Origin of the sequence: Peptoniphilus sp. BV3C26, assembly GCF_000478985.1 — a bacterium.
Classification (GTDB): domain Bacteria; phylum Bacillota; class Clostridia; order Tissierellales; family Peptoniphilaceae; genus Peptoniphilus_B; species Peptoniphilus_B koenoeneniae.
The window spans coordinates 57,672-115,342 of sequence record NZ_AWXB01000041.1; the positions used below are offsets into that span (position 1 = coordinate 57,672).

The 57,671-nt window shown below is 29.6% G+C and carries 55 protein-coding genes, 3 tRNA genes, 1 CRISPR repeat array, 1 riboswitch and 1 other annotated feature (2 of these 61 cut by a window edge); of the genes, 15 read left to right on the forward strand and 43 right to left on the reverse strand.

The features are described 5' to 3' along the window. Both uvrA and uvrB read right to left on the reverse strand, forming a co-directional pair. Positions 1–1,315, reverse strand: partial view of an excinuclease ABC subunit UvrA gene (gene uvrA / locus HMPREF1253_RS04240; protein ID WP_023055598.1) — the 5' end (the start) only. It extends 1,514 nt beyond the left edge of the window; only the first 1,315 of its 2,829 coding nucleotides appear in the window; it begins with the start codon at positions 1,313–1,315; its stop codon lies off the left edge, out of view. Next, positions 1,312–3,282, reverse strand: coding sequence for an excinuclease ABC subunit UvrB (uvrB, locus tag HMPREF1253_RS04245; RefSeq protein WP_023055547.1), 1,971 nt, complete (start codon positions 3,280–3,282; stop codon positions 1,312–1,314). Before uvrB ends, uvrA begins: the two co-directional genes overlap by 4 nt. A gap of 164 nt (positions 3,283–3,446) precedes the next feature. On the opposite strand from uvrB, the gene HMPREF1253_RS04250 reads away from it, so the two are divergent. Further along, positions 3,447–3,522: transfer RNA gene (locus HMPREF1253_RS04250), tRNA-Lys, on the forward strand. A gap of 55 nt (positions 3,523–3,577) precedes the next feature. On the opposite strand, the gene HMPREF1253_RS10615 is transcribed toward HMPREF1253_RS04250, so the two are convergent. The 5 genes from HMPREF1253_RS10615 to HMPREF1253_RS04270 all read right to left on the reverse strand — a co-directional run bounded on the left by HMPREF1253_RS10615 (position 3,578) and on the right by HMPREF1253_RS04270 (position 8,791). Then, positions 3,578–3,703 (reverse strand): hypothetical protein, encoded by a 126-nt coding sequence (locus HMPREF1253_RS10615; protein WP_023055611.1) that lies wholly within the window; start codon positions 3,701–3,703, stop codon positions 3,578–3,580. Beyond that, positions 3,687–4,166 (reverse strand): hypothetical protein, encoded by a 480-nt coding sequence (locus tag HMPREF1253_RS04255; RefSeq protein ID WP_023055577.1) that lies wholly within the window; start codon positions 4,164–4,166, stop codon positions 3,687–3,689. The genes HMPREF1253_RS10615 and HMPREF1253_RS04255 overlap by 17 nt, the downstream gene beginning before the upstream one ends. A 134-nt stretch (positions 4,167–4,300) precedes the next feature. Further along, positions 4,301–5,227, reverse strand: coding sequence for an HPr(Ser) kinase/phosphatase (hprK, locus tag HMPREF1253_RS04260; protein ID WP_023055484.1), 927 nt, complete (start codon positions 5,225–5,227; stop codon positions 4,301–4,303). Then, a complete protein-coding gene (gene uvrC / locus HMPREF1253_RS04265) occupies positions 5,227–7,056 on the reverse strand; it encodes an excinuclease ABC subunit UvrC (protein ID WP_023055585.1) in 1,830 nt (609 codons plus the stop codon). Before uvrC ends, hprK begins: the two co-directional genes overlap by 1 nt. 1 nt (position 7,057) lies before the next feature. Beyond that, complete coding sequence (locus tag HMPREF1253_RS04270; RefSeq protein WP_023055503.1) at positions 7,058–8,791, reverse strand: aminopeptidase P family protein; 1,734 nt, start codon at positions 8,789–8,791, stop codon at positions 7,058–7,060. 194 nt (positions 8,792–8,985) lie between these two features. Here HMPREF1253_RS04270 and HMPREF1253_RS04275 point away from each other — a divergent pair, with 194 nt between their 5' ends. Then, positions 8,986–9,411 carry a flavodoxin gene (locus tag HMPREF1253_RS04275; protein ID WP_023055609.1) on the forward strand — a complete coding sequence of 142 codons (426 nt, stop codon included), beginning with the start codon at positions 8,986–8,988 and terminating at the stop codon, positions 9,409–9,411. 495 nt (positions 9,412–9,906) lie between these two features. Here the strand turns inward: HMPREF1253_RS04275 and HMPREF1253_RS04280 are convergent, their stop codons facing one another. The 6 genes from HMPREF1253_RS04280 to hflX all read right to left on the reverse strand — a co-directional run bounded on the left by HMPREF1253_RS04280 (position 9,907) and on the right by hflX (position 15,524). Further along, positions 9,907–10,680, reverse strand: a complete 774-nt coding sequence (locus tag HMPREF1253_RS04280; protein WP_023055554.1) for an ABC transporter ATP-binding protein — start codon at positions 10,678–10,680, stop codon at positions 9,907–9,909. After that, entirely contained in the window at positions 10,673–11,557 is an 885-nt protein-coding gene (locus HMPREF1253_RS04285; protein ID WP_036739409.1) for an ABC transporter permease, read from the reverse strand. Before HMPREF1253_RS04285 ends, HMPREF1253_RS04280 begins: the two co-directional genes overlap by 8 nt. Continuing rightward, positions 11,554–12,537: an ABC transporter substrate-binding protein gene (locus HMPREF1253_RS04290; RefSeq protein WP_023055480.1), complete on the reverse strand. Its 984-nt coding sequence runs from the start codon at positions 12,535–12,537 to the stop codon at positions 11,554–11,556. The genes HMPREF1253_RS04285 and HMPREF1253_RS04290 overlap by 4 nt, the downstream gene beginning before the upstream one ends. A gap of 49 nt (positions 12,538–12,586) precedes the next feature. Beyond that, positions 12,587–12,825: a binding site (T-box leader), on the reverse strand. Between the two features lie 64 nt (positions 12,826–12,889). Then, positions 12,890–13,615, reverse strand: a complete 726-nt coding sequence (gene nadE / locus HMPREF1253_RS04295) for an NAD(+) synthase (RefSeq protein WP_023055575.1) — start codon at positions 13,613–13,615, stop codon at positions 12,890–12,892. A gap of 15 nt (positions 13,616–13,630) precedes the next feature. Further along, positions 13,631–14,275: a YigZ family protein gene (locus HMPREF1253_RS04300; protein WP_023055602.1), complete on the reverse strand. Its 645-nt coding sequence runs from the start codon at positions 14,273–14,275 to the stop codon at positions 13,631–13,633. Continuing rightward, positions 14,268–15,524, reverse strand: a complete 1,257-nt coding sequence (gene hflX / locus HMPREF1253_RS04305) for a GTPase HflX (RefSeq protein ID WP_023055500.1) — start codon at positions 15,522–15,524, stop codon at positions 14,268–14,270. The genes HMPREF1253_RS04300 and hflX overlap by 8 nt, the downstream gene beginning before the upstream one ends. A gap of 307 nt (positions 15,525–15,831) precedes the next feature. Between hflX and HMPREF1253_RS04310 the strand changes: the two genes are divergently transcribed. From HMPREF1253_RS04310 to HMPREF1253_RS04320, 4 genes are all read left to right on the forward strand, one after another. Continuing rightward, entirely contained in the window at positions 15,832–18,507 is a 2,676-nt protein-coding gene (locus tag HMPREF1253_RS04310) for a transglycosylase domain-containing protein (RefSeq protein WP_238318883.1), read from the forward strand. After that, positions 18,507–18,668 (forward strand): hypothetical protein, encoded by a 162-nt coding sequence (locus HMPREF1253_RS10095; RefSeq protein ID WP_023055488.1) that lies wholly within the window; start codon positions 18,507–18,509, stop codon positions 18,666–18,668. The genes HMPREF1253_RS04310 and HMPREF1253_RS10095 overlap by 1 nt, the downstream gene beginning before the upstream one ends. A 35-nt stretch (positions 18,669–18,703) precedes the next feature. Next, positions 18,704–18,789 (forward strand) — tRNA-Leu (locus HMPREF1253_RS04315). A gap of 4 nt (positions 18,790–18,793) precedes the next feature. Further along, positions 18,794–18,877 (forward strand) — tRNA-Leu (locus HMPREF1253_RS04320). A gap of 86 nt (positions 18,878–18,963) precedes the next feature. Here the strand turns inward: HMPREF1253_RS04320 and HMPREF1253_RS04325 are convergent. The 3 genes from HMPREF1253_RS04325 to nth all read right to left on the reverse strand — a co-directional run bounded on the left by HMPREF1253_RS04325 (position 18,964) and on the right by nth (position 22,245). Beyond that, on the reverse strand, positions 18,964–20,040 hold the full coding sequence (locus HMPREF1253_RS04325; protein ID WP_023055524.1) for a dihydrodipicolinate reductase: 1,077 nt from the start codon (positions 20,038–20,040) through the stop codon (positions 18,964–18,966). Positions 20,041–20,212: 172 nt separating this feature from the next. Then, the gene (locus HMPREF1253_RS04330; RefSeq protein ID WP_023055605.1) at positions 20,213–21,613 is read right to left on the reverse strand and encodes a VanW family protein; all 1,401 of its coding nucleotides are present in this window, start codon (positions 21,611–21,613) and stop codon (positions 20,213–20,215) included. Further along, positions 21,610–22,245 (reverse strand): endonuclease III, encoded by a 636-nt coding sequence (gene nth / locus HMPREF1253_RS04335; RefSeq protein WP_023055525.1) that lies wholly within the window; start codon positions 22,243–22,245, stop codon positions 21,610–21,612. Before nth ends, HMPREF1253_RS04330 begins: the two co-directional genes overlap by 4 nt. Before the next feature lie 128 nt (positions 22,246–22,373). On the opposite strand from nth, the gene HMPREF1253_RS04340 reads away from it, so the two are divergent. The 3 genes from HMPREF1253_RS04340 to HMPREF1253_RS04350 are packed head-to-tail and all read left to right on the forward strand — an operon-like array spanning position 22,374 to position 24,679. Continuing rightward, the gene (locus HMPREF1253_RS04340) at positions 22,374–22,733 is read left to right on the forward strand and encodes a GntR family transcriptional regulator (protein ID WP_023055591.1); all 360 of its coding nucleotides are present in this window, start codon (positions 22,374–22,376) and stop codon (positions 22,731–22,733) included. 7 nt (positions 22,734–22,740) lie between these two features. Continuing rightward, positions 22,741–23,589, forward strand: coding sequence for an ABC transporter ATP-binding protein (locus HMPREF1253_RS04345; protein WP_023055496.1), 849 nt, complete (start codon positions 22,741–22,743; stop codon positions 23,587–23,589). Beyond that, positions 23,579–24,679 carry a hypothetical protein gene (locus HMPREF1253_RS04350; protein ID WP_023055603.1) on the forward strand — a complete coding sequence of 367 codons (1,101 nt, stop codon included), beginning with the start codon at positions 23,579–23,581 and terminating at the stop codon, positions 24,677–24,679. Before HMPREF1253_RS04345 ends, HMPREF1253_RS04350 begins: the two co-directional genes overlap by 11 nt. Positions 24,680–24,733: 54 nt before the next feature. Here the strand turns inward: HMPREF1253_RS04350 and HMPREF1253_RS04355 are convergent, their stop codons facing one another. Continuing rightward, positions 24,734–25,303 carry a thymidine kinase gene (locus tag HMPREF1253_RS04355; protein ID WP_023055495.1) on the reverse strand — a complete coding sequence of 190 codons (570 nt, stop codon included), beginning with the start codon at positions 25,301–25,303 and terminating at the stop codon, positions 24,734–24,736. A 101-nt stretch (positions 25,304–25,404) separates the two neighbouring features. On the opposite strand from HMPREF1253_RS04355, the gene HMPREF1253_RS04360 reads away from it, so the two are divergent. After that, positions 25,405–26,259: an aldo/keto reductase gene (locus HMPREF1253_RS04360; RefSeq protein ID WP_023055600.1), complete on the forward strand. Its 855-nt coding sequence runs from the start codon at positions 25,405–25,407 to the stop codon at positions 26,257–26,259. 47 nt (positions 26,260–26,306) lie between these two features. Here HMPREF1253_RS04360 and HMPREF1253_RS04365 read toward each other — a convergent pair whose 3' ends face one another. The 5 genes from HMPREF1253_RS04365 to HMPREF1253_RS04385 form a co-directional block, all read right to left on the reverse strand. Continuing rightward, complete coding sequence (locus tag HMPREF1253_RS04365; RefSeq protein WP_023055530.1) at positions 26,307–26,648, reverse strand: type II toxin-antitoxin system PemK/MazF family toxin; 342 nt, start codon at positions 26,646–26,648, stop codon at positions 26,307–26,309. A gap of 8 nt (positions 26,649–26,656) precedes the next feature. Then, the gene (locus HMPREF1253_RS04370; protein ID WP_023055519.1) at positions 26,657–27,787 is read right to left on the reverse strand and encodes an NAD(P)H-hydrate dehydratase; all 1,131 of its coding nucleotides are present in this window, start codon (positions 27,785–27,787) and stop codon (positions 26,657–26,659) included. Continuing rightward, entirely contained in the window at positions 27,784–28,779 is a 996-nt protein-coding gene (locus tag HMPREF1253_RS04375; RefSeq protein WP_023055579.1) for a glycosyltransferase family 4 protein, read from the reverse strand. Before HMPREF1253_RS04375 ends, HMPREF1253_RS04370 begins: the two co-directional genes overlap by 4 nt. Before the next feature lie 117 nt (positions 28,780–28,896). Next, positions 28,897–29,691, reverse strand: a complete 795-nt coding sequence (locus HMPREF1253_RS04380) for a nitroreductase family protein (protein WP_023055498.1) — start codon at positions 29,689–29,691, stop codon at positions 28,897–28,899. Continuing rightward, positions 29,682–30,209 (reverse strand): phosphatase PAP2 family protein, encoded by a 528-nt coding sequence (locus tag HMPREF1253_RS04385; RefSeq protein WP_023055583.1) that lies wholly within the window; start codon positions 30,207–30,209, stop codon positions 29,682–29,684. Before HMPREF1253_RS04385 ends, HMPREF1253_RS04380 begins: the two co-directional genes overlap by 10 nt. Before the next feature lie 75 nt (positions 30,210–30,284). On the opposite strand from HMPREF1253_RS04385, the gene HMPREF1253_RS04390 reads away from it, so the two are divergent. The 5 genes from HMPREF1253_RS04390 to HMPREF1253_RS04410 all read left to right on the forward strand — a co-directional run bounded on the left by HMPREF1253_RS04390 (position 30,285) and on the right by HMPREF1253_RS04410 (position 35,975). Continuing rightward, positions 30,285–32,111, forward strand: a complete 1,827-nt coding sequence (locus HMPREF1253_RS04390; RefSeq protein WP_036739457.1) for an ATP-dependent helicase — start codon at positions 30,285–30,287, stop codon at positions 32,109–32,111. Between the two features lie 56 nt (positions 32,112–32,167). Beyond that, positions 32,168–32,270, forward strand: a riboswitch (TPP riboswitch). Between the two features lie 49 nt (positions 32,271–32,319). Beyond that, positions 32,320–32,841: an energy coupling factor transporter S component ThiW gene (thiW, locus tag HMPREF1253_RS04395; RefSeq protein ID WP_023055514.1), complete on the forward strand. Its 522-nt coding sequence runs from the start codon at positions 32,320–32,322 to the stop codon at positions 32,839–32,841. Further along, positions 32,831–33,649, forward strand: coding sequence for a bifunctional hydroxymethylpyrimidine kinase/phosphomethylpyrimidine kinase (gene thiD / locus HMPREF1253_RS04400; protein WP_023055615.1), 819 nt, complete (start codon positions 32,831–32,833; stop codon positions 33,647–33,649). Before thiW ends, thiD begins: the two co-directional genes overlap by 11 nt. Then, complete coding sequence (locus tag HMPREF1253_RS04405) at positions 33,639–35,036, forward strand: hydroxyethylthiazole kinase (protein WP_023055540.1); 1,398 nt, start codon at positions 33,639–33,641, stop codon at positions 35,034–35,036. The genes thiD and HMPREF1253_RS04405 overlap by 11 nt, the downstream gene beginning before the upstream one ends. A 156-nt stretch (positions 35,037–35,192) precedes the next feature. Further along, positions 35,193–35,975, forward strand: coding sequence for a DUF4300 family protein (locus HMPREF1253_RS04410; protein WP_023055516.1), 783 nt, complete (start codon positions 35,193–35,195; stop codon positions 35,973–35,975). 40 nt (positions 35,976–36,015) lie between these two features. Here HMPREF1253_RS04410 and HMPREF1253_RS04415 read toward each other — a convergent pair whose 3' ends face one another. From HMPREF1253_RS04415 to smpB, 21 genes are all read right to left on the reverse strand, one after another. Beyond that, positions 36,016–36,843 (reverse strand): exodeoxyribonuclease III, encoded by an 828-nt coding sequence (locus HMPREF1253_RS04415; RefSeq protein ID WP_023055623.1) that lies wholly within the window; start codon positions 36,841–36,843, stop codon positions 36,016–36,018. A gap of 196 nt (positions 36,844–37,039) precedes the next feature. Beyond that, complete coding sequence (locus tag HMPREF1253_RS04420) at positions 37,040–37,375, reverse strand: YjcQ family protein (RefSeq protein WP_023055479.1); 336 nt, start codon at positions 37,373–37,375, stop codon at positions 37,040–37,042. Positions 37,376–37,393: 18 nt separating this feature from the next. Then, a complete protein-coding gene (locus HMPREF1253_RS10100; RefSeq protein WP_155803731.1) occupies positions 37,394–37,558 on the reverse strand; it encodes a hypothetical protein in 165 nt (54 codons plus the stop codon). Positions 37,559–37,886: 328 nt separating this feature from the next. Next, positions 37,887–38,024: a hypothetical protein gene (locus tag HMPREF1253_RS10465; protein WP_155803732.1), complete on the reverse strand. Its 138-nt coding sequence runs from the start codon at positions 38,022–38,024 to the stop codon at positions 37,887–37,889. 161 nt (positions 38,025–38,185) lie between these two features. Further along, positions 38,186–39,996: a CRISPR direct-repeat array (repeat unit 30 nt; unit sequence ATTTCAATACATCTTATGTTGTTGTTCAAG). Between the two features lie 135 nt (positions 39,997–40,131). Beyond that, complete coding sequence (cas2, locus tag HMPREF1253_RS04430; RefSeq protein WP_023055566.1) at positions 40,132–40,416, reverse strand: CRISPR-associated endonuclease Cas2; 285 nt, start codon at positions 40,414–40,416, stop codon at positions 40,132–40,134. After that, entirely contained in the window at positions 40,416–41,414 is a 999-nt protein-coding gene (gene cas1b, locus HMPREF1253_RS04435; protein ID WP_023055492.1) for a type I-B CRISPR-associated endonuclease Cas1b, read from the reverse strand. Before cas1b ends, cas2 begins: the two co-directional genes overlap by 1 nt. Positions 41,415–41,421: 7 nt before the next feature. Beyond that, complete coding sequence (cas4, locus tag HMPREF1253_RS04440; protein ID WP_023055565.1) at positions 41,422–41,907, reverse strand: CRISPR-associated protein Cas4; 486 nt, start codon at positions 41,905–41,907, stop codon at positions 41,422–41,424. Next, entirely contained in the window at positions 41,904–44,456 is a 2,553-nt protein-coding gene (locus tag HMPREF1253_RS04445) for a CRISPR-associated helicase/endonuclease Cas3 (protein ID WP_023055555.1), read from the reverse strand. The genes cas4 and HMPREF1253_RS04445 overlap by 4 nt, the downstream gene beginning before the upstream one ends. Continuing rightward, on the reverse strand, positions 44,446–45,174 hold the full coding sequence (gene cas5b, locus HMPREF1253_RS04450; protein ID WP_023055608.1) for a type I-B CRISPR-associated protein Cas5b: 729 nt from the start codon (positions 45,172–45,174) through the stop codon (positions 44,446–44,448). The genes HMPREF1253_RS04445 and cas5b overlap by 11 nt, the downstream gene beginning before the upstream one ends. Further along, entirely contained in the window at positions 45,174–46,136 is a 963-nt protein-coding gene (locus tag HMPREF1253_RS04455; protein ID WP_023055490.1) for a type I CRISPR-associated protein Cas7, read from the reverse strand. The genes cas5b and HMPREF1253_RS04455 overlap by 1 nt, the downstream gene beginning before the upstream one ends. Continuing rightward, complete coding sequence (locus HMPREF1253_RS09655) at positions 46,129–47,118, reverse strand: hypothetical protein (protein ID WP_023055546.1); 990 nt, start codon at positions 47,116–47,118, stop codon at positions 46,129–46,131. Before HMPREF1253_RS09655 ends, HMPREF1253_RS04455 begins: the two co-directional genes overlap by 8 nt. A 62-nt stretch (positions 47,119–47,180) precedes the next feature. Further along, a complete protein-coding gene (locus tag HMPREF1253_RS09660) occupies positions 47,181–48,053 on the reverse strand; it encodes a hypothetical protein (RefSeq protein WP_023055619.1) in 873 nt (290 codons plus the stop codon). 2 nt (positions 48,054–48,055) lie between these two features. Beyond that, positions 48,056–48,748 (reverse strand): CRISPR-associated endoribonuclease Cas6, encoded by a 693-nt coding sequence (locus HMPREF1253_RS04465; RefSeq protein ID WP_023055580.1) that lies wholly within the window; start codon positions 48,746–48,748, stop codon positions 48,056–48,058. A 234-nt stretch (positions 48,749–48,982) separates the two neighbouring features. Further along, positions 48,983–50,014 carry an MBL fold metallo-hydrolase gene (locus HMPREF1253_RS04470; RefSeq protein WP_023055582.1) on the reverse strand — a complete coding sequence of 344 codons (1,032 nt, stop codon included), beginning with the start codon at positions 50,012–50,014 and terminating at the stop codon, positions 48,983–48,985. Continuing rightward, a complete protein-coding gene (locus HMPREF1253_RS04475) occupies positions 50,011–51,480 on the reverse strand; it encodes an iron ABC transporter permease (RefSeq protein ID WP_162146341.1) in 1,470 nt (489 codons plus the stop codon). Before HMPREF1253_RS04475 ends, HMPREF1253_RS04470 begins: the two co-directional genes overlap by 4 nt. A 17-nt stretch (positions 51,481–51,497) precedes the next feature. Beyond that, on the reverse strand, positions 51,498–51,668 hold the full coding sequence (locus HMPREF1253_RS10105) for a hypothetical protein (RefSeq protein WP_155803733.1): 171 nt from the start codon (positions 51,666–51,668) through the stop codon (positions 51,498–51,500). Continuing rightward, positions 51,668–52,690 (reverse strand): ABC transporter substrate-binding protein, encoded by a 1,023-nt coding sequence (locus HMPREF1253_RS04480; RefSeq protein WP_023055528.1) that lies wholly within the window; start codon positions 52,688–52,690, stop codon positions 51,668–51,670. Before HMPREF1253_RS04480 ends, HMPREF1253_RS10105 begins: the two co-directional genes overlap by 1 nt. 8 nt (positions 52,691–52,698) lie before the next feature. Next, complete coding sequence (locus tag HMPREF1253_RS04485) at positions 52,699–53,652, reverse strand: ABC transporter ATP-binding protein (protein ID WP_023055586.1); 954 nt, start codon at positions 53,650–53,652, stop codon at positions 52,699–52,701. Positions 53,653–53,806: 154 nt separating this feature from the next. Beyond that, complete coding sequence (gene clpB, locus HMPREF1253_RS04490) at positions 53,807–56,383, reverse strand: ATP-dependent chaperone ClpB (protein WP_023055527.1); 2,577 nt, start codon at positions 56,381–56,383, stop codon at positions 53,807–53,809. A 32-nt stretch (positions 56,384–56,415) separates the two neighbouring features. Then, positions 56,416–57,342: a DnaJ C-terminal domain-containing protein gene (locus HMPREF1253_RS04495; protein WP_023055581.1), complete on the reverse strand. Its 927-nt coding sequence runs from the start codon at positions 57,340–57,342 to the stop codon at positions 56,416–56,418. A 269-nt stretch (positions 57,343–57,611) separates the two neighbouring features. Beyond that, positions 57,612–57,671 carry the 3' end of an SsrA-binding protein SmpB gene (smpB, locus tag HMPREF1253_RS04500; protein WP_023055601.1) on the reverse strand. It continues 396 nt past the right edge of the window, so only the last 60 of its 456 coding nucleotides appear in the window; the start codon falls outside the window, past its right edge — the gene reads right to left on this strand; it ends in the stop codon at positions 57,612–57,614.

A 57,671-nucleotide genomic window follows, 5' to 3' on the forward strand; every position in this document is an offset into this window, starting at 1 on the left:
TAAGAGCCTTGGAAATTGAAAGATCTGTGAGTTCAAAAATATTCAAACCATTAACCTTAACTGACAGTGATGCCTCTTTCAGCCTTTTTCCATGACAAGTGGGACAGGGTTCATCGCTCATAAATTCAGCTATTCTTTCAATTATCCTGTCTGAACTTGTTTCAATGTATCGTCTTTTTAAATTTCTTACTACCCCTTCCCAACTGCCTCTGAAATCTTTTAACCCTGAAAACATTGAATCAAATTTAAAAGAAATAATTTTATTAGATCCATATAAAATAGCATCAATAAGTTCTTTGGGAGCATTTTTTATAGGCTCTTTAATGGAAAAATGAAAAGCTTTAGCAAGGGCTTTAAAAGTTTCCATGTAATAAGTTCCATCATTATTTGTATAAGCAGCTATAGCTCCATCAGCGATGGATAAATCTTTGTTGGGAATAATTAAATCCGGATCAGGTTCCTTTGAAAAACCCAATCCCTTACAATCGGGACAAGCTCCTAAAGGAGAATTAAAAGAAAAAGACCTTGGCGTAATTTCTTCAATGACAATTCCGCAATCTGGACAGGCAAGTTTTGTTGAAAAAGTAAATACCTCTCCATCAAGGACTTGAACATTTACAAGACCTCCTGAAAGTCCCACTGCAAGCTCAAGAGAATCTGTAAGTCTGCTTTGGCTTCCCTCTTTTATAATAATTCTATCTACAACAACACTTATATCGTGTTTTATATTTTTATCAAGTTCAATATTTTCAGACAGCTCGTGAGTTTCTCCATCGATTACAACTCTTACATAGCCATCTTTCAAAATCTTTTCTAAAACTTTTTTATGACTGCCCTTTCTCTGTCTAATGATGGGCGCAAGGACCATAAGCCTTGTTCTTTCCGGCAATTGGCTTAAATCATCCACCATTTGATCTATTGTGTAGGAAGTTATTTCCTTGCCACATTTAGGACAATAAGGATGCCCAACCCTTGCATATAAAAGTCTCAAATAATCATAAATTTCCGTTACAGTTCCCACTGTAGAACGGGGATTTTTACTTGTAGTTTTCTGATCAATAGAAATAGACGGACTTAAACCATCAATATATTCCACATCAGGTTTGTCCATCTGTCCTAAAAATTGTCTTGCGTAAGAAGATAAGCTTTCCACATATCTCCTTTGGCCTTCAGCATAAATAGTATCAAAGGCAAGAGAAGACTTGCCACTTCCTGAAAGTCCTGTAAAAACAATAAATTTATTTCTTGGAAGAGTAAGATCAATATTTTTTAAATTATGTTGTCTTGCTCCCTTTATAACAATATTTTCGTTCAATCAATCACCATCTTTTGTAACTGGGAAATCTTATCCCTAATTTCAGCAGCTCGCTCAAAATTAAGCTCTTCTGCACATTTATACATTTCCATTTTTAAAGCTTCAATCATAGAATTCAGTTCATCAATTGAAATATCATCATCAACTTCAAAACTCTTCTTATCTTCAGCCGCTATAGTGTTAGCAATAACATCCCTTATATCTTTAACAATAGACTTTGGAGTAATGCCATGTTCAATATTATATTTATTTTGAATTTCTCTTCTTCTGTTAGTTATATCAATAGTTACTCCCATAGATTTTGTAATAGAGTCTGCATACATTATAACCTTTCCGTCAACATTTCTTGCAGCCCTTCCGGAAGTTTGAATAAGAGAAGTTTCACTTCTTAAAAATCCTTCTTTATCAGCATCTAAAATTGCAATCAAACTTACCTCCGGTAAATCCAGCCCCTCCCTAAGTAAGTTTATGCCAACTAATACATCATATACCCCAAGTCTTAAATCTCTAATAATTTTCATTCTTTCAATAGTATCAACATCCGAGTGCATATAAGTAACCTTTATTCCCAGTTCCTTAAAATATTTTGTCAGATCCTCTGCCATTCTTTTAGTTAAAGTAGTTATTAAAGTCCTCTCTTTTTTCTCAGTCCTAAGATTAATTTCCTTTATAAGGTCGTCAATTTGATTTTTAATAGGTCTCACTTCAATAATAGGGTCTAAAAGTCCCGTAGGTCTTATGATTTGTTCCACAAAATTTTCTTCATGTTCCTTTTCGTAAGGACCAGGAGTAGCAGAAACATAAATACATTGATTCATCATGCCCTCAAACTCATCAAACTTTAAAGGTCTGTTGTCAAGAGCCGAAGGAAGTCTAAAACCATAATCTACAAGAGTTTGTTTTCTTTGCCTATCTCCATTATACATACCTCTAATTTGAGGAATTGTAGCATGGGATTCATCAATAATTGTAATAAAATCCTTGGGAAAATAATCAATTAAAGTATAGGGTCTCGACCCAGGAGCACGACCAGAAAGATGCCTTGAATAATTTTCAATTCCATTACAAAAGCCCATTTCTTTTAACATTTCAAGATCATACCTTGTTCTTTGCTCCAATCTTTGAGCTTCAAGAAGTTTTTCTTGACCCTTAAGCTCCCTTAGTCTTTCTTCCAGCTCCTCTTCAATAGTAACAATGGCCCTTTCAACTTTTTCAAATCCAGTAACAAAGTGAGAAGCAGGATAAATTGCAATATGATTTCTATATCCAATAACCTGTCCAGTTAAAGCATTAATTTCAGTAATCCTGTCAACCTCATCTCCGAAAAACTCAATTCTTATAGAATTTTCAGAAGAATTTGCAGGAAAAACTTCAAGAGAATCTCCTCTGACTCTAAAAGTTCCCCTTTCAAAATTTATATCATTTCTAACATACTGAATATCTACAAGCTTTGACATAACTTCATTTCTATCTTTAATCATGCCTGGCCTTAAAGAAACAACTAAATTTTCATAATCAATAGGATCCCCAAGACCATATATACAAGACACAGAAGCAACAATAATTACATCTCGTCTTTCAAAAAGAGACATTGTAGCAGAGTGCCTAAGCTTATCTATTTCATCATTAATTGAAGCATCCTTTTCAATAAATAAATCAGAACCAGGAACATAAGCTTCCGGTTGATAATAATCATAATAACTTACAAAATATTCAACGGAATTTTCAGGAAAAAATTCCTTAAACTCGCTGCAAAGTTGATAAGCGAGAGTTTTATTGTGGGCAATAACAAGAGTCGGTCTTTGAACTTTTTCAATAATATTTGCCATAGTAAAAGTCTTACCGGAACCTGTAACTCCAAGAAGGGTTTGATGTTTATAATTTTTTTCAAGTCCCCTTACAAGACCCTCAATAGCTTGAGGCTGATCTCCTGTAGGTTTAAATTTAGAATGTATTTTAAAATCCATTTTTCCCTCCCTCTTTTTAACTCTAAGATACAATTACAATTGTATAAGAAAATGAACAAACGTTCAAGAAAATAAAAAATTTTTACAAAGATAAAATGATTTGTAAAAATTTTCTTGACTTAACCCTTCAAGTTCTTGTATAATGTACAAGTTGAATAACTTATGCACTTTTAGCTCAGATGGTAGAGCAACTGACTCTTAATCAGTGGGCCCAGGGTTCGAGTCCCTGAAAGTGCACCATGACCTTGAAATTTTATAATTTCAAGGTTTTTTTATTTTTAAATAAAAATCCCTTTTATTGAAATTTATAAAAAGCAGTTTCAAAATCGTATTTTTCTAAATCTTTTATAATATTTTCCTCTTTATCTCCATCTATTAAAAGGACTTTTCTTCCAACACTATCTTTAAAGAAAAGATTCATATCTTTTTTTTCTTTTATTAAATTCCAAAACTTCTTTTTCTTCTAAGCTACAAAGTGTAAGGTCACTTTGATCGCTGATTTTGTTTTCCATACCTTTTTTTAAATTGTTTTCTTGAGAAAAATCCTTGGCTGCCTTAATAATAAAAAATTTATAATCAAAAATCCCTGAAAAATCATCAAGAGGGAGTAAGAATCTTTCTTTGCTTCCTCCTCCTAAAATTACAAGTCTTTTATATTGGGAAGATTTTAAAAACAACTTACTTGGCAAAATTATTTCTTCAATGCCAAGACCTCTTGGAGCTTCCATTCCAAATGCCGATGTAAGAATTACCGGTTCATAAACTTTAAAATCTTCAATTTTATCTTCAAGCTCTCTTGCAAAAGCAAGAGCCCTATTATCATCTATATGACCTATAAGAGAAATAAATTCTCCACCCTTTAAATTTAAAATATCTTTAAGCATATTTCCTCCTAAGTAAAATTATAACATTTTATTTAAAAAATAAATTTTTAAGCTTTGTATGTAAATTTATATCTTTAATAATAAAAAATCCCAATCTTCAATAAGTATGAAAATTGGAATTTTTTATCTTTACTTTATCTTTGATTTTTTTCTTTTCTTTGTAATATTCTTTCGTTTAAAACTTTTGCAGGATTGTAGCCAAATTGTTTTTGCTTATAAGTTTTTGCTGCAACTTCTATTATAAGAGCCGTATGACGACCAGGTTTTACGGGAATTTCATATTTTACACAATTTATTCCTAAAATATTTTCGTGCAGGTCTTCAAGACCAAGCCTTACATATTCTTTTTTTTCATCCCAGGATTCCAGATTAATAACCATCTCTATTTGAATTTTTTCCATTATGGAACCAACACCAAATAATTTTTGCACATCTATTATGCCTATTCCCCTTATTTCCATAAAGTGTTTTGTTATTTCAGGACTTCTACCTATTAAAACTCCGTCCATAGCTTTTATTATTACTGAATCATCGGAAATAAGTTTTGCCCCTTTGGATATTAAATCAAGAGCTGTTTCGCTTTTTCCAACTCCACTTTTCCCCTCTATCAATACACCTACCCCATAGACGTCTAATAAAACTCCATGAATTCTTGTTGTAGGTGCAAGCTCCATGTCTATAAAGTTGGTTATTTTATTTATTATTTTTGAAGTTTTTTCTTTTGTGCTTAAAATTGTTATGTCATATTTTTTTGCAAGGTCCAAAACCTCTTTAAATATGGAATTTCCACTTGTAAATAAAAGGGCATGAATTCCATGTTTAAAAAGTTCTTCTGTCCTTTGATATCTCAAGGAATCTGAAAATCCTTCTAAATAGTACCATTCTTGGTTACCTATTATTTGTATTCTATCCGCTTGAAATTTTTCATAAAAGCCGCTTAATTGCAGTCCAGGTCTGTTAAGTTCTCTTTCTTCCATTTGAATGTCATAAAAATCTTTTGCTTTATATATTATTTTAAGATCAATTTCTCTAACTAATTTTGACAAAGTAAAATATTCCATTATTTCCTCCAGTGCCTGTATAAATTTTCTGCTGATTTTCTGTCCATTGCCTCTACTTGTAAAAGTTCTTCAAGACTTGCCGCTTTTATTTTATCAATTGATTTAAATTTTTTCATCAATTCTTTTTTTCTTTTTGGTCCTATTCCTTTTATTCCGTCAAGTTCCGATTTAAACATATCTTTACTTCTAAGACTTCTGTGATAATTTATGGCAAATCTGTGGGCTTCTTCCTGAATTTTATAGGCTAACTTATAAATTCTCGAATCCAGTTCCACATTATATTCCCTATTTTCATAAATTATTCCCCTTGTTGTGTGAAAATCATCTTTTACAAGACCTGCAACAGGAATCTCAACTCCCAGGTCTTGTAAAACTCCCAAGGCTATGTTTACCTGACCCTTGCCTCCGTCCATAAGTATAAGGTCTGGTAAAATTGTAAAGGAATCTTTTTTATTTTCCTTTGCCCTTTTAAATCTTCTTGTTAAAACTTCTTTTAAAGATCCGTAGTCATTTATTCCTTCCACATCTCTTATTCTAAATTTTCTGTAGTCGCTTTTTTTCTTTTCTCCATCTTCAAAAACCACCATAGACCCTACTGATTCAGCTCCACTTATGTTGGAAATATCATAGGCTTCTATTCTTCTTGGATTTTCTCTTAGACCCAGCAAATCTCTTAATTCTTCAAGGGCTATTAAATTTACGTTCATTTTATTTTTATAACTTTCAGAATATTTGCTAAGCATATCCAATGCGTTTTTTTGAACCATTTGTAAAAGTTTAAGTTTTTCGCCCTTTTGAGGAACAAAAAGTTTCACCTTTCTTCCGATTTTATCTGAAAGAAATTTTTCAATAGTGGAATCTTCATCAGTTTCAAAAGGCACAACTATTTCTGAGGGAATATAGGTTGCCCCTATATAAAACTGCTTTAAAAAAGTTGAAAGGATTTCATCGTCTGATGAAACATAATAATCACTCATTAAATAATGTTCTCTGCCTATTATTTTTCCCTTTCTTATAAAAAATATTTGAACTATAATTTGGTCTGTACCCCTGGCAAAAGCTATTACATCCCTATTTTCATCAATAGCTGCCCTATCTATAATTTGTTTTTCAAGAAGAGCTTGTAAATTATTAATTTGATCCCTATAAAGGGCCGCTTTTTCAAAATCCAAATTTTTTGAAGCCATGACCATTTTTTCTTCTATTTTTGCTAAGATATTTTTACTGTGCCCCTCTAAGAAGGCACTTATTTCATCAATGGACTCTTTATATTGACCCTCATCTATATGACCCTTACAGGGGCCTTTACATTTGTCTATGAAGAAATTTAAACATGGTCTAAAGTTTAAAGGATCCTTATTTAAATTTAAATTACAATCCCTTATTTTATAAAGGTCTTTAAAAATTTCTATAGCTTCATTGACTGCCATGGCATTGGGATAGGGTCCAAAATATTTTCCCCCGTCTTTTAAAACTTTTCTAACTTTTTCAACTTTAGGAAATCTATCGTAAACTCCGATTTTTATATATGGATATTGTTTGTCATCTCTAAGAAGAATATTATATTTGGGATTGTGAGCCTTTATAAGATTTGATTCTAAAATTAAAGACTCCACTTCATTTTCCACAATTATATATTCAAAATCTTTTATGTGACTTACCATAGATTCTACTTTTCTTGTAGATTTTCCATAGGAGCCGAAATATTGGCGAACCCTTTTTTTTAAATTTTTCGCCTTGCCCACATATATTATATTGTCAAAAGAATCTTTCATAAGATAAACTCCCGGGTCATCCGGGAGCATCTTTAATTTTTCTTTTAAATCCATTTTAAATTTCACGAGTTGCTTTCTTTAAAAATTCCAGTTCTTCTCCCTCTAAGTAAGGAGAAAGTTTTTCATAAGTTTTTTTATGATATTCATTAAGTTGATCTATTTCTTCTTCAGTTAAAAGATTTTTGTCAACTGCATCAAGTTCATAGGGTAAATAACAAAGACTTTCAAACTTTAAAAATTGACCGTCATCATATTTTCCATCATCCACTACAAGAAGAATGTTTTCAATTCTTATTCCATGCTTATTTTCTTTATAAATGCCGGGCTCGTCAGAAACATACATGCCTGCAACCATAGGCTCTGTTTTCCTTGATGGACTTATGCCATGGGGGCCTTCATGAACATTTAAAAAATATCCCACACCATGGCCTGTGCCGCACTTATAGTCCATATGGTGTTGCCAAATATTATATCTGGTTATGCCGTCTAAACTTACACCGTCAGTTCCCTTTAAGAAAATTGTTCTCTGAAGCATTAAATGAGCCTTTAAAACATAGGTATAATCTCTTATTTCTTCTTGACTTAAGGGTCCCATGGCAATAGTTCTTGTAGTATCTGTTGTGCCACCGTAATATTGCCCCCCTGAATCCACAAGGAAAAATCCTTTTTTCTCAAGTTTAGTATTATTTTCTTTGCTGGCACTATAATGCATCATAGCTGCATTTTTACCATAGGCTCCTATAGTAGCAAAACTTGGATATAAAAATCCTTCTTGCTCCTGTCTAAATTTTAAAAGTTTTTCTCCTGCCTCATATTCATTTACTGGATTTTCTTTTATCCATTTTATAAATTTTGTAAGAGCCAGGCAGTCTTTTATATAAATTTCCTTTTCATTTTTAGTTTCAATTTCATTTTTTACTGCCTTTAACATTTCCGTAGGGTTGGCCTTGTTTATAATTTTATTTCCTTGTAAAGAATCATATAATTTTTTATTTATGCTTTCCTTATTTAATAAAATATTTTTATCTTTTAAAGTCTTTGCATAATTAAAAACTTCTTCATAAGGATAAACTTGTGAAAACTTTTGTGTATAATCAAGGACATTTTTTATTTTTTCCCTATCTACAAAAAGTTTTGCCCCTTCTAAATCAACAATGGCATAGGACATAAAAACCGGATTTGCCTCAATATCCTTGCCCCTTAAATTATAAAGCCAAGCAATATCATCAAGTTTAGCAAGAACAAAGGTGTCTGCCCCTTCTTTTTTCATGGCAGATCTAACTTCTTTAAGTTTTTCCTCTGCAGTTTTTCCCGTATATTTAAGTTCATGAATGAAAATTTTATCTTGAGGAAGACTTGGACGATCTTTCCAAAGGGGACCAATTAAATCTGCATCTTTAAATTTTATTTCTCCACTTAAATTTTCCTTTAAATTTTCAAAAAGAGCTTCTGTATAATATAAATAATTAAAACCTATAGTTCCATTTTTTATATTTTGAGATAGCCATTCACTTAAAGTCGGATAATCAGGATGACCCATCTTCATTAATTTAAAGCCAGGATAAAGTTGATTTTCTGCTTGTATAAAATATCTTCCATCAGTCCACAAAAGAGCATTGTCTTTTGTAATTAAAACAGTTCCCGCACTTCCTGTAAAACCTGAAATAAATTTTCTTTCAGCATAATGATCAGGCAAATATTCTGATGCATGAGGATCTAAAGTAGGAATAAGATAAACATCAACATTTTCTTCTTCCATTAATTTTCTGATTTTATCTAAATTACTCATAAAAACTCCTTTACTTTTATAATTTTAACTTTTTAATTTTCAATAACATTTTACTACAAAAATATCAGATTTGTTATTTGGGAATTAAATGATAATTTTTATTGAAATATTTTTTTAAATCTTTTATAATTTTTCTTGCAAGTAATAAAATATATCAAATTGATTTTGATATACATAAATTTTTAGGAGGAAAAATGAAAGTAAAAGTAATTTATTGGAGTGGAACAGGCCACACTGAAAAAATGGCTCAAAAAATCGCTGAAGGTGCAAAAGCAGAGGGTGCTGAAGTTGATTTATTAAATGTTGCAAATGCCAGCATTGATGATGTAAAAGAAACTGATTATCTTGCTTTCGGCTGCCCGGCAATGGGTGCGGAAGAACTTGAAGAAGAAGAAATGCGTCCCTTTATGGATGAAGCAAATCCTCTTTTAAGTGGAAAACACGTTGTTTTATTCGGTTCTTATGAATGGGCTGACGGCGAATGGATGAAAACTTGGCAAGAAGAAGTTGAAGGAACCGGTGCAAAATTAGTTGCCGATGGTTTTGCTGCATATGATGATCCAGATGAAGATGCCCTTGATGAATGTTTCCAACTTGGAAAAGAACTTGCAAGAGCTTAATCAATAAATAAAAAGGCACATTGAAATAAATTCAATGTGTTTTTTTATTTTTTATTTTTTTACGCTTTACGTGAAGCATTTTATTTTTTATTTTTTACGCTTTACGTGGAGCATTTTTATTTTTATATTTTTTTAAATTTATTTAATTCGTCTTCGCCACCGGACCAATAAATTGGTCCCTACATTCGATTGTGGAGGTTTTATTTTGTTAATCCTTTTCTCATAAATAAACCCCACATTCATGCGTGGATTTAAAATTATAATAAATTTATGCGTGGGATTTTGTGGGCTGTAGGGACCGGTTTACCGGTCCGCGTGTATGGTGTGGGAGAACAAAATAAATATTTGAATTAAAATTTTTTATAAATTATTTTTTTACGCTCTACGTGAAGCATTTTTATTTTTATATTTTTTTTAAATTTATTTAATTCGTCTTCGCCGCCGGACCAATAAATTGGTCCCTACATTTAATATCCGCTTTTTATTTTGTATTCTTTAACTTGCTATTTGTATGGGGCTTTCTATTTTTCTTGTATATATTTTTTGGAGTTCTTCTTCTGTAATTTTTTTTGCTTCTACGTCTAAGACTATTTGTCCCTTGTTAAGCATAATGATTCTGTCTGCATATTCTACTGCATGGCTTAAATTGTGGGTGATCATCATTGTTGTTATATGATCTTTTTTTATTAAGTCACGAGTTTTATCCATAATAAGCTTTGAAGTTTTCGGATCAAGAGCTGCTGTGTGTTCATCAAGAAGTAAAAGTTCCGGTTTTTTTATTGTCGCCATAAGTAGGGATAGGGATTGCCTTTGTCCTCCTGAAAGAAATTTAACTTCTGTTGTAAGTTTGTCTTCAAGACCCAATTTTAATTCTTTTAATTTTTCTTTTATTTTTTTTATGTTTTCTTTTTTTACAAGTTTTCTAAGGGAAAATTTTTCGCCTTTTTTTAAAGCTAAGGAAATATTTTCAAGAATGTTTAAGCTTGGTGCAACTCCCATGGATGGATCTTGATAAACTTTTCCTATGGATGCTGCTCTTTTTTCTTCTTTTTCTTTTGTGATGTCTTTTCCATTTAAAAGAATCATACCACCATCACTTGCAAGGGATCCGCTTATTAAGTTTAAGAGGGTGCTTTTTCCGCAGCCATTTGGTCCTAAAATTGCAAGACATTTATTTTCTTCTATTGTTAAGTTAAAGCTTTCAAATATTATATTTTCTTCCGGCTGTCCTTCGTAAAAAACTTTTCTTAAATTTTTAATTTCAAGCATTTTCCATCTCCTTATTTCTTTTTAAACCCTTTAAAAATTTTCCTCCTCTTGCGAGAGAATTGTTATAAATAATAAATACTATTACTATTATTGCTGTTATTCCTTTTAAATCTTGAGGATTTACTCCGTAATCAATGGCAAGTCCATAAATAATCCTATAAATAAGAGTTCCTATTATTGCTCTTGTGGTTCTCTTTAATTTGCCAGAGCTTTTCATTATTGTGTCTCCTATAATTATTGAAGCAAGTCCTTGAACTATCATGGTTTGTCCCATTGTTGAGTCTGCAAAACCTGCGTATTGTCCTTGTAGAGATCCTGCAAGACCTATTAATGCATTTGATAAAACAAGTCCTAACATTGTATATTTGTCTGGATTTTTTCCCAGGGCTTTTACAAGACTTTCATTATCTCCTGTTACAAGTAAAAGATATCCTTTTTCAGTTTTTAAAAATAAGTCCAACAAAATTTTTGTAATAAGAACTATAGAAATCAAAATTACAATTTTAGGTACCGGTAAATCAAAGATACTTTTTTCTTTTAAAAGTGGAACGTTATTTGTGTTCATAATTCTAAGATTTACTGTTATTAGAATTGTCATTGTAAGAATACCTGCAAGGATTGCATCTACTTTTATTTTTTTATAAATTACATAGGTTAAAAATCCTGCAAGACCTCCTGCTAGGCTTGCGCTTATCATTCCAACTATGGGATTTAGTCCTGATGTTAATATTTTTGCCAAGACAAAGGCTCCTAAGGGAAATGTTCCTTCAACTGAAAGGTCGGCTATGTCTAAAATTTTAAAGCTTATCATTATTCCCAAGGCAAGGATGGAAAATATTAAGCCTGATTCAATTGATTCTAAGAGTATATTCATTATTCACCTACTGTAACTGCATTTTTTAAATATTGGTTATTTAAATCTAAACCAAGTTTTTCTGCAGTTTTTTTATTGATTTTAATTTCATGATTTTTATAAGTTTCAACGGGAAGATTTTCAATTTTTTCTCCCTTTAAAACTTTTGCTGCCATGTGGCCTGCTTGTTTTCCTAAGTCTTCATAGACAACTCCATCTGAAATTAAAAGTCCTTTACTTACTTGTCCTTCTTCTGCACTTATGGATGGCAAGTTGTATTTTAATAAATTTTCAGAAACTATTGGAGCTGCATTTGCTACTAAGTTATCTGTAAGAGCGAAAAATGCGTCAATTTTTTTACTAAGAGATGCTATACTTTGTGGAATGTCGTTTATGCTTTGCACTCCCACGACTTCTAATGTAAGTCCCAATTCTTGACAAACTTTTTTAAGTTCTTCAACTTGTACCTGTGAATTTTGTTCTGCAATATTATAAATTGTTCCAATAGTTTTTACGTCCGGAAATATTTTTAAAAATGATTCCAATTGTTCTTTAGGTGAAATATAATCACTTACTCCACTTATATTTTTTTCCGGTGCCTTTTCATTTTCCACAAGTCCTGCTCCCTTTGGATCTGTTACTGCACAAAATATTATGGGAAGATCTTCTGTGCTTGTTTGTGCTGCTTGAGCTGCTGGTGTTCCAATGGCATATATTAATTGTGCTCCGCTTTTTCTTAAACTTACTGCAGTTTGATTGGCAATGGATATATCTCCTTCTACATTTTTATAAATAAGTTCATAGTCTATGCCATCTTCTTTTAAGCCTTCTTCAAAGCCTTGTCTTGCTGCATCTAAGGAAACATGTTCCATAAATTGTAAAACTCCCACTTTTATTTTTTTATCTGAATTTTCTTCAGAAGCTTTTTCGGCCTTTTTTTCTGCACATCCACTTAAAATAGAAAGCGCCAATAAACATACTAATAATTTTTTTAACTTTTTCATTTTTTTCCCTCCAATAATTTAGAAAATATAATAAAAAAAACCTTCACCCACATAGGGCGAAGGTTCGCGGTACCACCTAATTAAATACTCATTGAAATCGTGTATTCAAATAATTTTAGAATCCATCAATTCCTATCTAAAGTTAACGGTAGAATCCGTGGCAATCTACTTAAATTTGAACTGCCAAGCTTAGAAGTGAATATTACATACTTATTTTTGTGTCGGCTTTCACCTTTTCCGACTCTCTAAGACAAACTTAGGTATCTTTCTCTTCTGCACTGCTTTATATTTTTTAATTTTATATCAGTTTAAAGCACTTTGGTTTTTTTGTCAAGTTAATTTAAAAATATTTTTAAAAAATATCCAAATTTCTTTTGTGACTAGTATTTTTATGCATTCTGTCTATTTTTTCTTTTTTATTTTTATCTGCAATTTCTCCATTTAAAATATAATTATCCAATTCTTCATAGGTAAATCCCATTTCATCTTCATCAGTCTGTCCCTTCCAAAGTCCTGCTGAAGGTTTTTTCTCAATAATTTCTTTAGGAAGATTTAAGTGTTTTGCTATTTCAAAAATATCTGTTTTTAAAATATCTATAATGGGAAAAATATCTGCCCCGCTATCCCCATGTTTTGTAAAATATCCCACATAATATTCGCTGGCATTGCTTGAACCGCAAACAAGATAATTTAAAGATTGAGCGTAATAATATAAGTTTGTCATCCTAAGCCTTGGCTTTATATTTGATTTTGCCATTTTATTTTCCGAATCAAAGCTTGCCTTTATAAGTTCATGGTATGTTTTTGAAAGATCCACATACTCAACTTTTATTCCTGTATTTTCTCCTACAAGTCTTGCATGAATTTCATCTTCTTTTATAGAATCAATGGGCATAATAATTCCCAGGCTGTCATCTTTAAAGGCTCTTTTTGCAAGTCCTGCTATTACTGCACTGTCTATACCCCCTGAAAGTCCGAATACAAGTCCTTTTGCTCCTGCTTGTTTTACGGTATCTTTTAAACTTTCTACTATTTCTTCAATTTTTTTGTCATAATCAGTAATTTTTTTTACTTTCATGTTTTTCTCCCAATTCTATTTATAAATAATTTTCCCTTCAAAAGTCGGAAGAATTATTTTTTCTCTTTCTTCAATGGTTACTTTACCAGACGTAAGATTGTTTAAATCTTTTATTATTTTACTATCTTCTTCTGCTACATCAATTATAAGTTCTATTTTTTCCATATAATTTTCTTTTAAAATTATATAGCCCTCTTTCATAAGATAATTTAAAATGGATCCGTGAAAAGTATAATCATATATAAAGGACATTTTTATAAAATCTTTCATTAAAACTTTTTTTGCAGCTTCAATTCCTAAAGATGCCCCTTTTGTATACGCTCTTACAAGGCCTCCTGCTCCTAAGAGAGTCCCACCAAAATATCTCGTCACAAGGCACAGGGCGTTTGTTATGCCCTCTTTTTTCATTACTTCGAGTATTGGTATGCCTGCTGTGCCTGAAGGCTCTCCATCGTCGCTGTAGCGTTGCAGGGACATATCTTCTTTAAGTATATAGGCCCAACAATTATGAGTTGCATCTTTAAATTCTCTTCTCTTGTCTTCTAAAATTTCAAGAGCTTCTTTTTCATCTTTTATGGGACTGCAAAAACCTATAAATCGAGATTTTTTTTCTATAAACTCATTACTTTTCCCCTCAAGAACTGAAAAATATTCAGACAATAAAATCACCGAATTCTTTCTTCTCAATCTCACTTAAAGTTGCCTTAACCAAGGTTCCTTCTTCATTGTATTCTAAAATTTCTCCCTTAAAATTATTTAAAAATTCATTTAATTTACCTGCTTGGCTAAAGGGAAATAAAAGTTTTTCTTCAGTGTAAGATAGGCCTAAATTTTTTTCTATGGCTTTTAGTAAAACTTCCATATTTTCATCTTTTTTTGCTGAAATAAAAATCTTATCTCCTGGAACTTGTGGGACTATCATTTCTTCAAATTCAGCCCTGTCCATTTTGTTAAAGACAGTAAGAATAGGTCTATCCAAAACCTCCAGTTCTTTTAAAATGTCCATGGTGGTCTTATATTGGATTTCCAAATCAGAGTTTGAGGAATCTATAACGTGGACAATTAAATCTGCATTTTTTACTTCTTCCAAGGTTGATTTAAAAGCTTCAACTAATTTTGTGGGAAGCTTTGAAACAAATCCTACTGTATCAGAAATAATAAAATCTCTGCCGTTTAAGAGTTTTGCCTGTCTTATACCAGGATCAAGAGTGGCAAAGAGCATATTTTTTACAAATACATCTCTTCCTGTATTCTCCTTGATTCTATTTAAAATTGTAGATTTTCCTGCATTGGTATAGCCTACTAAGGCAACATTTGGAAGAGGCGATTCTCTTCTTTTTTTTGCAGCATTTTCTCTATTAAGTTCCGCTTTTTTAAGTTTTTTCTTAATGGAGTTTATTTCTCTTAAAAGCCTACGTCTATCTGTTTCAATAATTTGTTCTCCTGGTCCTCTTGTTCCTATTCCTCCTCCTGTTCTTGACCAACCTTTTATTCCTAAAAGTCTTGGCAATTGATATTCTCTTTGAGCAAGTTGGACTTGGAGTTTAGCTTCATAAGTATTTGCTCTCATTGCAAAAATATCTAAAATTAAATTTGTCCTATCAACAACTTTTAATTTTAATTCTTCTTCAAGATTACGCACTTGAATTCCTGAAAGTTCATCGTTAAAAATAACTGTTTCAACTTCCATGTTTTTTGCAATCTCTTTTATTTCTTTTACTTTTCCAGTTCCTATTAAATATTTAGGATTAAATTTTTCTATATTTTGCGTAACAACTCCCACAACTTGACCCTCATCAGCCTTTACCAATTCCCTAAGCTCTTCAAGACTTGAACTTAAGGTATTTGGAAAACTTCCAAGGTCAGTTGCAACAATGATTACTTTTTCTATTTTTTTTGTTGTTTCCATACTTAGATTATACAATAAGGCTTTAAAAAGACAAAATATTGAAGAGGTGATATAATAGGGCGGGAGGCATTATGAATAGAGACCTTAACAATTTTAAAGATTTTAATTTTAAAAATGAATATGCTTCTTATAAAAAATCCTATAAAAATTTAAATAAAAATAAAAAATAGGTTTTTGGATTTTATTTGTCCTTTTAATTTTTATAACTTTAGGAGGAATTTTTTCAGCTGCCCTTTTTGGGGTTATTAAAGATTCTCCTAAGACAAATTTAAAAAATTTAAGTAACAGTTTCAATCAAACTTCGAGTATTTATGATGAAAAGGGCAATCTTCTTGAAAAAATAGAATCCCAAGAATATAGAACTATTGTACCCATAGAAAAAGTTCCCACTTACATAAAAGATGCCTTTGTTTCCATTGAAGACCAAAGGTTTTATTCCCATGGAGGTTTAGATTTTAGAAGTGTCTTAGGTTCCATTTACACAAATCTTAAAGCTGGAGCCTATGTAAGAGGTGCCTCCACCCTTACTCAACAACTTGTAAAAAATGTTTATCTTACAAACGAAAAAACTATAAATAGAAAAATTAAAGAAGCTTATTTATCTATGCGTCTTGCAGACAATTTATCTAAAGAAGAAATTCTTGAAGCTTATTTAAACAGGATTAATTTAGGTCAAGGCTCTTATGGAGTTGAAGCTGCAAGTCAAACTTACTTTTCTAAGGATGTATGGGATTTAAATTTAGCTGAGTCCGCTTTAATTGCTGGCATTGCAAAAAATCCTGGAGAATATTCTCCTACTAAAAGAGTTCTAAAAGAAAATTATAAAAGTGATAAAAATAAAATAGTTGGAACAAGTTTAATAAATGGCGAGGAATATTATGTAATTTTCAATCCTAAAAGCTTTGAAAGACAAAAAATTGTTCTTAAAAAAATGCTGGACCTTGGAAAAATAAAGGAAGCTGAATATAAAGAGGCCTGTGATTTTGATTTGTATTCTTCCCTTAAACCAGGTGAGAAAAAACATCACAACATGAGCTCTTACTCAACGGATTTTATAAAATTAAATGCCTGCCAGGAATTGGAAAATTATTACAAAATTTCAAGAGAAGAGGCTGAATATAAATTATTTACCGGAGGCTATAAAATAATTTCCGCTATTGATGAAAATCTTCAAAAGGAGCTAGAAAATTATTACGGAAGTCTTGAAGAAGCTTTTAACAATTTTTCTGCTTCCGGCGGTTCTTCCATGCTCAATTTTTCTCTTGATGACAAAGAAGATATTGTTGATGAAAATGGAAATATAATTTTTATAAAAAAAGAAACTTATTTTGACAATGATTTGAATTTTATAATACCTAAAAATGAATTTTCCGTATCTGATTCCGGCGATCTTTCTATAAATAAAAAAATTTTTTCTATAAAATCAAAAATAGATATCTTAGATGCTTATGATTTTAATGAAAGTAAAACTTTAAGAACTTATTCCCTTGGCAATTTAAATATTCCCAAGGACTTTTATGAAGAAAAACTCGACTATATAATAATTGACCATGGATTTTTAAAAGATAAAAATTTCTTTACTTACAATAGTGACGGCTCCATAAAGATTTCAAAAGATTTTTACACTTATGATAAAGAACCTGTAATTCAACCGGAGTCAGCCTCTATTATTATAGACAACAAAAATTCTTATGTCAGGGCCATTGTTGGCGGTCTCGATGTAAATAGTAAATATCAAAAGATTTTTAACAGGGCAAGTGATTCTTATAGAAGCCCTGGCTCTTTGTTAAAGCCTTTTTCAGTTTACTTAGCAAGTTTAAATGCCGGAGATACTCTAGCCACAATAACCGATGATGTTCCTTTTTACTTTGACGGAAAACTTTGGCCTGAAAATTTTTACAGAGGTTACAGAGGACTTTTAACTTCGAGATTTGCCATAGAAAATAATTCCAATGTTGCTGCTGCAAAAATTTTAAATAGGATAGGCCTTGATAAAAGTCTTGAAACTTTAAAAACTTTAAATTTAATTAATGATAAGGATGCTTTTATAAGCAAGAATGAAAATCCTAATTTTAATGATGAAACCTTAGACGGTCTTGCCCTTGGAAATCTACACTACGGCTTTAGCCTCCTTGATATGGCAACTTCCTATGAGGTTCTTGCAAGAGATGGAAATTATTTAAAGCCTACAGCCCTTATAAAAATTATTGATTCTAGTGGAGTTACCATAGTAGACAATTCTAAGAGAGAAGGAAAGCAGATAATTGATAAAAATATAAACTTTTTACTTAGAGATGCTTTAAGAACTAATGTTACAAGGGGAGATTTAAAAGGAAACGGTTTAAATTATTTTGATCTTTGTGCTATGCAAGGTTTAAATAAATATAATTCCGACTTATGGCAAAGTGGTTTTACAAGCCAATATACCCTAACTTCTTGGTTAGGCTGCGACAGTCCCAAAATTTCTTTAAATGTAAACAGCCAAATGATTGAATCTATTTTTAAAAAAATTATGAGATTCAGTCATAAGGGTTTAAATCCTGATAAATTTCAAGCTCCTCCAGAGATAATTCAAAAATTTATTTGCCAAAAAAGTGGTCTTTTAGGAAGTAAACTTTGCGAAGAAAGCTCTGACGGATATATGGAATATTTTATTAATGGAAGCCAGCCTAAGGAATATTGCAAAGGCCACAAAAAACTTTTAATTTGTAATTCTTCCGGCCGTCTTGCAGGAGAATTTTGTCCTAAAGAAGATGTAGAATACAAAATTTTATTTGAAAGAGATCCTAAATACATTCCTTCTGAAAACGGAGGTATTTATCCTGATGATTATGAATACATTCCTAGTAAAGAATGCAATATTCACACTGAAGAATGGTATCAAAAGATAAAAGAAGAAAGAATTAAAGAAAGACAAAGAGAAAAAAGATTAAAAAAACAAAGAAGCCAAAAATATAAAAAGAAATCTCCAAGGAGAAGATAATGAAAAAATTAATTTTAAAAGCTTTAAAATTTACAGCCCTTAAAAAAATAAAAAATATAAACAAGAAAAAAAGATTAAATCCAAAATCCTACTTTAATATTTATAGGGCAACAAGACGAATTAAAAAAAGAAATAAAGAATTATCAGAAAAAAATATTTGATATTTAATTTTCTTTTTGTTATTATAAATTGGTTAGCGGAGGTGCTGGAATAGGCAGACAGGCATGTTTGAGGGGCATGTGAGCTTTGCTCGTGAGGGTTCAAGTCCCTTTCTCCGCACCATTTTGCAGAGGTGCTGGAATGGCAGACAGGCATGTCTCAGAAGCATGTGAGGAAACTCGTGAGGGTTCAAGTCCCTTTCTCTGCACCATGTATATTTAAAATTATTTATGACCTTTAAAGGTCATTTTTTTATGAAAAATTTTATTAAAAAAGCTCCCCTAAAGGGAGCTTATTTTATTTAACATATTCATTCATATCTTTTACCATGTAAAGTGGATTTGGCATTTTATCTGTTGTTATATATCCCGGTTCTGCGTTTATTAATGCTGGAATTCTATTTACCAAGTTTGAACAAGTAAGTCTTACTGTGTCTGGATTATCCATGATAATATTTGTGTCTGGTTCTCCTTCAAAGGTCCATCTGTTCATGTCAAAATTTTCAGGTCCGTAAACATAGCCTAAGTTATGAGTTTCTAAAGTGATTCCTTCTTTTGTTTCTGTTGTTACTACAAATTCAGTTCCTGTTGCATCTCCTGCTTTAACTGTCATGTTAAGAGTTGATGATTTTAAATCTTTTTTATTTGTTACAGGAATGCTCTTTTGTGTTTGAGATGTAATTGTAAGTCCCAACTTTTCACAAAGCCATCCGTTTTGATTCCACATATAAGATGGAATAACTTTTCCTTCTTCTATAGCTTTTAAGGTTTCTTCATAGGAAAGATCATTATATTTTCCAAATTTTTCTTCAAAGTCTTTTTTGTTAAGACCTGCTCCGTGACCTTCTGCAAGAGCTATTCCGTAATCTTCTACGTTGTAGCTACTTACTCCTACAATTTTATTTATCTTAAAAAGAGATCCTGCAAGAGTATCTATAAGAACTCCCCAGTACATATCAGGATAACCACTTCCTGTAAGGGTACAATTATTTTCTTTTGCAAGTTTATCTAATTCTTTTGTAAGTTCTTTACTTGAATTCCATGGATATAAAGCTTCTTCGCAAGTACTTATAGCGTTTACTCCATGCTTTGCACATAATTTATAAACTTCTGATATTTCTTCTACTGTTGACCTTGTTGCAACTATACAAACATCAGGCTTTCCTTCTTTTAAGCATTTTTCAAAATTATCTGCACCTTGAACTTTAATGCCCTTATTTTCGCTTTCTATTATTTCTCCTATATCTTTTCCTTCTAATGCAGGATTCATATCAAATGCTCCTATTATTTCTCCACCTTTTTCCAAAGCGTATCTCATAAGATATTTTGACATTTTTCCGCAGCCGAATTGTACTATTTTTACTTTTCTGTTCATAATGTCTCCTTTCATTTTCTTCTCGACATTCTTCCTCCTTCAGTATATCATTAAAACTTATTTTTTAAAGCTAAAAAAGAGAGCCCTTTAAAGCTCTCTTAAAAATTTTAATCATTATTTTTCTTTTTCTTTCTTGATGACTTTTTATTTTTTTTGTTGCTGTCATCAGATTTTATTTTATTTTTCTTTTTTTATTTTCTCTTTTGCTATCTTCATCATTGTTTGTATTTTTCTTTGAAGTCTTTTCTCCTTCGCCTATAATGACAACACGATTTTGAGAAATATAGTTTGAATTGGAAATTTTTTCGCTTTTTAAAACTTTTCCGTCTTTTATATAGTCTTTATAAGTTTCATAGTAATATCCCTTTGAACCTCTTTTTTCAACTTCCACTTCACCTTCAGGAATTTGATCTGAATATTTTGTAATACTTTCCGGTTCACTTACAGAAATCCTAACTGGTCTTAAATTAATTTCATAGGGAAGATCTCCCTTATTTCCAAAAACTAAAAATTCAAGTATCCTTCCATCTGTTGATGCATCAATGTAAATTGGATGGGAGAGATTATTTTTAAATTTTAAATCTTTAAAGCCAGTTGCTACGGCAGCATCTGTTCCCATGTCTACATAATTAACAGGCCTCGAATGATTTGACCTTTCTAAAATTTCAATATCAGCCCTTGCAAGGGCATTGTATAAAGTTGTTGATACTTGGCAAATTCCTCCGCCCAGTCCTCTGTCAAATTCTCCGTTGATAATTACTCCTGCATTTTTATAGCCTTTATCTTCAGATATATCTCCAATGATGCCGTTAAAAGATATTTCCTGGCCTGGTTTTATTAAAAGTCCCTTAAGAGATGAAGATGCTAAAGAAATATTTTCTTTTCTGTTTTTTTCGCTCCTGCTATAATCTGTTGAAAATCTTGACAAAAGTCCATCTATTCCTGAAAAATAATCTTTTTTTACTTTAGGATAGATGGGAAGGCTTTTTAAAACCAATTCCTCTTTTTTGTGAACGTCATTTTTTAATTTTTCCCTTGCATCTTTTGCATCTAAATATCTTCCGTCCTTTTCTCCCTCAAGGGAAAAATTTCCTTCTTTAAATGAAAGACGAGCATCAAGGGCAGGCCTATAAACTTTATCAACTAAATAATTTATTGCATTTTCAACTTTTTTATCTTCAAAAGTTTCATCCATATTTATATTTTTTTGTAAAATTGGAAGGCTTACCACCCTAAAAAAATTTTCTATACTTGATTTGTTTCTTCCCGTTTCAAAAGCTTCTTTTAAAGCTTTTTCAATATCTCTTTTATAACCTAAATCTTCAAGGGTAACAAAATATTTTTCTCCATCAAGATCAAAAGTTATTTTATCGCTTTCAGGTTTTGTGCCCTCAGAAAGTTTTAATTTTGCTTGTTCCAAGTTTAAGTTGGAAAGACTTATTCCAGAAACTTTAACCCCAGGATAAATTTTATCCGAATGGGAAATAAAAGCAAAATAAAATAGAGAGATACCTATGAGAGATAAGATTAAAACAATTAAAATTTTTACATTTTTAGTCATTTTTTTAATCATTTTTCGCTCCACTTACATAAATTTTTTACAGGACAAATTAAACATTGAGGCCTTCTTGCACTGCAACATCTTCTTCCATGAAAAATGAAAAGATGATGAGCTTTTGACCATCTTTCTTTTTTTATTTTTTTCATAAGGGCAAATTCCGTTTTTTCAGGACTGTCCTCAGCTACAATTCCAATTCTATTTGTAACTCTAAAAACATGAGTGTCAACTGCAATGGCCTCTTGACCAAAACAATTACTCAATATAACATTTGCCGTTTTTCTTCCCACGCCAGGAAGTTTTATAAGTTCCTCTAAAGAACTTGGAACTATGCCCCCATAATTATTTAAAATTTCAAAACTTGCCCCATAAATATTTTTCGCCTTATTTCTATAAAAACCACAGGATTTAATTAAAGGTTCAATTTTTTCCGGCCCAAGTTTTACAAAATCTTCAGGCTTATTATAATTTTTAAACATTTCGCCCGTAACCTTATTAACTCTTTCATCAGTACATTGAGCAGAAAGAATGGTTGCTACTAAAAGTTCAAAAGGACTTTTATGCTCCAGCTGACAATGGGCGTCTGGGTAAGTTTTTTCCAAAATATCTAAAATAATATCAACATCTTTTTTGCTTAAAGTTTTCATAAAATGATTATATCATAAAAAAATTTTTACCTTAATTTGCAATAAAAAAGTTTAAAAAAATATTTGCAATAAAGTTTTAACTGTTATATGATTTAATAAAATATATAACAGTTGTGTTGGAGGTGACTATGGAAATATTTTTAAATGATACGAAGGATCCTCTTTATTTAAAAATATTTTTTGCTATTAGGGAAAAAATAATGCTTGGCCAATTAAAAAATAATGAACAGCTTCCCTCCGTAAGAGAACTGTCTACTCAACTTAACGTTTCAGTTCTTACAGTTAAAAAAGCTTATGATGAATTAGAAAAAAACGGACTTGCCTTTACTATAGCTGGTAAGGGTTCTTTTGTAAAAAATATTGGAATTGATTCCATTAAAGAAAATAAACTTTTGGATATTCAAAAAATTTTAGAAAAAATATTAGAAGATGCAGAAAGTTTTGGAATTACAAAAGATGATATTGAAAATATAATTAAATATTTGTGAGGTTATTATGTTAATTATTAAAGATGTAAATAAAAAATTAGGTGACTTTAATTTAAAAAATATAAATTTGGAACTTAAACAAGGTTTTATTCTGGGACTTATAGGAGTAAACGGAGGGGGAAAAACCAGTTTAATTAAGCTTATTATGAATATAATAAGCCCAGACTCAGGAAATATAGAAATTTTCGGAATTGAAAATTTAAGAAAAAATAACAAAGAGATAAAAGATAAAATTGGCTTTGTCTTAGATGAATTTCCCTTTAAAGAGTATCCCCACTTAACTCTTAGTGATATTTGTGATTTGTTTAAAAAAGTCTATTCCAATTTTAGCGAAAAAGAATTTTTAAATTTAGTAAAAGAATTGGATTTTCCCCTCTATACAAAAGTTAAAAATATGAGTAAAGGTCAACTTTCAAAAGCTCAAATAGCCCTTGCCCTTTGCCATAAGGCAGAGCTTATTGTTATGGATGAACCTTCATCAGGTCTTGATCCCTTAGTAAGAAGAAAATTTTTGGCATTAATAAGAAAATATGTAAATGAAAATAATGCTTCCGCCATTTTTTCAACTCATATAACTGAAGACCTTGAAGGTTATGCAGATTATATAAGTATAATTGATGACGGAAGAATTATAAAAAATTTGATGATAGAAGATTTAAACGACTATAAAGTTGTAAATCTGGAAAAAAATTCTCAAAAAAATATTGAAGATTTTTCTTTAATCGGTAAGGAAGATAAGGATTTTTATATTGAAGGCCTTGCTTACAAAATAGAAGCTGATCAAAATGTAAATGTTAGAAATGCAAACTTAGTAGATTTACTTTATTACTATCACAGGAGTAATCATGAAAAATAAATTTAAATTATTTGGAAAAAATATTATATTAATTATTCTTTACTGCAACCTTATGAGCACTGTTTTTATTATTAATAACTTTTCAAAAAATTATAGGGTTCTTTTATATGCTATAGCTATGTTTTCCTCAATGATGATAATATTTAACAATTTTCATAAGATCTATCCCCTTCTACCTGTAAATATAAATTTATTTAATTTTTTGAAGGGTCAAATAGGTTTTTTAAGTATTTTTTATTTTTTATCATTTGGAATGCTACTTTTAAAAGAAAATTCAAAGCTCTATTTTTTACACAACTACCTGTCAATTATGTTTTTTCTTAATTCTTTTGCAGTATGCAATCAGTCAACATTAAAAGTTCCAAAATTTTTACAGGGAAACAGCTTTCTTTTATATTTTATTCTTTACGGCCTAATTATTTATTTTTCAAATATACCCCTTCTTTATTTAACTCTAGGTCTTTTGTTTTTAAATGTAATTTTACTCTTAATCTCAAATAAGCTTTATTTAAGTAATAGGGATAGCGACTTAGAAAAAAGTCCAGGAAAATATATAATTGTGGATGACAATTTTATCTATCTTAGATCTTTTTTAGGGATAATTTTATTTATCCTAGCTTTCACTTTAATTTTAAAAAAAGATAATATAATTTTAGCTCCTATTGCAGTCTCTTCAATCCTTTTATCCATGCAAATTTATGCTTATTCAATGTATAAAATGCTTCTACCCTTTGATCAAAAGAAAATTGTTTTGAAAAAATTTTTCCTTATTAATTTTTTTGGACCCTTAATTTTTTTACTTGCCCTGGGAATAAAAAGCGAAAGTCTTCAACATATAAGTTTTTATTTAATTTTTATTGAAATTTTCTCAAATTTTACATTTTTACTTTTAAATTTAAATCTTAAAGTTAATCTTGTAACTATTATTTCCTATTTTGTCGCCTTTATTTTCTTTCCCTTAGGAAGAGATTTTATATTTAAACCTGATTTTATAATAAGTCTTTTTGTTTTAAGCCTTGTCTTTTCCCTTTGGCTTTTTTATAGAAATTTTGAAGACCTTGATTATAGCAGGGAATTTTTGCTTAAATAAAATAAAAGTTTGAATTTGTTTCATTAAAAGAAATTAAATTCAAACTTTTATTTTTTATTTGTTTTTTAATTTGTTGTAACAATTTCTGCAAAGAGGTTCATATTCATCTTGAGCACCTATAACAAGTCTTTCTTTCTCTTTTGATTTTCTATGGGATACCCAAGCATCACTTCCACATTTAACACAAACTGCATGATGCTTATAAACATAGTCGGCCTTGGGCATTAAGTCTTTAACTATTTCAAAAGGCTTGGCTTCAAAATCCATATCCAGGCCTGCAACTACAACAGTTTTTCCACGATTTAAAAGTTCCTCAATAACTTCAAGAATTTTTTGACTGGGACCCTCTAAAAATTGAATTTCGTCTATTCCCACAACATCAGCATCATTTTCTTTAAAATAATTTATAATATCTTCAATTGAAACTACAATTTCCGCATCCATTGAAGTTTTATCATGGGTTACAATTCTTTTTACATCATACCTCTTGTCCACTGCCGGCTTAAAGGCAACTGTTCTATATTTTGCAATTTTAAATCTCTTTATTTCTTTTTCAAGACTCGATGTTTTTCCTGAAAACATTGAACCTGTATGTACAATTAATTTTCCTTTATATTGATGCATAAAAAACCTCCTTTGTAATTATAACATTTTACTTATAAATTTAAACTAATGGGTATGAATAATAAGAAGTTAAATTAATATTATTTTTGAAAGGAGAAAAAATGGAATATATAAAAAGTGAATCTGGTCAAGACTTTCCTATGGTAGGTTTTGGAACTTTTAAGATGAAAGATCCTGAAATTTTAGAAAAAATGATTGATGGAGCTTATAAAATCGGATACAGATTTTTTGATACAGCTTGGGTTTATAAAAATGAAGGAATGATTGGAAATATTTTGGAAAATTTAAAAATAAGAAAAAATATTGCCCTTGCCACAAAAATTTGGCCCAAAGATTTTAAAAAAGATGATACTAAGATGAGCATTGAAAGATCTCTTAAAGATTTAAAGACCGATTATTTAGATGTAATGTATTTACATTGGCCTGGAGATTTTTCAGATCAAGCTTGGAAAGTTATGGAAGATTATTATGAACAAGGAATAATTAAAAATATTGCCGTAAGTAATTTTACGCAAAAACATTTGGAAAAATTATCTTTAAGTGCAAATATAAAACCTATGCTCGATCAAATTGAGCTTCATCCTTATTTACAATTAAATGAACTTGTTGATTATTTAAAGAAAAATAAAATTATTCCCCTTGCTTGGAGTCCCCTTTCAAGAGGAAATTCATCTTTATTAAATGACCAAGTTTTGGAAAAAATCGGAAAAAAATATAATAAAACTTCTGCACAAATAGCCCTTAAATTTAATATTGAACGTGGTGTTATTGTAATCCCTAAAACAAATCATATTGAACGTGCAAAAGAAAATTTCGATTTATTTGATTTTAGTTTAACCAAAGAAGAAATGGACCAAATTAAAAAAATTGATAAAAATGAAAGAAGCGGCGGAGATCCTAATGACGATGAATATTTAAGAAATACTCAGTATTCAGACAGGTGGAAAGAAGTTTAAAAAAAAGAGACCATAAAGGTCTCTCTTTTTTTCCCGTATTTTATGTATTATAGGTTTAGGCTTACTCTAAGTGCCTTATCAATCTTAGTCATTATTTCATCGGGGAATGAGCCGATTTTTTCTCTAAGTCTTTTTTTATCAATTGTCCTTATTTGTTCCAGTAGGACAACTGAATTTTTAGGTAAGGCAAGTCCCTTTGCCATTACGTTTATATGGGTGGGAAGTCGTGCTTTATTCAGCCTTGATGTAATTGCCGCAACAATAATTGTCGGAGAATATTTATTTCCCACATCATTTTGTAATACTACTACGGGCCTTACGCCCCCTTGCTCTGAACCGATTACCGGTGAAAGGTCTGCGTAAAATAAATCCCCTCTCTTAATTATCATAAAAACACCTAACTTAATGCCATTATAGCTTGAGGTATGTACTCCACTATGTCCGAAGCGGTCATAGATTCCTGACCAAGTTTATCCTTTGCGAAATCTCCTGCAAGTCCATGAATATAAACTCCCAGTTTTGCTGCAAAGAAGGGCTCAAATCTGGAAAGTAATGCACTTACTATTCCTGATAAAACATCACCGGAACCTGCTGTAGCCATTCCCGGGTTGCCGGTTGGATTTATGTATATATTTTTACCCTCACTTATTATTGTACCATTTCCTTTTAAAATTAAAATCAAATTATAGTCTTTTGCGAAAGATTTTACAATATTTTCTCTGTCACTTAATATTTTTTCTATTGATAAGTTTGTTAATCTTGAAAATTCTCCTAAATGTGGTGTTAAAATTTTCTGTTTTGATAGAGGTCTTAAATTTTTTGAAAAAATTGTTAAGGCATCGGCATCTATTACCATTGGTCTATTAATTTTTATAACTTTTTCAAATATTTCTTCTGCCCTTTTATCTGTTCCCATTCCAGGTCCCATGCAAATGGAGGACATTTCTTTTAAACTTTCAAAATTATAGCCCCCATAAATAGCTTCAGGAACTTTTATTTGAAGAATGTTTTTTATTTCTTCCGGGCAATAATTAAAGACCATACCTGCTCCAGATCTTAAAGCGGCTTTACTTGCAAAAAAAGCACATCCACTCATATTTTCTCTTCCGGCAACTATTCCTACCCTTCCCATGTCTCCTTTATAAGCGTCTATTGGCCTTTTAAAGACTCCTTTAAAGTCATTAGGTATAATTACATCATTATTTTTTATCTTAGCTATAGAAACGGCTGTGGCTTTCTCGTGAGATATGGAAATTTCAAAATTTATATTTTTATATTTGCCTCTTGGAATTCCATTTTCATGAATTACCTGCAAATCTTTAAAAGTTATCTTACCTATACCGGTTTTCATTGCCTTTGCCATTGCTTCTTTTGCGGCAAAAATTCCCGCCATACTTTCTTGTGGATATTTTTTTTTGGAAAAATATAAGATTTCATCCTCAGTAAAAATTTTATTTGTAAAACTTTCTCCATATTTTTCCAAAAGTCTTTCAATTCTTTTTATATCGACAATATCAATTCCAATCATAATTTTAAAGCCCTTTCATAATAAGTTTTAAGCTTATCTCCTGTAGCTTCAATGCTGTTTTTTTCCACAAGTTTATAGCCTTGTTCCCTTAGAGAAGGTAAAGTTTTCTCTATAATGCCACAAATTTTTTCTTCAAAACCGTCTATATCTTTAGCCTTATAAATTTCCTCTCCATCTTTTATATCCCTATAAATTTCAATATCTCTAATAAGAGAGTCCGTCTTCATGGCAAGAGCTTCAAGAAGGACTATACCCTCTGTTTCTTCATAGGTCGGGAAAAAAAATAGGTTTGCTCTTGCATAGGCACTTCTTAAAAAATTTCTGTCCACATAGCCTGGAAAATGTAAGTTTGGAAGTTCAGTCTGCACTGCATTTTTTACTTCTTTGGGAACAAGTTTAAGGTCTAAATAACCGAACCAATAAAATTCATATTGGGGCAGCCTTTTAGCAAGCTCTACAAAATCGAGAATTCCCTTTCTTTTAATGTAAAGACCCACAGAAACAATAACTTTTTTCCCGTAACTTTTAAATTTTTTATCAAATTCATCAGCATAAGCTTTTTTATTTTGCCAAAATTCCAAATCAATACCATTGGAAATAGGATAAATTTCTTTTTTTATGCCGTAACTTTCAATTAGCTTTTTAGAATAATTTGTAGGAGTTAGTATTAAAGTTGAAGTTTTATAACATTTTGTAATCCACCATTTGAAAAAACCTGCCAAAGCATTGGAAAACAAAAAGGAATTTTTAAAATCTTCTTTTGTTGAATGAGCATGATAAACAACTTTTTTTCCTTTTTTCAATGCCTTTTTAGCAAAAAAATAAGACTTGGGAAAAATTGTATTTATATGCACAAGGTCAAAATCTTCCTTGGGATTGTCAGTGAAATCAACTCCAACTTTTTTCAGAGCAATTTCCTGATGTTTAATAGCCTTTCCAACTCCGCTTTCTTTAATTTTTTCATAATTATCCTTAAAAAGTAGCACTTTCATCTAATCACCATTTAGAATTATAACATCAATCTTATAAAAGCAATTATTAAAAATTAAATAAGTTTTTCTTAAAAAGTTTTTTGAATTTAAAAACCCCGTATAAAACGGGGTTAATTATTACATCTTAAATTTTGCAACTTCAAAATATTCGCCCTTGTCTTCAAGGATGTTTTCCCATTTGCCTTTTACTCCCATGTATTTTGCCATTTCTTCAAAATACATTTGAATAACGCCGCAATCTACAAGACTTCTTGAATCTTCAAGACCCTTTACCATGTATAAATAAACATAAGCATCTTTAATTACAAATCTCCAAGGTTGTAAATTTTTATGATTGGGAACAAATCTTATACTTGTGAAAATATCAAAAAGTCCTCTTTGTTCAAGAGTTTCCATACTTGCAGGCTTTGTAAAATCATCTTCAAAAACAATTTCATCAACTGCTTTTCTTGGGCTTGCATTGTCAGGATCAAATAATTTTTTTCCTAATGCATAGCCAAAGCCTATAAGATAATCTATGTTTTCTCCGCCTTCGCCGAAAGCAGCCTTGGCACTTGCTTCATCTACTTGATCAACTGTTATCCAACAAGTATCAAAATCTTCATTAACTATAATTGTATTTAGTTTTTCAAGAAAATATCCTTCTTTAAGTCTTACTTCAGATGATCTGTCTTTAAGTTTAAGTCCTATATAGTGGGGTGCATTAATCATAACTCCACAATATCCTGCTTTGCCTTTAAGGGAATCGGAAATAATTTTTCCGTTTTCAAACATTACAAAGCTTAAATCTTTTTCATTTTCCATTGTTTCTTGAGCTTTTTCTTTTATTAAACTCAATTTACTTTTTGGAATAGTATTGACTTCAAAATCCCTTACAGATTTTCTCTTCTGTAAAAAATTTGTTAATAACATAATAACCCCCTGTTTAGAAATTTACACACCAAAAAAACCACAATTAAAGCAATGACAATTCCGCCTACAACATCTGTAGGATAGTGAACTCCAAGATAAATTCTCGAAATGCTTATTAAAATTGCAAACAAAATCAAAGGTAAAAAAGCAAATTCATAAAATTTACTTACAACTAAAAATATTATCCAAGCTGCATTTGTGTGTCCTGAAGGAAATGAATAATCATAAAGTTCTATTCCAAAGGATTCCACATAATCATCAAACCAAGAAGGTCTTGGCCTTTGAGCAAGCTTTTTAAAAATTTGGACAAAAAGTTGCGAAATTACCATACAAATTGCATTTACTTTGCCTAGATTTGAATTTTTTATTAAAAATAGGCCTCCGCAAATTATAACAATTGATATTGGGTCTCCAAGACGCGTAAATAGCGGAAAAAATTTATCCATGTATTTGTTTTTTATTTTGCGGTTAATTATTGATATGAAAAAATCATCAAAATTTTTTAAAATATTTTTCATTGTCTTTATTATAATACACAGTCTATTTTTATTAAAGTGTTTTATATTTAGCCTTTTGTTATAATAAAAATGATTATGGAACTATCAAAAGAACAAAACCTTGCCGTTAATTTTTTAAAAGGCCCTGCCTTTGTTCTAGCAGTGCCCGGTGCAGGAAAGACAAGTATTTTAATTTTAAGAACTCACAATTTAATAAATATGGGCATAGATCCTAAAAAAATTTTAACTATAACTTTCTCCAAAAAATCTCAAATTGATATGGAGAAAAAATATATGGAACTTTTTAATGACAAAAAAGCAAAGTTTTCAACCATACACAGCTTTTGTTTCAGAATTTTAAGATATAACTCCAAATTAAATTCTAAGCCTTTAAAAATTCTCGAGGGTCAAAAAATTTCAAAATCAACTATTTTAAAAAATATATATTATGAATTTAATAAGACCGGTATAAATGAGGAAAATTTGGAAAAACTCCTATCCAATATTTCCTATATTAAAAATTTACTTTTAAACCCTCATGATTTTGCCAAGGAAAATAAAAATCTATGTAAAAATTTTTTAAATATTTATTTGGCTTATGAAAAATATAAATCAGATAAGGGACTTATTGATTTTGACGATATGCTTACAAAGACCTATGAACTTTTGCTTAAGGACAAAAAACTTTTAAAAAAAGTTCAGGATTCTTTTTCTTACATTCAAATTGATGAAGGCCAAGACACTTCCCTTGTTCAATATAAAATCATAGACCTTGTAGCAAAACCCCATAATAATATTTTTTTAGTTGCTGATGATGACCAATCCATCTATGGCTTTAGGGGCGCAAAAATTTCCGAGCTTTTTAAATTTAAAGATAAAAATAATCCTCAAGTTTTTATGCTTGAGGAAAATTACAGATCTACAAAAAATATTATAAATGCAAGCTCTTCTTTTATTGCAAAAAATAAAAAAAGGTTTGATAAAAAAATTATTGCAACAAGAGATTATCAAAAGCCAGTCCATCTTATAAAAGTTAAAAATCGCCATGAGCAATTTAAATTAATTGCAAGTTTTTTAAAGGGCAAATCCAATGCCATTTTATATAGAAATAACATAAGTGCTATAAGTCTTATAGAGTTTTTAGAAAAAAATAAAATCCCCTTTAATATTAAAGAGGGAAAAAATACTTTTTTTAACTCTACAATTCTTTTTGATCTTTTAAATATTTTAAGTTTTAGTAAAAATATGGGAGATTTAAGTTTACTTAAAAGTTTTTATTATAAGATTAAAGGCTATATTTCAAAAAATATGATAAATTTTTTGAAATATAAAAAAACCGATAATCTTTTTGAAGAGCTTTTAAACTATCCTAACCTTCCAAATTATTATAAAGATAATTTTCATGAGCTTATAATTGATTTTAAAGTTTTAAAAAACAAAAAAATTTATGATGCTTTAATTTTTATATTAAATGACTTAAAATATTTGGAATTTTTAAAAAGAAGTTCTGAAAATTTCGGCATGGCTTATAGGGATGCTCTTGAATATCTTGACACGATTTTATATTGTGCAAAAGATTTGGATTCTTTAGAGGAATTTTTAGGTCGCTTAAGGCATCTCCAATATTTAATTAAAAGACCTCAAACTTCTGAAGATTCAGTTTTTCTTTCCACCATTCATGGAGCAAAGGGCCTTGAGTTCGAAAATGTATTTTTAATTGATTTAATCCAAGGAAATATTCCCTCCTCTGCTTCTCTTGAAGCCTTAGAAAATATGTCTTCTGAAGCATATGAAGAAGAAAGGCGACTTTTTTATGTAGGTCTTACAAGGGCAAAAAATGACTTATATCTTTTTTATCCAAAATATTATCTTGATAAGGAAATGGAAATTAGTGAATTTTTTTCGGAAATGGAAAATTTATGATTTTGTAAAAAGTTTTTTCAGTGTTATAATAAAATAAATTAGGGAAACCTAAAATATATATATAAACCGGGAGCTTGATAACAGGCTGAGAGGGAACTGAGAGTTTCGACCGTACCTGATTTGGATAATGCCAACGTAGGGAAAAATTAGAAATAATATAAAACTTTCAGCTGCATTGTTAATCTTGTTTTCTCGGTAAGGAGATATTATGAAGTTTAAAACAAGAAAATTGACATTAGCAGCTGTTTTTATTGCAATTGGAGTAGTTTTCTCCTTTGTAAACATTCCTTTAGGCCTTGCTAAGTGCTACCCCATTCAGCATATGATTAATTTATTAGGTGCTGTTTTACTTGGACCTCTTTATTCAGTCTTGGTAGCATTTTGCATTTCTCTTATTAGAAATTTATCCGGCACAGGTTCTCTATTAGCTTTTCCCGGATCCATGATAGGAGCTTTTTTGGCAGGAATTTTATACTATAAGACCAAAAAATTATCCCTTGCCTTTTTTGGCGAAGTTTTTGGAACCGGAGTTTTAGGAGCACTTGTCGCCTACCCTGTTGCAAAATTTTTATTAGGCTCACAAGCTGCCGCTTTTGCTTTTATAATTCCCTTTGGAGTAAGCACTCTTGGTGGTTCACTTGTGGCACTTTTAATAATTCTTGCTCTTAAAAAGACAAATGTTAATGAATATTTAAATTCAGAAAGGACTCATGAAAAAAATGGATTTTAAAAAAGTTAAAACCGTCCTCACCATAGCAGGATCAGATTCCAGCGGAGGCGCAGGAATACAAGCGGACTTAAAAACAATGACTTCTTACAAACTTTTTGGTATGTCCGCCATAACGGCAATAACTGCTCAAAATACAGTTGGAGTACAATCCTCTCTTACTATTGAACCGGATATGCTAAAAGCTCAACTAACTTCAGTTTGTCAAGATATATTACCTGATGCGGTTAAAATCGGAATGGTTGCAAACACTGAACAAGTTAAGGTAATAGTTGAAATTATAGATAAATATTTAAAAGAAAAACCTATAGTCCTAGACCCGGTCATTACTTCTACCAGCGGATTTACCCTTGTTCCTGAAGAAACTATTGAATTTATGAAAAAAAATCTTTTCGGAAGAAGTATTGTAATTACACCTAACTTAATTGAAGCCGGATATCTGTATAAAGAAAAAATTGATAACTTGGAAAAAATGAAAGAAGCTGCAAAAGCTTTAGGAGAAGAATATAAATGCGGAGTTTTAGTTAAGGGAGGCCACCTATTAAATTCAAAAGATGATGTTCTTTACTACGATTCCAATTTATATGTAATGTCAGGAGAAAATGTAAATAATCCTAACACTCACGGAACTGGTTGTACTCTTTCCAGTGCCATTGCCTGCGAACTTGCATTGGGAAAAAATTTACCAGATGCTATAAAAGGTGGAAAAAATTATTTAACTGGAGCAATTAAATATGGTCTAAACCTGGGCTCAGGCCGAGGTCCCGTTTATCATATGTATAATTTAAAGGAAATTAAAAATGCAAATTAAAACATCTTTAATAAATCTTAGAAAACAATCCCCCCTTGTTCATGCAATTACAAATAGTGTCACAAGTTCCAGGGTTGCCGATATTATTCTATCCACAGGTGCAAGGCCTATGATGAGCGATTTTTCCATGGAAGCCCAAGAAATAACAAAAAATTCTCAAGCTCTTTTAATAAATTTAGGCATGCTTAATGAAGACAAAATGAAGGCTATAAGGCTTTCTTTAAAAACTGCCAATGAAAATAGTATACCTGTTGTCCTTGATCCCGTTGGAGTGGCAAGCAGCAAAGTAAGAAGAGATTTTGCAAACGAACTTCTTAAAAATTATAAATTTAGTGTCATTAGGGGAAATTACAACGAAATAAATTATCTTGTAAATAAAGTGGAATTTACAGGAGTTGACTCTCAAAATGAAGATGAAAATTTAAAAGAAAAAACCTTTAAAGACCTGGCAATTAAACTAAACGAAAAAACAAAGGCAGTCATTCTTATAAGTGGCAAATACGAAATTATAGCCGACTCTTCAAAAGTTTTCTCAATCCCAGGAGGAAACAATCTTCTAAGAAAAATAACCGGTGCAGGAGATATGGAAACGGGAATAATAGCAAGTCTTCTTGCAAAACCCCTTTCATCCTTTAAAGCTGCAACCATGGCAGGGATTTTTTTAAGACAAATTGCAAGTCAATGTGAAAAAAATAAAAGTATAAATCCTCAAGATATAATTATTGCCATGGGAAAGTTAGACGAATTTGAAGGCAACGCAACAATTTTAGAATCTCCCTATGAACTTAAAGAAGGACTTGTTTATGGACTTGATCCAGGAAATAATCTTTTAAAAATAAAAAATGCCTTAAAAGGAGGCATGGATATTTATCAAATAAGAGATAAGGAAGCTGACGATGAAACCCTTGGAAAAAAAGTCTTAAAAATTCGTGAAATAATGAAAGACTTTCCCTGTCTTTTAGTTATGAACGACAACTTAAAAGTTGCAAAAAAATATGATCTTGCAGTCCATTTAGGACAAGAAGATGAACTTATTTCAACAGCAAGAAAAGAACTTGGAAGAAATAAAATAATAGGGGCAACTGCAAAAAATCTTAAAGAAGCCATAATAGCAGAAAATATGGGAGCATCTTACATCGGATCTGGAGCATTTTTTAAAACTCAAACAAAAGATGACGCACAAATAATAAGCCTCGAGGACTTAAAAGATATTATTGACGGAGTAACAATCCCCGTATATCCCATTGGCGGAATCAACTTAAAAAATCTAAGCTACTTCAAAGAGATAAAGTTATCAGGAGTCTGTATGTCCAGTGCCATATTTTCAGAAGATCAAAATAAAATCGAAAATATAGTAAAAAATATAAGAAAAAAATTGAAAAAGTAAAATCCAGAAAAATATTTGCCATATTTTTCCCATAGAGGCAGGAACAAAATCCTGTCTCTTTTTTATTTGCTCAAAACCTTAAAAAAAATATATAAAACTTTATCTTTTTAATATTAGTGTAACTTTTAAAAAATTTTTTTAGTTTATAATAAAAATATGAAAAAGATAATTATATTTATAGTTTTAAGCCTTAGCTTAATTGCCTGTGGAAGCTCTGAACCTAAGTATTCAAACCTTGGCGATGAAAATAGTAAAGAAATACTAAGTAAACTTTTTGAAAAAAATAAACTTGATAATTTTGAAATACTTTTAAAAAATATTGAAGCTTTCAACTCAACAAATGAAAAAAATATTGTAACTTCTTGGAAAAAATTAAAGTTTGGACCCACTGACCCATCACAATTCAATGAAGATTACACAAAAACAAACAATCACTTGAATTGCAGAGAAAGTGTCGCCCTTTCAATTTTAAACTCCATTGAAGTTAAAGAAGAATCTGAAAAAGGAACCTACTTAATGTTTGACAGTCAAGAAATTAAATCCTTTCCTGAACTTAAAAATATAAATCCCTGTAAATTTTTTGGACTTTTCAATGAAATTGACGCAAAAAACATTGAAGAAAAAGATTTAAAAACTTTTTTACAAAAAGCCCTTGACTCTAAAAATATTCATTTTAAAAATACAAATGTTAAAACCGTTTTTGCCTATATTTACGACAAGTATGACCAAGTTTTATTTGTTGGCCATGCCGGTATTCTTATGGAAGATCAAAACTCAAAGGGATTTTATTTTTTTGAAAAACTTTCCTACTATGAACCCTATCAACTCACCTATTTCAAAAATAAAAGTCAACTAATAAAGCTCCTAAAATCTCGCTATACCTTTAATGATGACGTAAAAGAACCTATTATTGTAATGGATGGACAAGTTTTGGAATAAAAATAGACACACAAAATTTGTGTGTCCTTTTTTTATAAATTTAAAGTCCTATTTCAAGAAGAATCGGAGCGTGATCTTGCCTTTCTCCGGAATCCACCACTTCCGATTTTTTTATTAAATCTTTTATTTTATCGCTCACTAAAAAATAATCTATTCTCCAGCCGGAATTATTTATTTTTGAAGTTTTAACCCTTTGAGCCCACCAAGTATAAGCCCCCTCAACATCTCCGTGAAGATATCTGAAAGTATCAACAAAACCTCTATTTAAAAGATTTGTAAATCCTTCCCTTTCCTGGTCTGTAAAACCTGCAGACATATGGTTGGAATCAGGACTAGCCAAATCAATTTCCTTATGAGCCACATTAAAATCTCCACAAGCAACAATAGGCTTATTTTTATCTAAAGCCTCTAAATAATCACCGTACTTTATATCCCAAACCTGTCTTTCCTTTAGTCTTTTTAAACCATCTCCCGCATTAGGAGTATAAACTTGAGTAAAATAAAAATTTTCAAACTCTAAAGTTATTATTCTTCCTTCCAAATCCATTGTATCCGGAGCACCAATTTTGGGAAAAGATGCCTTCACCTGTAAATCTTTTTTGTAAAAAACCATATTTCCCGCATAACCCTTCCTTGCCGGAGGACAAGAAGAAACAAAATAAAAATTGTATTCAGATAATTTTTCTTCTAAAATTTCCAAATGTTTTTTAGTTGGACCCTTATCAGAAAGTTTTGTTTCCTGTATAGCAATAATATCCGGATCCTCATCTTTTATTGTTTTTAAAACTTGCCTTGAAAGTGAAGCCCTGGGGGATTCTCCCGTAAGAGCCGCATTTAAAGAATCTATATTCCAAGAAATAAATTTCATCATTCACTCCTTTTTTTATTTTTTGTTAAATATCCTTACAATTAAAAATTGTAACAAAGAAGCTTTTTTATTTCAAACCATAATAATTATCAAGAATTTTCTTTTAAGGTAAATTAAAAACATAAAAATGCATATTTAAAAAATCTTAGAAATTTTAAAAATTTTTATTTCTTTTTTTGTTTATCAAATATTTCTGTTATTCCTTTTGCATTTTTGAATTTTCTTTTAAATACTCAATTCCCTTTGATGTAATTTTTATCTCATCAAAGTCCGACAACAAAATATAATCTCCACCCCAGGCTTTTTTTACCACTAAATTTTTTATATAACCATCTTCTTGCATCATTAATAACACTTCTATGAAATATTCTTCAGAAATGTCATTAATACCTATAACTTTATCAAAAGTCATCTTTTCAAATGAAATTTTTCGTTTTAGAACAGCGTAATAGTACAAAAGAACCTTAAATACTATTACATCATAATCATCTTTAGCTATATTTGCCTCCAATAAAAAAAGCACATCTAACATTTTGTCGTCAGTGTGCTGTTAATCTTCTATAATTTCAAATTTTTCTGGATCATATAAATAATCTTCACCCGTGTCATCGATTATCCTTATAAATCCTTTTTCAAATCCTAAAGATTCATAAATTTTATTTTTTGTAAGTGAGATTCCCTCACTCTTCCCCAAATATTTAACTTTCATCTTCAAAAATCCTCTTTAATTTAATTTCTTCTCTTTGACCATTTGCCTCATACCAATGTATTTCTGCCTTTAATGATTTTCCTTTAAATTTTATTTTTGTAGTACCACTAATTTTTTACCATTTATTTTTGGGATGCTTATAAAAACTTTCTAATCTTGGAGCTTCTCTTATTGGAGTTTTTACCTATAACAATAACATTTTCAACTTTCTGACTATCAAATTTAACATGATCTGAACCAATAAATTTTATAGGATAATTTTTCCCCGAACCTTTTTTAAACCCATCTCTAGACAAGACACCTTTAATCAAAGTTTTGGGATTTTCAGAAAAATCTATCCTTTTGCTTTTAACACTTGTATTATCATCAGTCCATTTTTTAGACCAAACATCTTGCTTCTTACCATCTCCTGGTAAATAGTCAACTGTGCAGTTGCATCTCTGGTGTCTTCTATAAACGTCTTTTGGAACATTAGTGTATTCGTATACACCAACAACTTCTTTACACCAGTCACAACAACTTCCAACTTCTTTTCTTACAATTTTAGGAGTCAGACCCGAGTTATATTGAAAGTCTGCATTGGTTTTAATAGTATCATCAAAATGTTAGACTCTTTATTTAAAACGTCTTACTATTTCAATACATCTTATGTTGTTGTTCAAGTTCTGTTAATCCAAGGTTATACAATTTTACATTCCTATTTCAATACATCTTATGTTGTTGTTCAAGGTGATAGTGAGCTTGATAGCTTTCACTAAGGCTACACCATTTCAATACATCTTATGTTGTTGTTCAAGTTTAAGGCTTGTAGATACCATAGCGTTTTTAAAATCATTTCAATACATCTTATGTTGTTGTTCAAGCTGAATATACATTGCCGTCGCTGTCTACTGCTACATTTCAATACATCTTATGTTGTTGTTCAAGGCAGATCCTTTTTTGTCTATAACTTCTGCAACTATATTTCAATACATCTTATGTTGTTGTTCAAGCCATCTCCATAAATTGACCATCTTTTCCCAAAAAAAATTTCAATACATCTTATGTTGTTGTTCAAGAAATGCCATGGCAAACGCAACAGTATTAACAGTCGCATTTCAATACATCTTATGTTGTTGTTCAAGCTATGCTACTTTTAATTTTAATGCTCGCCATCGTAGGATTTCAATACATCTTATGTTGTTGTTCAAGAGAATTGAGGGTAAGAAACTATAAGAGTTTTAACTGATTTCAATACATCTTATGTTGTTGTTCAAGCTAGAACTAGAAAATATTCAGTTATTCCAAACACATTTCAATACATCTTATGTTGTTGTTCAAGTAGTAGATGCAAGCATAACTTTAACCGCGCTTGAGTATTTCAATACATCTTATGTTGTTGTTCAAGAATTAAAAGTGATTTTAGTTTAAATCAATTTATCATATTTCAATACATCTTATGTTGTTGTTCAAGCAACGTGTATATTCATCCACTCCTGTTGTTCCGTAATTTCAATACATCTTATGTTGTTGTTCAAGGAACTCAATTTCTCTACTATTCATAGTCTTCACCCGATTTCAATACATCTTATGTTGTTGTTCAAGTGCTGCTCCATACAGTCCATCAAAAATTAATCTTCCATTTCAATACATCTTATGTTGTTGTTCAAGATTTGATGATTTAAAAATTAATTTACAAGTTGGATCCATATTTCAATACATCTTATGTTGTTGTTCAAGATAGAAGAAAGTGCCAAGATTTTAAAAGCTAAGTTATTTCAATACATCTTATGTTGTTGTTCAAGCAAAAAAAGAATATCAAGAGGAAGTTGGCAATCGATATTTCAATACATCTTATGTTGTTGTTCAAGAGACGTTGTTACAGAGATGGAAATTTACAAAAGGCTATTTCAATACATCTTATGTTGTTGTTCAAGAAAAATTCTTATGATGTTTGGAATAACTTCAGAGTAATTTCAATACATCTTATGTTGTTGTTCAAGTTGAACGTCTTCGTATCTTTCAAAAAGCATTCCGTCATTTCAATACATCTTATGTTGTTGTTCAAGAATTCCGTTACACATCCTTTTTTGTCACTTAGTCCTAATTTCAATACATCTTATGTTGTTGTTCAAGACCAAAATAACCAAGCAGATGTGAGATAATATAAGTGATTTCAATACATCTTATGTTGTTGTTCAAGTTTTAAGAGCATATATGTAGAAGTTTACAATCCAGATTTCAATACATCTTATGTTGTTGTTCAAGTTAGGTAAATATGCTAAAAACAAAAACATCATAATAAATTTCAATACATCTTATGTTGTTGTTCAAGACTTTCTTTTTATGTTTCTTTGGATCTAGTACGTATTTCAATACATCTTATGTTGTTGTTCAAGCTATTCTTGGTGGTTCTTGTGCCACTACACCTATTGATTTCAATACATCTTATGTTGTTGTTCAAGGATTGTAAATAAGCCTTTTTATTTTTATACTTTGTCTGCATTTGGCTTTTTTACGTTTTTTTTATTTTTTTACCAAGCTTTTTATTTTTTTTATTTTCTCTATTTTTAGGGAGTTTTTTTATTCGCCTGGTACTTTTATATTATATCATCTTTGTCAGTGTCTATTTTATTTGGTTTTCCTATATTTTCTTCTTCAAAATAATTTTTGCTGTACAATTTTATAAGTGTTACAAAATCCTCTTCTTTAATGATAGCTTTTAATTCTCTTTTTAATGCCATTATTTTTGATGGTGTGATTTCACCTTTAAAAACTGATTTCTGATGATGGTTTAAATATTTTTTGCAAATTTTAAATATTTTGCCAACTCTTTTTTCTGACACATCATAAAATAAGAAAATATAATTAAAGTTTTTTGACATTAGTATTTGCTCCTTAGAGAAAAAGGAATGAAATTTTCACCTTCTAATATAAATTTTATAAGTTTGTAGCAGTCCAGTTTAATTTGAGTTCTATAACTTACGTTTCTTTTTAGTTTTTCATTTTTAAATTTGCTCTCTATTCGTTCTTCAAAGGCTTGCAAGAAAATTTTTCTGCCTCCTTCATTAAGTAGACAATAATTTAAATTAGATTCAAAGTGTTTTTCCACTTTTATTCTTTTGTTGTTTATTAGATCGAATATGGTTTTAAATACTATTACAGGTTTAAAAACTTCACATATGTCTAAAGACAAGCTGAATCTGGATTCACTTGGTTCGTGTAAATAACTTATGCTTTGATTTAAATGGGTTCTATATATGGCTGAAATTGTCTTTGTGTATAAAATTGAGTTGCCAAAAGAAATAAGGGCGTTTATTGGGTTGTCTGGAGGTCTTTTTACTCTTTTGCTCATTACAAAATCTTGATCTAAAAAATATTTAAAATTCGAATAAAATCTTTGCCACAATTCTCCTTCGTAACTCATAAGTTCAAAGATGTTTTCAGATTTTTCTATTTTTAAAATTAATTCGTTTTTTATATAGTCTAAAAAAGGTTTCACTTCTTTTTTGTCATGTTTATAGTAATGGTAGACCACTTCATAAATATTTATTAAAATACCTTTTACTATAGGGATTGCAATTTCCAATCTTTTATTTTTATAAGCTTCAACTTGAGATATTAAAAGTCTTCCACTTATATAGGTATCTCTTGGATAATATGTTCCGCTATAATTTCCATAATAGTTAAAAAAGTGTAAAATTACTTGATTTTGCGAAAGAAAATCTAATAATTTCGTATTTATACTTGTTTCATTAAGTAGATAAATTTCTTTTACATTTTCTATTGGAATATAAATGTTTTTATTATCTTTTCTAAAGCATAGAGAGTTGTCTTTTCTCTTTATCTCTCCTTCTGAAAGAATATATTTTGTAGTTCCCATAAATCACCTAAATTTTACAATATTCATAATAGGCACATTTACTGCAACCTTTAATTTTTTTAAATTTTGGAATTTCTTTAGATTTTATCAAAAGCTCAATTTTAGATATTAAATTTAAAATTTCTTTTTCTATATCTTCACTCAGTTCAAAATATTCTATTTTCTTTCCGCAACTATTTTCTACAAATTCTAATTTACCTTTTCTTTTTATTCCCTTATTTTTTAAAACATATAGATAATAATAAAGTTGCCATTTTGCAGCTTCTTTATCTGCGTCTGATTTTTTGGTTTCTGTTATATATTTAGATGTAATTTTATCAATTGCTATGTTTTCTATTTTTATTTCTGCATTTTCATCATTGATAGCTTTATCTTCATGAATTTCTCTTCCTATTTTTACAAGTTCGCTATTATCTTCAAAGTTCAATTTGTTGGCAAATAAATAGCATTGCCTTTTACAATGAAAATAATAATTAATTATTGTTCCATTCATAAAAAATCACCGCAAAAATTTAAATTTAAACGTCCATTTTCAAGATAAGCTTCTCCATCTTCTATATAAAATATATTTCCTCTGTGTTCGTTATATTGTCCAAAATATTTTTCAAATTCCATTTTTGTAACTTTATAAAGAAAATAGGACATGTCTAATTTGAGTTCTGAAAGTTTTACTATTTTTTCACTATAATCCATTTCATTATTTTCAAGTAGTGAACAATATTCTTTCCAAATTTTTCTTCCATCAATTTTTCTTTCTTCTGTTTTCGATCCATTATTCTCTTTTTTACATTTTATTTTTTGAGCTAAAAAAACTTCAATTTTCTCATCATTGTCAATAAGCTTCATATGTTTCGAAATTTTTTCAAATTTATTATTTGTTAAAGCTTCTTCAAATTCATCGTATGATAGGCTTTCTTTTCTTTCTTTTGATTTTTCAAGTTTAATTTCAAAATAATTTGAAAAATCTTTGTCTAATAAATTTGTTCTTCTCTCAGGATTTCTTAAAGTCAATTCGTTGTCTATGTGACCATAAATTTTATTTTCATCTGCCATGTCAAAAAAATAAGCTGTTGAATTTTTCTTATGAGCTGACCTATTTATTCTACCTAAAAACTGCTCTTCATTTTCAAGCTTTGATATGTCCTTGTAGCCGATGTCCATGTCAATATCAACTCCTGCTTCTATAACTTGAGTTGCAACCAATATTATATTTTTGTCTTTTCCTATTTCTTCTATCACATCATTTTTAGTTTTTAAATTGTCTTGACCTGTTAAAATTAAAATTTCATATTCTTTAAAGTTTTCATTTTTGTTTATTTCTTTGTAAAAATCTTCTGCATCTTTTCTCTTTATAAATTCCAATAAAATTTTTTTATGATTTTTTACATGATCCTTCATATGATTAATCAAATCTGTATAAAAAATCTTGCCTTTATCTAAAAGTCCATAGTCAAGTCTTACTCTATTTTTAAATAATTTATTTTCAAAAAATTTTTTTGGATTTTCAATTAATTTTACAACTTTATTTCTTTCTTTTTCTTCTAAAAGTTTAGATAAGTCTGGTAAAGTTGCAGACATAATTATAATTCTAAAATTTAAAGTTTCAGCATATGCATCAAGCATTTCAATAATTTCATTCCAAATTTTTTCTTTATAGGCTTGAATTTCATCTAAGACAATTACAGAGTCTATAAGTTGGTACAAGCCAAAAATTGATTCTCTATTTGAGCTGAATAATGTATTAAAGAATCCTACGTTTGAAGTGACGATAAATGGTGAATGTAAAAACTGTCTGTCTAAAAGAGATTTAATATAGTATTCCCATTCTTCCATAAGTTTTTCTTGATATTTATTCCCTATAGGGGAAAGAGAATTTATGACAGCAATATTATTTTGAACTTCAGTTCCTTTATAAAATTTATCTAAGGTATTTTTATTTTGCTCTACCAATGTATTAAAAGGATATACATAAAAAATTTTATTAATATTGCCCTTTAGCATTTTAAAAGATAAATTCATGGCAATATTGCTTTTTCCTGATCCTGTTGGGCTTTCTAAAAAATAAATATTTTTGCCTATTTCGTTTTTGCTTATTTTTTCAAAGTTTTTTTCTACTTGCAAAAATATTTCCGTTCGCAAATCATTTATTTCTTGCCTTTTTTTATAAGAGCCAGATTTTTCTTTATCTCTTATGCTTTCTAATAAAGTGGAATTATTATAAATTTTTATTAGTTCATCTTTTTGAAGATTTTCTAATTTTGTTTTAAATCCTTTAATATAATTTGTAGTTGAATAAAAATCCCCTGCAACTAATAATGAGTACATTAGTTTTACATAAATATAAAAAATTTTATTTTTATCTTTTCTTATCTTATTAAATGATAAGTCATCTTCCATTTCATAAAGTAAGTCTAAGATATCTTCTATTTTTTTATCAAAGTCTTCAAAAAATTTATCTTCCAATATTTTTAAATCACTTACCTTTTTTAAGGCTTTCATAAGGGGTGATTTTTTTTCTAAAAAATTGGATATAAAATTTTTCCCTTCATAAGAAAAATTGTTTAATGGAGAATGATGCCTTGAAATTACATAAGAATTAAGAATTATAAAATAAGTTAATAGATACTTTGTTTGTTCATCAATTTTTAAATTATTTATTTTATCTCCATAGTAATAAAAATATATGGCGGAGGAAACTATTGAATGTTCGCTTTTTATTCCTAAATCAAAAGAAGAGTCATATGTTTTAAAATTATTGTTATTAAGTCTTTCCCATTGAAATTTTCCGTTAATTTTTCCTATATCATGAAAATCTACAAGACTGTCGGCTAATTCCATAAAGATATTTAGATAGTCATCAGTTTTGAAAAGGACTTTATAAATCCTTTTCAAAACTGCATTAACATTTTTAAAATCTTTTATTTTTCTATAATATTGTCCACAAAGTTTTGTGTGTTCTTGTAAAGTTTCAAACTCTTTATTTTTACCTCCTATATGACCGTAATATTTTTCAGAGTTTTTAACTAAATCTTTAATTTCCATAAAGACCTTCTTCTGAATAAAAAACTAAACTTTTATCATTTTCTTTATCAAGGTAGGTTATTTCTTCTTCAATTAATTTTTGGTCTGTAAAAATAGTTTTTTCAACGATATATCTATCTGTATCTTTTTCTAATTTAAAAGGCAAAAATTCTTGATATCTGAAAGTATTTCGTCCGGATTTAGTTTTAAAATCTCCTTCTAAAAACATAGAATTTATTGAATTTACATTTTCTTTTTTTAAATCTATATAAGCTGGGTTTAAAATATCGGCAAAATGATCATTTGTGCCAAGATATGGTATATAGCTAGCTTTATAATTTATTATTCTTTGTGACAATTTTTCAGCTTCTTCGTTGTCAATTAAAAAATATATTGTCCAGGAAACATCTTCAAGCCAAACTTGCTTTACTATTAAATTTCCTCCTTCTTCTCTTGAGGCAAAAGCTGTGGAATTATTAAACCTTTGTATTTTTCTATTAAAAATACCGTCATTTGTATTTGGAATAACAGCAATTTTTAAATCCATAAATTTTTTATAGAACTCAGGGTATTCTTTTCTATTATTTTGTGAATATCCTGAATATCCCATAATCGCTCCAAAAATTCCTAAAAGAGCGATTCTATGAATTTGTCCGTAAGAAAAATATAAATAGGTATTTACATCAGGTTGTTTAAAAAAGGCTGTTTTTCCCTTTAAATCAAATTTAAAAGCCTTCATTATTTAACCTCTATTTTTTCACCTGTGAAGATATTATAAAAATCTGCGTTTTTAGGAAAATCAATTAAATCTAAATATTTATCATTGAAGTATATTTCAATTTTCTTTATTTCTCCTCTATTTTCTAAAATATTCGAATCTGTGAAATATAATTTGTCTTTTGAATTTTCATCAACTTTTTCAAATCTTATAAGTTCAGCTAAGTTTGGTAAATATAAATCTAAATCCGTTTCTACAAACATAGCAAATTCATTTTCTGCTCCAACTTTTGAATTGGTAGCAAAACTTGTTGCTGAATCTATGGCTGCTGATTTAAATTTTTTGTAATCTTCTTCTTCATAACCTTCTGTTACTCCCAATTCTTCATAAGCGTTATAGGCAAGAGGATTTACTACAAAAGAATAATAATAATGAGCTTCTTCTGAAACTATTTTTGTCCCAAGAGTTGATGATTTTGCTTCTTCATTATTTTCAGATTTTTCTTTAGCCTTGGGATCTCTAAAAGGTGATAAAATATTTTGTTCACAAACTTTTGCTCCTTCATATTTATTTAAACCTTGAGATATTTGGACTGCTCCGGTTATGGATATATTATTTCCGGCTTCTGCAAAAGTTGCTCCGAAATTCTTAACATCGATGGCCGAAAAAAGATTTGTCAAGACTTTTTCAGATTCTCCCTTTTTAGAATTAGTAAGCTCAGTTTTAAAAATTTTTTCATATCTTTCTTTTAAAGTTCTTGGAATTAAAAATCCACTATCTGAAATTAAATAACTTTTTATATATAAAACTTTTTCTCCATTATTTTGCCATTTAACTTTCATTGGATATTTTAAAGCTTTATCTGATGCAAAAAATTGTCCATTGCTTAAACTTTTCGGATATCCTGTAAAATCTGCATTCCAGTTTGCCATAATTGCTCTAACTCCGCAAACTCCATATACTCTATAATTTAACTTACTCATTTATATTCCCCTTTTCTTCAGAATTATTTTTTTTATTATAAATATAAACTTCATCTAAAAAACCACAAATTATATACTTATCATCAACTTTTTTTCCCTTGTATTCATAGCTTAAAACTTTGCTGATTAGTCCATTTAAATTTGAATTTTTAATAACTTTTATATTATGCCCATATCTAACAATCAGTCTTTTTAACTTTTCTACTATTTTTTTGGGATTATCGTTATCTAAATATTCTCTAATAAAAGTAAGATTTTTATCTCCTATATTACTTTTGTCTAAAAGATATCTTAAAATTTGACCAATTCCGAATAAAAATTCTTCGTCGCTTTCAAATTCAAAATTTCCTCCCGACCTTATTTTTTCTTTCATATCTTTTTGTAAAGTCATAAACAAACCTCCTATATTTTTTTCAAAATAGTCTTTAAAAGAAAGATAATAATTGAATTGAGCGATGGCCTTATTAAAATAATTATTAGAAAGTGAATATTTAATAGAATCAAACATTAAGCTGTCCAAATTTTTTTCAAAATATTTTTCTTTTCCGTTTAAAATAAAATTCAAAGCATTTTGACCATGATTAATAATGATTAATTTTAAATTTCCATCTTTTATATTTAAATTTTCGAGACTATCTCTGTTTTTATAAAAATAATTATAAAAATAAACCCAATCAACATTTTTCATTACGTCTGATCTTTTTGTCATGTAAGAGTATTTACTTTTTTGTTTTTTTATATCATCTTCTTTTGCATCTTTTCCATAATTCTCTTTTATATACTCTTTAAAAGTAATATCAATATCAAATAAGTTTTTAGTATATTGTTTATACGATAAAATGGCAGCTTCATTCTTGTCCGGATATAAGAGAAGTTCATATCCCTTAAAGTCTTCATTTAAATCAAAATCATTTTCTAAAATTTTTTCTCTTTTGATGTCAAAATATACTCTATAAATTTGTCTTCTAACAAGGTTATCCAAATAATCAAAAAATGTTTTTTGAATTTCTGCATCTTCCGTACTTATTAAATATGGCTCATTTATTATTCTGTCAAAATTGCTGAGATAGGGTTTTTTTCGTTTAGACCCATATTATTATTTGATAAGCCAAAAATTTTCCCGTCAATTTCTTTATTATACTTATTTTTATTAAAAGAGTTGCTTCTTAGATAACGCTCTTGTTCTCGCTTATATGCTCTTTTTGTTTTTTCTTTATCTTCATATACAAAAAATATTTTAAAATAAGTTTTATTGTCAGGATTTAGGTTAAATTTATCTAAATTTTTTATCAACCAATTTCTAATTTTTTCTACTTCTTCTGTATTGACAATCCCTAAAATATTCTCATTTTCTTCATATAAGACTTTTGATTCTTTATCTTTATATTTAGTGTATGGATCTTTTAAAGTATCAAAATACCTTAAAATTGAAGAAAAAAATTTTTTGAATTTTTCAACATCTTCAAAATCTAAGCCAGCATAAATTTCTTCTTTAAAAATACTTTTCTCTTCATCGATTTTATCCAAAGAGAATTTTCCCGAATCTAAAAGTTCATAAATTCGGCTTAAAATAATTTTTGCACTTTCTTCTTTAGGATAAATATTTTCTTTAAAAAAGATACTGTAATAATTGGAGCTTTGTATAAGTTTTTTGAAATCCATACTCTTATTGGAATCTAAGATGTTGGAATGGTAATCTAAATACTTTATAAAATCATAATTTAAAGAATTTTCCCCATCAATTATTTTTGTCTTTTTATCATATTTAATTGTAAGAGGTTCACTAAGAGCCCAATCTTCATTTTCTTTCATGGTAACTAATATATATTTACCATCCTTTGGCAAGTAGCTTTTTAAAATTAGATTTGGGTCTTTTTTAAGCTCCTCTTGAAAAATTTCTATGCACTCTTTAATCACCGTTAACTCCTTTCCATAAGTTTATAGCCTTCAAATCCGAACCCATAAGAATTGTTTTCACTAAAAGTAACCCCTAAAGAAAAATATGCAATTTCTTGAGAAAATTTGTCAGGCTTAATGTTAAGTTCAATTTTGTCTCCTAAAAGAGTGATATTTTTAAATTTACATGGAATTGGACCTGAATTTAAAAATTTTATACAATCATAAAAATCTTTTTCTTCGATTTCGTTTTTCGTGAAATATTTATATTTTTTAAAAATATTTTCTTTAATACGTTTCTCAAATTCATCAACACTTAAATTGTTTCTCCAATATCCCTCATCTGATTTTAAAATCAGGCTATTTAAGGTGTAAATCTTGTCAATTAAATCTTGTTTTATAACTTTAGGTTTAATAAGTAAATTTTTAAAATTATAATTTTTATAATTTTCAAAGCCATTTAACAAATAATTTACAAAATCTTTATCTATAGATCTTATTCTAAATTGGCAAAGTTTTTCCTTGACATAAAAATTTTTTATTGGATATAAACTGTCAAAGCAATATGGTTTATAATTTTTTTCTTCGTGAAAAGCTAAAAATTTTTCATTTAAAGCTAAATATCCATTGATAAGCTTCGCTAATTCTTTTTGTACATCCTCCTTTTTTAAATCTTCTAACAAAAATGTCTTTACGTTTAATTCATAAACTTTCAAATAATCACCTCCATATAATTATCATTTGCTTGATTACAAATTAATAATAAAACTTTTTATATTAAATTACAAGCACATTTTTAAAAAATTTTTTACATCTCATGTTGGCGTTCAAATTAGAATTAACTAAATATCATTTGCTATTTCAATACATCTTATGTTTTTGTTCAATTTAATCCTATTATAAACTATTTTTATAAATTTATAGCAAATTATTTTTAGTCTTATAAAATTTTAAATTTCAAATTTTTTAGGGCAATTAAATGATATAGTGTGGAAAGGAATTGCCATTTTGAAATTATTGTTTTCAAGAATTTCTCTATATTGATTGAAATTTAAGTGTGTTGGAACAATTACTTGAGACATTTTATTTTTATTTAAAAGTTTCATGGCCTTCGATTTTTTTTCCAATGTTCCTGTAGAAATTCCTCTTCCACCATTTTCAATTATTTTTATTGCTGTTTTATAGCTTTCTTTATTTTCTAATTGTGGGTCTTGTAAAAATATAAAGCCTTTCATTTTATTTTTAATGGGAAAAAGGTCTAATTTTACTTTTTCATTTTGCCAAAAGTTGTTAAATCCACAAGAGAATGCTTTTCTTATTTTTTTATCTCCATAAATTTTATAGTCAAAATTTTCTTCAAGAATTTTTAAAATTTCAAGTCCTCTTCCATATTCAGGGACTGGAAAAAATATTTTATCTGTAATTTTTAAATATTCTTTTATTTTTTTTATTAATTTTTCTTTTTGTTTTTCAAAACTATTTTCGTTAAATCCATAAGCTGCATCAATTATTGCAAAATCGGCTTTTTGATCTTCTATTAGGTCATATTTATAGACTTTTGTTTGAAAGTTTACATCTCCTGAATAAAAAATCTTTTTATTTTCAAATTCCAAATTAAAATATACCGCCCCTTTGGCATGGCCACTTCTTCCCCACTGGATTTTCATGCCGTCAACTTTTTCATCTATGTCTTCAAGATATATTGTAGGATAAACTTTTTTAAGCATTTTAAAAGTTTCATAGCTTGTTATAAGCGTACAGTTTCTATTATTTTGAAAAATTAAATCTAAAGCTCCGCTGTGATCTTTATGAATGTGGGATAAAAAAACATATTTAATTTTTTTTATCTCTTTTTTACTTAAATCAGGCAATAAGGTTTTATTTTTTATGCCTGCATCAAATAAAATTGAAAATTTTTCACCTTCAAAGTAAAAAGAATTTCTTCCGTGTTCTCCCACTCCTCCTGCAATTTTAAATTTCATATCTTTTTCCTTTCTAAGAATAATCTGACTAAAATTAAACTTGTGGTTGTTATTAAAACAGTTATCAATGCCATTGCCATTCCTAAAGATATGGATCCTTGTTCAAATTCACGAACTATAAATGTGGATATTACAAGCTTATTTGGCGGTGAAATTAATGATGCTGTGACAAGTTCTCTTAAGCCTATTATAAAGGTCATCATCCATGCTGAAAAAACTGATTTTAATATTAGGGGTAAATTTATCTTTCTAAAAATATATAGGGGACTTGCTCCGAAAACTTTTCCTGCCGCTACTAAATTTTCAGAAATTTGTGTATATCCGCTTGTTACATAGGATATTGTATATGGCAAGAATAAAATTACATAAGCTAAAACCATTATTCCCATGGTGTTGTATAGGGGTAAAATTTTATATAAACGGTTCCAAAAAATCATTATTCCTATTACTATTACTATACCTGGAAGCATTTCAGGTAAAAGTCCTATTCCTTCTATAGTTTTTCCAAGTTTATTTTTACTATAAAATATCATTGTAACTATTAAAGTTCCAAAAATTACGCAAATTGTAGCTGAGCAAAATGCCAATAAAAATGAATTTTTAATGGCCTCCATTCCCTTTTGAGATTCAAAAAAAAGTTCATGGTAGTTTGCCGTTGTGAAATTTCCCATTTTAAATCCAATTCCCCTCAATTTTATAAGAGATGATGAAATTATAGAAAAGTATGGAATTATAATTGAAATAAATATAACTAAAAAAATATACAGATAGGCTAAAAATTTTTTTCCTTTTTCAAGTTTTATAAGAGATACTTTTAAACCTTTACCTCCAACTAAATTATAGCTGGCTTTTTTTGTTATGATATTTTGCATAAGCCACATAAAAATACAAATACCCATAAGTAAGCTTGCAAGAGCTGCTGATTTTCCGAAATCCACCGGTGCAATACTTGCATATTTATGAATATCTGTGGTAAATACACTAAAGCCTATTCGCTTTCCTAATGTAGATGGAGTTCCATACTCACTTAAAGTTTTTACAAAAACTAAAAGACCTCCTATGGCAAAATTTGAGTATAAAAGTGGCAAAAAAATTTTTATCATTCTTATTTTTGAATTTGCTCCAAAAACTTTCGCCGCTTCTAAAAGAGAGTTTGGTATGTTTGCCATTGCGTTTTTTAAAATAGTAAGCATAAATGGAAATATATGCAAACTCATAACAAGAACAAGGCCTGCTAATGTGAAAAACCAATTTTCACTTCCCTTAAACATGGGAACTATCTGTTGTAAAAGTCCATTTTTTTGCATAAACAATATCCAACCCATAGAAGCGATATATGGAGGCGTCATAAAAGGTATAAGAAATAAAATTTCAAAGATTTTTTTATTTGCCAGTTCCGTTCTTGAAAACAAAAATGCTAAGGGTCCTGCAATAAGTGTGGAAACTATTACGACTAAAATTCCCAAAAGCAAAGAGTTTAAAATCATTTGCAAATTTTCATTTTTTTGAAAAAAACTTCAAGAGAAAAGCTTAAATTTAATTTTCCGTCAATTATTACTGCTTTTAAAAAAACAGATAAAAGAGGAGCGATAATTAAAAATATTAAAATCACTCCTATAATTATCAAATTTAAATTTTTTTTAAAAAATTTCATTACTTGGCAACAAGAGAGTTTAATTTTTTAGCTGAATCTGTTGCTATTTTCATCATATTTTCCCAATTTGTAGGAATTTGTTTTATATCTTTAAGACCTGCTCTATTGTCCATTTCAATGTCGCTTCTTCCTGGAATAAGAAAAGCTTCTGCCACCATCTTTTGAGCCTTATCTGAATAAAGAAAGTCTATAAATTTTTTAGCTCCTTCAGGATTAGGTGCTGATTTTAAAATTAAAGCTGGACGAGGATTTACAACAGTTCCGCTCTTAGGATAATAAATGTCTATGGGTTCACCCTTCTTTTTTGAAGTGTAGGCATTGTAATCAACTCCTGCAACTAAAATTCCAGTTTCCCCTGTTGTTACAGATTCAAGGGCAGCTTTATTTGCTCCTGGAACAATTAAACCGTTTTTAGCCATGTTTTCAAAATCATCCCAACCGAAATTATCTATATATGCTGCAAGAAAGTCTTTACAAGCTCCGGATTTTTCAGGGTCTGGAATTGCAATTTGGCCTTTATATTTAGGATCTGACAGTTCGCTCCAATCTGCATTTAAATCTTTAAAGGCATTTGTATTATAAATAATTCCAACTGCAGAGGCACAGTAACCGAAAAGTTCATTGTCTTCATCAATCCATCCCTCTACACTTTTATCTTTATTTTTTATTTCGTAGGACATTAACATGTCTTGAGATTTTAAGCTTAAACCGTCAGACCATGATGCAAGACCTACAACATCTGCAATAGGATTTGCCTTTTCAGCTTCCAGTCTTGCTAAAATTTCTCCTGTAGTGCCTTGGAAAACTTCAACTTCAATTCCACTTTCTTCTTTAAAGGCTTCAGTTAATTTTTCTGTAAGTTTTGCTGGAGAAGGCATATAAACGGTAATTTTTTTATTATCTGACACATTTTCACCCTTATTTTCAGAGTTAGCCTTAGAGTTTTCTTTTGAATTTCCGTTAGCACAAGCACTTAAAAGTAAAATTGAGCAAAGTAAAATTCCAATAATAGATTTTTTCATAATTCCTCCTAAATCTTAATAAAGTTTTTTTCATCAATATGAATAGTCAACTTATCCCCCACATCTAATCTTTCATTAGAAAAAATACTCCAAGTTTTTTCGTTATGATTAACGTTTAAAAGATAAGAGTTCCCTAAAAACTGCACTTTTGAAACAATTGTGTTGAAAGTTTTTGCACCTTCAAAGTCATTCAAACTTGCTACTTCAGGCCTAAACATAAGATCATCCTTAATCCAATTTCCAAGTCCTATAAAACTTGCAACAAATTCATTATTAGGATGATTGTATATATTGTAAGGAGTATCGTACTGTTCTAAGAAACCATTATGAAAAACCGCAATTTTTTCACTCATACTCATTGCCTCAGTTTGGTCATGGGTCACAAATATTCCTGTGATTGAAAGTTCATTTATAAGTTCCCTAAGTTCAAGACGCATTTGCTTTCTTAAAATTGCATCAAGAGCAGATAAGGGCTCATCAAACAAAATACATCCCGGCATTATGACTATGGCTCTTGCAAAAGAAACTCTCTGTTGTTCCCCACCAGAAAGCATTGATGGATATCTTTTTTCATATCCTTCAAGCCTTACTTTTTTCAAAGCAGATTTAACTTTTTTATCAATATTTTTAAAATCTCCTTTAACTTTTAAACCGAAGGCAACATTGTCATAAACAGTCATATGAGGCCAAAGTGAGAAATCTTGAAATACAAATCCCAACCCTCTTTTTTCCGTTGGAAGATCTATATTTTCATCTTTAGAAAAAACACAAACATCATCAAAAAATATTCTCCCTCTATCAGGTTTTTCAAGACCTGCTATAATTCTTAAAAGAGTTGTCTTGCCACAACCTGAAGGTCCTAAAAAACTTGTAAGTTTTCCGGATTCAATTTCAAGATTTATATTTTTTAAGACATCTTTTTTCCCGAAAGATTTACAAATGTTTTCAAGTTTAAGTCTCAATTCATACACACTCCTCTTTTTTTAAGTTTACAATAGAGATGTAACTTGAAATTTTATAAAATGTAAGGAAATTGTAAAAATAAAAGCGGCTTTTCACAAAAAAATCTCCTTAAAGTTATTTCCTTAAGGAGATTTTATAATTTTTTAATTTTTATTATTTTACTTGAAGATCAAGGGAATTGTCTTTTACAACTATTTCAACTTTACTTTTTTCTATTACTTTTCCTGCTATTATAAGTCTTGAAAGTTTTGTTTCAATTTGTGATTGAATATATCTTTTTACAGGTCTTGCTCCATATTGAATGTTGTAAGAATTTTTCAAAATATATTCTTTTGCTTCTTCTGTTGCTTTTAAGCTTATTTCCCTTTCTTTTAAACGGTCTTCTATTTCTTTTATTGAAGCTTCTATTATTTTAAATATTTGATCTTTCATAAGAGGCTTAAATAAAACTATTTCGTCTACTCTGTTTAAAAATTCCGGTCTAAATTCTCTTTTTAATTTTTCATTTACAGCGTCTTTTGCTTCTTGAGAAATTTCTCCGTCTTCTTTTATTCCTTCAAGTAGGTCTGATGAGCCTAAGTTACTTGTCATTATAATGACAGTATTTTTAAAGTCTACTGTCCTTCCTTGATTGTCTGTAAGTCTTCCGTCGTCTAATACTTGAAGGAGTATATTAAATACATCTGGATGGGCTTTTTCTATTTCATCAAACAAGACTACTGAATAGGGTTTACGTCTTACAGCTTCTGTAAGTTGTCCCCCTTCTTCATAGCCTACATATCCTGGTGGCGATCCTATTAGTCTTGATACTGAAAATTTTTCCATATATTCACTCATATCAAGTCTTATAAGATTTTTTTCATCGTCAAATAAGTCTTCTGTTAAGGCCTTTGCTGTTTCAGTTTTTCCTACTCCTGTGGGTCCTAAAAATATAAATGAACCTATGGGTCTATTTTGTGATTTAAGACCTGCTCTTGCTCTTAATACGGCGTCTGATACTGCTTCTACTGCTTGGTCTTGCCCTATTACTCTTTGGTGAAGTCTTTGGTCTAATTTTAAAAGTTTTTCCTTTTCAGTTTCATTTAATTTTTCAAGAGCTATTCCTGTCCAGCGGCTTATTACTTGTCTGATTTCTTCTTCTCCCACTACTTCCTTTACCATGGAATGTTCGTCTTTTGTTATTTTTTCTGCTTCTTTTAATTGTTTTTCCAGTTCAGGCAGTTGTCCATATTTTAAAACTGAAAGTTGTTCCAAATCATATTTTCTTTCGGCTTCTTCTATTTTGTGTTTTATATCTTCTATTTTTTCTTTAAGTTCTTTTACTCTGTCTAAGTCTTTCTTTTCTGCTTCCCATTTTGCCTTTTGAAGATCATAGCTTTCTTTTTCTTTAGAAAGTTCTTCTTCTATATTTTGAAGACGCTTTAAACTTTGGTCGTCTTTTTCTTTTTTTAAAGTTTCCCTTTCTATTTCCAATTGAAGAATTTTACGTCTTACTTGGTCTATTTCCGTTGGCATGGAGTCAATTTCAGTTCTTAACATGGCGCAGGCTTCATCCATTAAATCAATTGCCTTGTCCGGTAAAAATCTGTCTGAAATATATCTGTCTGAAAGAACTGCTGCAGCTATTACTGCTGAGTCGGAAATCCTTATACCATGATAAATTTCGTATTTATTTTTTATTCCACGTAAAATTGAAATGGTTTCTTCTACTGTTGGTTCGCTCACTAAGACTTTTTGAAATCTTCTTTCAAGGGCTGGGTCTTTTTCTATATATTTTCTAAATTCATCAAGGGTTGTTGCTCCTATTGCATGAAGTTCTCCCCTGGCAAGCATAGGTTTTAAAAGGTTTGATGCGTCCATAGCACCATCTGTTTTCCCTGCACCTACAATGTTGTGAATTTCATCTATAAATAATATTATTTGACCTTCGCTTTTTCTTACTTCCCCTAAAACAGCCTTTAATCTTTCTTCAAATTCTCCCCTGTATTTTGCTCCTGCTATTAATGAACCCATGTCAAGAGAGAAAATAGTCTTTGTTTTTAAACCTTCAGGAACATCTCCTGATACTATTCTTTGGGCAAGTCCTTCAACTATGGCAGTTTTACCTACACCAGGTTCTCCAATTAAAACGGGGTTGTTTTTTGTACGTCTTGATAAAATTCTTATTACATTACGAATTTCTTCATCTTTACCTATAACCGGATCTATTTTTCCGGCACGAGCTTCCATAGTTAAATCTCTACCATATTTATTTAAAGCATCAAAAGTATCTTCCGGATTATCACTGGTAACGTGTTGATTGCCTCTTATTTTTTGAAGATTTTCAAGAAAATTTTCCATATTTATGTTAAATTTTTTGAAAATTTCTTTAGACTTTCCTCCACGTTTTATCATTGCCATGTAAAGATGTTCAACGGAAGTATAAGAGTCTGCAAATTCATCTCTTATCTTATCTGCGTCCCTTATTATTACGGCAAGATCTTGGCTGGGAGATATATTTCCCCCTCTTTGCTTAGGAAGTTTTTCAATTTCCTTTTTCAAATCGTCTTTTACTAAATCTGGATTAATTCCCATATATGATAATACTTTGGAAATCAAACCTTCATTATCAGACACTAAAGCCTGATTTAAATGGATATCTTCTATTTGAGGATTTCCAAATTCATTTGCAAGATTTTGAGCTTTTTGTAAAGCTTCTACGCTTTTTTGCGTCCACTTTTCAAAATTCATATTATCACCTTTTTCTTTTTATTTTCTTTTTTCTATTTATCTAAATCTCTTAGCTTTTCATATAAATCCTTTTGGTCTTGGCTTAAGCTTTGAGGATTTACAATGTTAAATTCTATATATAAGTCTCCTTTTTTGCCCTTTAAGTCTTTAAAACCTCTGCCTGCTACACGCATTTTGCTTCCACCCTTAAAACCTGCGGGAAGTTTTAATTTTATTTTTCCATTTAAGGTATCTACTAAAAGATCCTTTCCTAAAGCTGCATCCCACGGGAAAATATTAACCTTACTAGTTAAATTTAAGCCATCAAGGGTAAAATTGTGATTAGGTATTAATTTTATTTTAAATAAAATATCTCCATTAACTCCGTATTTTTCACCCTTAACTTTGATTTTTTTACTAGGGCCTATACCTGATGGAATTTTTAAATCAATATCCACAGATTTTGAATTTATATTAAGTTTTAATTTTTTTTCAGTTCCCTTATAAGCTTCCTCTAAAGAAAGACTAATTTCAGTTTCATAGGATTTTCTTTGAGGTTTTCTGCTTCTTGAAGAAGTCATATCGGAAAAAATATCTCCCATATTAAAACCACCAAAGCTTCCCTTACTAAAACCCCTATCCTTTGAAGAATCTCTACCGAAAATTAAATCAAAAAAGTCTGAAAAATTTCCTCCACTTCCCCCGCTCGTATAGGTGTAACCATATTGAGAGGGATCGAAGTTTGTTCCTTGACTGAAATCATAATTTGATCCGAAGGTATCGTATTTTTGTCTTTTATCTTTATCTGAAAGCACTTCATAAGCTTCGTTTATCTCTTTAAATTTTTCCTGACTTTTTTTATCACCTTGATTTAAGTCCGGATGATATTTTTTTGCAAGCTTTCTAAAGGCTGATTTAATTTCTTTATCTGATGCGCTTTTTTCAACGCCTAAAATTTTATAATAATCTTTATACTCCATATATTTCACTTCCTTGTACAGATCAAATTTGTTTTAATATTTTTTCGCTTTTATGTTTGACCTTCTTTGACCTTAGCTTTATTATAACATCTATTATTTTTTTTGCAAATATTTTTCAAAAAAATTTTTTATTTTTTTATAAGATATTTTTTACGCTTTATATAGAGCATTTTAAAATTTAATTTTTTATGCTTCACGTGAAGCATTTTTGTTTTTTATATTAAAAAAACATGGAAATAAAATTTTCCATGTTTTTAAATTTTTTATTTTTAATTTTTTTCATATTGTTTTATGCGTCTATCTGCATCTCTTTTTGCTATTGCATCTCT

Coding starts and splice junctions, on each gene's coding strand:
- uvrB (WP_023055547.1), bottom strand. CDS start 3,282: ATGGATTTTAAAATACATTCTAAATTTAAACCTACAGGAGATCAGCCT.
- HMPREF1253_RS04470 (WP_023055582.1), bottom strand. CDS start 50,014: ATGAAATTTAAAATTGCAGGAGGAGTGGGAGAACACGGAAGAAATTCT.
- thiW (WP_023055514.1), top strand. CDS start 32,320: ATGAAGTTTAAAACAAGAAAATTGACATTAGCAGCTGTTTTTATTGCA.
- HMPREF1253_RS04445 (WP_023055555.1), bottom strand. CDS start 44,456: ATGGAAATTAAAGATTTAGTTAAAAACTCTGAAAAATATTACGGTCAT.
- HMPREF1253_RS10095 (WP_023055488.1), top strand. CDS start 18,507: ATGAAAAAATTAATTTTAAAAGCTTTAAAATTTACAGCCCTTAAAAAA.
- cas1b (WP_023055492.1), bottom strand. CDS start 41,414: ATGGGAACTACAAAATATATTCTTTCAGAAGGAGAGATAAAGAGAAAA.
- HMPREF1253_RS04350 (WP_023055603.1), top strand. CDS start 23,579: ATGAAAAATAAATTTAAATTATTTGGAAAAAATATTATATTAATTATT.
- HMPREF1253_RS04480 (WP_023055528.1), bottom strand. CDS start 52,690: ATGAAAAAATCTATTATTGGAATTTTACTTTGCTCAATTTTACTTTTA.
- nadE (WP_023055575.1), bottom strand. CDS start 13,615: ATGAAAGTAAAAAAAATTACTGATTATGACAAAAAAATTGAAGAAATA.
- hflX (WP_023055500.1), bottom strand. CDS start 15,524: ATGGAAACAACAAAAAAAATAGAAAAAGTAATCATTGTTGCAACTGAC.
- HMPREF1253_RS04330 (WP_023055605.1), bottom strand. CDS start 21,613: ATGATTAAAAAAATGACTAAAAATGTAAAAATTTTAATTGTTTTAATC.
- HMPREF1253_RS04410 (WP_023055516.1), top strand. CDS start 35,193: ATGAAAAAGATAATTATATTTATAGTTTTAAGCCTTAGCTTAATTGCC.
- HMPREF1253_RS10465 (WP_155803732.1), bottom strand. CDS start 38,024: ATGTTCCAAAAGACGTTTATAGAAGACACCAGAGATGCAACTGCACAG.
- HMPREF1253_RS04255 (WP_023055577.1), bottom strand. CDS start 4,166: ATGCTTAAAGATATTTTAAATTTAAAGGGTGGAGAATTTATTTCTCTT.
- HMPREF1253_RS04365 (WP_023055530.1), bottom strand. CDS start 26,648: ATGATAATTAAGAGAGGGGATTTATTTTACGCAGACCTTTCACCGGTA.
- cas5b (WP_023055608.1), bottom strand. CDS start 45,174: ATGAAGGCTTTTAAATTTGATTTAAAGGGAAAAACAGCCTTTTTTAAA.
- HMPREF1253_RS04495 (WP_023055581.1), bottom strand. CDS start 57,342: ATGGAGTATAAAGATTATTATAAAATTTTAGGCGTTGAAAAAAGCGCA.
- cas2 (WP_023055566.1), bottom strand. CDS start 40,416: ATGTCAAAAAACTTTAATTATATTTTCTTATTTTATGATGTGTCAGAA.
- HMPREF1253_RS10105 (WP_155803733.1), bottom strand. CDS start 51,668: ATGAAATTTTTTAAAAAAAATTTAAATTTGATAATTATAGGAGTGATT.
- HMPREF1253_RS04270 (WP_023055503.1), bottom strand. CDS start 8,791: ATGAGTAATTTAGATAAAATCAGAAAATTAATGGAAGAAGAAAATGTT.
- HMPREF1253_RS04405 (WP_023055540.1), top strand. CDS start 33,639: ATGCAAATTAAAACATCTTTAATAAATCTTAGAAAACAATCCCCCCTT.
- HMPREF1253_RS04325 (WP_023055524.1), bottom strand. CDS start 20,040: ATGAACAGAAAAGTAAAAATAGTACAATTCGGCTGCGGAAAAATGTCA.
- HMPREF1253_RS10615 (WP_023055611.1), bottom strand. CDS start 3,703: ATGAATCTTTTCTTTAAAGATAGTGTTGGAAGAAAAGTCCTTTTAATA.
- HMPREF1253_RS04345 (WP_023055496.1), top strand. CDS start 22,741: ATGTTAATTATTAAAGATGTAAATAAAAAATTAGGTGACTTTAATTTA.
- HMPREF1253_RS04360 (WP_023055600.1), top strand. CDS start 25,405: ATGGAATATATAAAAAGTGAATCTGGTCAAGACTTTCCTATGGTAGGT.
- HMPREF1253_RS04280 (WP_023055554.1), bottom strand. CDS start 10,680: ATGCTTGAAATTAAAAATTTAAGAAAAGTTTTTTACGAAGGACAGCCG.
- thiD (WP_023055615.1), top strand. CDS start 32,831: ATGGATTTTAAAAAAGTTAAAACCGTCCTCACCATAGCAGGATCAGAT.
- hprK (WP_023055484.1), bottom strand. CDS start 5,227: ATGGAATATTTTACTTTGTCAAAATTAGTTAGAGAAATTGATCTTAAA.
- HMPREF1253_RS04370 (WP_023055519.1), bottom strand. CDS start 27,787: ATGATTGGAATTGATATTGTCGATATAAAAAGAATTGAAAGACTTTTG.
- HMPREF1253_RS04275 (WP_023055609.1), top strand. CDS start 8,986: ATGAAAGTAAAAGTAATTTATTGGAGTGGAACAGGCCACACTGAAAAA.
- cas4 (WP_023055565.1), bottom strand. CDS start 41,907: ATGAATGGAACAATAATTAATTATTATTTTCATTGTAAAAGGCAATGC.
- HMPREF1253_RS04415 (WP_023055623.1), bottom strand. CDS start 36,843: ATGAAATTTATTTCTTGGAATATAGATTCTTTAAATGCGGCTCTTACG.
- HMPREF1253_RS04375 (WP_023055579.1), bottom strand. CDS start 28,779: ATGAAAGTGCTACTTTTTAAGGATAATTATGAAAAAATTAAAGAAAGC.
- HMPREF1253_RS04385 (WP_023055583.1), bottom strand. CDS start 30,209: ATGAAAAATATTTTAAAAAATTTTGATGATTTTTTCATATCAATAATT.
- HMPREF1253_RS04340 (WP_023055591.1), top strand. CDS start 22,374: ATGGAAATATTTTTAAATGATACGAAGGATCCTCTTTATTTAAAAATA.
- nth (WP_023055525.1), bottom strand. CDS start 22,245: ATGAAAACTTTAAGCAAAAAAGATGTTGATATTATTTTAGATATTTTG.
- HMPREF1253_RS04420 (WP_023055479.1), bottom strand. CDS start 37,375: ATGTTAGATGTGCTTTTTTTATTGGAGGCAAATATAGCTAAAGATGAT.
- HMPREF1253_RS04455 (WP_023055490.1), bottom strand. CDS start 46,136: ATGAGTAAGTTAAATTATAGAGTATATGGAGTTTGCGGAGTTAGAGCA.
- clpB (WP_023055527.1), bottom strand. CDS start 56,383: ATGAATTTTGAAAAGTGGACGCAAAAAAGCGTAGAAGCTTTACAAAAA.
- HMPREF1253_RS04380 (WP_023055498.1), bottom strand. CDS start 29,691: ATGTTATTAACAAATTTTTTACAGAAGAGAAAATCTGTAAGGGATTTT.
- uvrC (WP_023055585.1), bottom strand. CDS start 7,056: ATGGATTTAAAAGAAAAATTAAAGATGCTCCCGGATGACCCGGGAGTT.
- HMPREF1253_RS04290 (WP_023055480.1), bottom strand. CDS start 12,537: ATGAAAAAGTTAAAAAAATTATTAGTATGTTTATTGGCGCTTTCTATT.
- HMPREF1253_RS04390 (WP_036739457.1), top strand. CDS start 30,285: ATGGAACTATCAAAAGAACAAAACCTTGCCGTTAATTTTTTAAAAGGC.
- HMPREF1253_RS04355 (WP_023055495.1), bottom strand. CDS start 25,303: ATGCATCAATATAAAGGAAAATTAATTGTACATACAGGTTCAATGTTT.